The 50754-nt window shown below is 69.9% G+C and carries 43 protein-coding genes, 2 pseudogenes and 1 riboswitch; of the genes and pseudogenes, 25 read left to right on the top strand and 20 right to left on the bottom strand.

Annotated features, from left to right (window positions below):
• Nucleotides 1-509: 509 nt before the first annotated feature.
• Nucleotides 510-1481 carry an alpha/beta hydrolase gene (locus tag ACWFR3_RS34985; protein WP_453738717.1) on the top strand — a complete coding sequence of 324 codons (972 nt, stop codon included), beginning with the start codon at nt 510-512 and terminating at the stop codon, nt 1479-1481.
• Between the two features lie 229 nt (nt 1482-1710).
• Here ACWFR3_RS34985 and ACWFR3_RS34980 read toward each other — a convergent pair whose 3' ends face one another.
• Nucleotides 1711-2838 (bottom strand): low temperature requirement protein A, encoded by a 1128-nt coding sequence (locus ACWFR3_RS34980; protein WP_453738716.1) that lies wholly within the window; start codon nt 2836-2838, stop codon nt 1711-1713.
• Between the two features lie 50 nt (nt 2839-2888).
• On the bottom strand, nt 2889-4256 hold the full coding sequence (locus tag ACWFR3_RS34975; RefSeq protein WP_453738715.1) for a dihydrolipoyl dehydrogenase family protein: 1368 nt from the start codon (nt 4254-4256) through the stop codon (nt 2889-2891).
• Between the two features lie 235 nt (nt 4257-4491).
• On the opposite strand from ACWFR3_RS34975, the gene ACWFR3_RS34970 reads away from it, so the two are divergent.
• The 7 genes from ACWFR3_RS34970 (at nt 4492) to ACWFR3_RS34940 (ending at nt 11421) form a co-directional block, all read left to right on the top strand.
• A complete protein-coding gene (locus ACWFR3_RS34970; RefSeq protein WP_453738714.1) occupies nt 4492-5070 on the top strand; it encodes a Dps family protein in 579 nt (192 codons plus the stop codon).
• Nucleotides 5071-5368: 298 nt separating this feature from the next.
• Nucleotides 5369-6475 carry an LLM class flavin-dependent oxidoreductase gene (locus ACWFR3_RS34965; RefSeq protein WP_453738720.1) on the top strand — a complete coding sequence of 369 codons (1107 nt, stop codon included), beginning with the start codon at nt 5369-5371 and terminating at the stop codon, nt 6473-6475.
• Entirely contained in the window at nt 6472-7131 is a 660-nt protein-coding gene (locus ACWFR3_RS34960) for an FMN reductase (protein WP_453738713.1), read from the top strand. The genes ACWFR3_RS34965 and ACWFR3_RS34960 overlap by 4 nt, the downstream gene beginning before the upstream one ends.
• A 341-nt stretch (nt 7132-7472) precedes the next feature.
• On the top strand, nt 7473-9362 hold the full coding sequence (locus tag ACWFR3_RS34955; protein ID WP_453738712.1) for an amidohydrolase: 1890 nt from the start codon (nt 7473-7475) through the stop codon (nt 9360-9362).
• A 94-nt stretch (nt 9363-9456) separates the two neighbouring features.
• Nucleotides 9457-10119: a hydrolase gene (locus ACWFR3_RS34950; protein WP_453738711.1), complete on the top strand. Its 663-nt coding sequence runs from the start codon at nt 9457-9459 to the stop codon at nt 10117-10119.
• Between the two features lie 47 nt (nt 10120-10166).
• Complete coding sequence (locus tag ACWFR3_RS34945; protein ID WP_453738710.1) at nt 10167-10703, top strand: DoxX family protein; 537 nt, start codon at nt 10167-10169, stop codon at nt 10701-10703.
• Complete coding sequence (locus tag ACWFR3_RS34940; protein WP_453738709.1) at nt 10684-11421, top strand: YoaK family protein; 738 nt, start codon at nt 10684-10686, stop codon at nt 11419-11421. The genes ACWFR3_RS34945 and ACWFR3_RS34940 overlap by 20 nt, the downstream gene beginning before the upstream one ends.
• 112 nt (nt 11422-11533) lie before the next feature.
• Here the strand turns inward: ACWFR3_RS34940 and ACWFR3_RS34935 are convergent, their stop codons facing one another.
• From ACWFR3_RS34935 to ACWFR3_RS34920, 4 genes are all read right to left on the bottom strand, one after another.
• Nucleotides 11534-12367: an amino acid ABC transporter ATP-binding protein gene (locus tag ACWFR3_RS34935; protein ID WP_453738708.1), complete on the bottom strand. Its 834-nt coding sequence runs from the start codon at nt 12365-12367 to the stop codon at nt 11534-11536.
• Nucleotides 12368-12372: 5 nt separating this feature from the next.
• Nucleotides 12373-13158 (bottom strand): amino acid ABC transporter permease, encoded by a 786-nt coding sequence (locus ACWFR3_RS34930; RefSeq protein WP_453738707.1) that lies wholly within the window; start codon nt 13156-13158, stop codon nt 12373-12375.
• 56 nt (nt 13159-13214) lie between these two features.
• On the bottom strand, nt 13215-13970 hold the full coding sequence (locus ACWFR3_RS34925; RefSeq protein WP_453738719.1) for a transporter substrate-binding domain-containing protein: 756 nt from the start codon (nt 13968-13970) through the stop codon (nt 13215-13217).
• Nucleotides 13971-14448: 478 nt separating this feature from the next.
• On the bottom strand, nt 14449-16425 hold the full coding sequence (locus ACWFR3_RS34920; protein WP_453738706.1) for a hypothetical protein: 1977 nt from the start codon (nt 16423-16425) through the stop codon (nt 14449-14451).
• A gap of 481 nt (nt 16426-16906) precedes the next feature.
• Here ACWFR3_RS34920 and ACWFR3_RS34915 point away from each other — a divergent pair, with 481 nt between their 5' ends.
• From ACWFR3_RS34915 to ACWFR3_RS34905, 3 genes are all read left to right on the top strand, one after another.
• A complete protein-coding gene (locus tag ACWFR3_RS34915) occupies nt 16907-17461 on the top strand; it encodes a DoxX family protein (protein ID WP_453738705.1) in 555 nt (184 codons plus the stop codon).
• A gap of 232 nt (nt 17462-17693) precedes the next feature.
• Nucleotides 17694-17969: a hypothetical protein gene (locus ACWFR3_RS34910; protein WP_453738704.1), complete on the top strand. Its 276-nt coding sequence runs from the start codon at nt 17694-17696 to the stop codon at nt 17967-17969.
• Nucleotides 17969-18367 carry a hypothetical protein gene (locus ACWFR3_RS34905; RefSeq protein ID WP_453738703.1) on the top strand — a complete coding sequence of 133 codons (399 nt, stop codon included), beginning with the start codon at nt 17969-17971 and terminating at the stop codon, nt 18365-18367. The genes ACWFR3_RS34910 and ACWFR3_RS34905 overlap by 1 nt, the downstream gene beginning before the upstream one ends.
• A gap of 118 nt (nt 18368-18485) precedes the next feature.
• Here ACWFR3_RS34905 and ACWFR3_RS34900 read toward each other — a convergent pair whose 3' ends face one another.
• Both ACWFR3_RS34900 and ACWFR3_RS34895 read right to left on the bottom strand, forming a co-directional pair.
• Nucleotides 18486-18797 (bottom strand): hypothetical protein, encoded by a 312-nt coding sequence (locus tag ACWFR3_RS34900; protein WP_453738702.1) that lies wholly within the window; start codon nt 18795-18797, stop codon nt 18486-18488.
• A gap of 300 nt (nt 18798-19097) precedes the next feature.
• Nucleotides 19098-20258 (bottom strand): alkaline phosphatase PhoX, encoded by a 1161-nt coding sequence (locus ACWFR3_RS34895; RefSeq protein WP_453738701.1) that lies wholly within the window; start codon nt 20256-20258, stop codon nt 19098-19100.
• Nucleotides 20259-20826: 568 nt separating this feature from the next.
• On the opposite strand from ACWFR3_RS34895, the gene ACWFR3_RS34890 reads away from it, so the two are divergent.
• The 3 genes and pseudogenes from ACWFR3_RS34890 to ACWFR3_RS34880 form a co-directional block, all read left to right on the top strand.
• Nucleotides 20827-21666 carry a glycoside hydrolase family 19 protein gene (locus tag ACWFR3_RS34890; RefSeq protein WP_453738718.1) on the top strand — a complete coding sequence of 280 codons (840 nt, stop codon included), beginning with the start codon at nt 20827-20829 and terminating at the stop codon, nt 21664-21666.
• A 113-nt stretch (nt 21667-21779) separates the two neighbouring features.
• Entirely contained in the window at nt 21780-22079 is a 300-nt protein-coding gene (locus ACWFR3_RS34885; protein ID WP_453738700.1) for a hypothetical protein, read from the top strand.
• A 189-nt stretch (nt 22080-22268) separates the two neighbouring features.
• Nucleotides 22269-22424, top strand: a pseudogene (locus tag ACWFR3_RS34880) (response regulator transcription factor); the annotation flags it as partial.
• 247 nt (nt 22425-22671) lie between these two features.
• Here the strand turns inward: ACWFR3_RS34880 and ACWFR3_RS34875 are convergent.
• The 5 genes and pseudogenes from ACWFR3_RS34875 to ACWFR3_RS34855 form a co-directional block, all read right to left on the bottom strand.
• Nucleotides 22672-23169 carry a hypothetical protein gene (locus tag ACWFR3_RS34875; protein ID WP_453738699.1) on the bottom strand — a complete coding sequence of 166 codons (498 nt, stop codon included), beginning with the start codon at nt 23167-23169 and terminating at the stop codon, nt 22672-22674.
• A 295-nt stretch (nt 23170-23464) separates the two neighbouring features.
• Nucleotides 23465-23758: a hypothetical protein gene (locus tag ACWFR3_RS34870; protein WP_453738698.1), complete on the bottom strand. Its 294-nt coding sequence runs from the start codon at nt 23756-23758 to the stop codon at nt 23465-23467.
• 190 nt (nt 23759-23948) lie between these two features.
• Nucleotides 23949-24161 (bottom strand): annotated as a pseudogene (locus ACWFR3_RS34865) (two-component sensor histidine kinase); the annotation flags it as partial.
• A gap of 58 nt (nt 24162-24219) precedes the next feature.
• Nucleotides 24220-27447 carry an NACHT domain-containing protein gene (locus ACWFR3_RS34860; RefSeq protein WP_453738697.1) on the bottom strand — a complete coding sequence of 1076 codons (3228 nt, stop codon included), beginning with the start codon at nt 27445-27447 and terminating at the stop codon, nt 24220-24222.
• Between the two features lie 205 nt (nt 27448-27652).
• A complete protein-coding gene (locus ACWFR3_RS34855; protein WP_453738696.1) occupies nt 27653-27967 on the bottom strand; it encodes a trypco2 family protein in 315 nt (104 codons plus the stop codon).
• A 700-nt stretch (nt 27968-28667) separates the two neighbouring features.
• Nucleotides 28668-28793, top strand: a riboswitch (TPP riboswitch).
• Between ACWFR3_RS34855 and thiM the strand changes: the two genes are divergently transcribed.
• The 7 genes from thiM (at nt 28787) to ACWFR3_RS34820 (ending at nt 35234) form a co-directional block, all read left to right on the top strand.
• Nucleotides 28787-29617, top strand: coding sequence for a hydroxyethylthiazole kinase (thiM, locus tag ACWFR3_RS34850; protein ID WP_453738695.1), 831 nt, complete (start codon nt 28787-28789; stop codon nt 29615-29617). It overlaps the preceding riboswitch by 7 nt.
• A 254-nt stretch (nt 29618-29871) precedes the next feature.
• Entirely contained in the window at nt 29872-30519 is a 648-nt protein-coding gene (gene thiE / locus ACWFR3_RS34845; RefSeq protein WP_453738694.1) for a thiamine phosphate synthase, read from the top strand.
• Nucleotides 30516-31349, top strand: coding sequence for a bifunctional hydroxymethylpyrimidine kinase/phosphomethylpyrimidine kinase (gene thiD / locus ACWFR3_RS34840; RefSeq protein WP_453738693.1), 834 nt, complete (start codon nt 30516-30518; stop codon nt 31347-31349). The genes thiE and thiD overlap by 4 nt, the downstream gene beginning before the upstream one ends.
• Nucleotides 31350-31354: 5 nt before the next feature.
• Nucleotides 31355-32044, top strand: a complete 690-nt coding sequence (tenA, locus tag ACWFR3_RS34835; RefSeq protein WP_453738692.1) for a thiaminase II — start codon at nt 31355-31357, stop codon at nt 32042-32044.
• Nucleotides 32041-33432 (top strand): purine-cytosine permease family protein, encoded by a 1392-nt coding sequence (locus ACWFR3_RS34830; protein WP_453738691.1) that lies wholly within the window; start codon nt 32041-32043, stop codon nt 33430-33432. The genes tenA and ACWFR3_RS34830 overlap by 4 nt, the downstream gene beginning before the upstream one ends.
• 133 nt (nt 33433-33565) lie before the next feature.
• On the top strand, nt 33566-34321 hold the full coding sequence (locus ACWFR3_RS34825) for an SDR family NAD(P)-dependent oxidoreductase (RefSeq protein ID WP_453738690.1): 756 nt from the start codon (nt 33566-33568) through the stop codon (nt 34319-34321).
• A gap of 67 nt (nt 34322-34388) precedes the next feature.
• Nucleotides 34389-35234: a helix-turn-helix transcriptional regulator gene (locus ACWFR3_RS34820; protein ID WP_453738689.1), complete on the top strand. Its 846-nt coding sequence runs from the start codon at nt 34389-34391 to the stop codon at nt 35232-35234.
• Nucleotides 35235-35331: 97 nt separating this feature from the next.
• Here ACWFR3_RS34820 and ACWFR3_RS34815 read toward each other — a convergent pair whose 3' ends face one another.
• From ACWFR3_RS34815 to ACWFR3_RS34800, 4 genes are all read right to left on the bottom strand, one after another.
• Nucleotides 35332-36636, bottom strand: coding sequence for a VanZ family protein (locus ACWFR3_RS34815; protein WP_453738688.1), 1305 nt, complete (start codon nt 36634-36636; stop codon nt 35332-35334).
• Nucleotides 36637-36928: 292 nt separating this feature from the next.
• Entirely contained in the window at nt 36929-37663 is a 735-nt protein-coding gene (locus tag ACWFR3_RS34810; protein ID WP_453738687.1) for an AroM family protein, read from the bottom strand.
• Nucleotides 37664-37665: 2 nt separating this feature from the next.
• Nucleotides 37666-39333: an OPT/YSL family transporter gene (locus ACWFR3_RS34805; protein WP_453738686.1), complete on the bottom strand. Its 1668-nt coding sequence runs from the start codon at nt 39331-39333 to the stop codon at nt 37666-37668.
• A gap of 36 nt (nt 39334-39369) precedes the next feature.
• Nucleotides 39370-40329 carry a DUF1177 domain-containing protein gene (locus ACWFR3_RS34800; protein ID WP_453738685.1) on the bottom strand — a complete coding sequence of 320 codons (960 nt, stop codon included), beginning with the start codon at nt 40327-40329 and terminating at the stop codon, nt 39370-39372.
• Nucleotides 40330-40472: 143 nt separating this feature from the next.
• Here ACWFR3_RS34800 and ACWFR3_RS34795 point away from each other — a divergent pair, with 143 nt between their 5' ends.
• Together ACWFR3_RS34795 and pepE are read left to right on the top strand one after the other, a co-directional pair.
• Nucleotides 40473-41264 (top strand): IclR family transcriptional regulator, encoded by a 792-nt coding sequence (locus ACWFR3_RS34795; protein ID WP_453738684.1) that lies wholly within the window; start codon nt 40473-40475, stop codon nt 41262-41264.
• Between the two features lie 55 nt (nt 41265-41319).
• Entirely contained in the window at nt 41320-42051 is a 732-nt protein-coding gene (gene pepE / locus ACWFR3_RS34790; RefSeq protein ID WP_453738683.1) for a dipeptidase PepE, read from the top strand.
• Nucleotides 42052-42098: 47 nt separating this feature from the next.
• Here pepE and ACWFR3_RS34785 read toward each other — a convergent pair whose 3' ends face one another.
• Nucleotides 42099-44234, bottom strand: coding sequence for a PQQ-dependent sugar dehydrogenase (locus ACWFR3_RS34785; RefSeq protein WP_453738682.1), 2136 nt, complete (start codon nt 44232-44234; stop codon nt 42099-42101).
• 145 nt (nt 44235-44379) lie between these two features.
• Nucleotides 44380-45324, bottom strand: a complete 945-nt coding sequence (locus tag ACWFR3_RS34780) for a LamG-like jellyroll fold domain-containing protein (protein ID WP_453738681.1) — start codon at nt 45322-45324, stop codon at nt 44380-44382.
• A gap of 463 nt (nt 45325-45787) precedes the next feature.
• Here ACWFR3_RS34780 and ACWFR3_RS34775 point away from each other — a divergent pair, with 463 nt between their 5' ends.
• Nucleotides 45788-46435, top strand: coding sequence for a hypothetical protein (locus ACWFR3_RS34775; RefSeq protein ID WP_453738680.1), 648 nt, complete (start codon nt 45788-45790; stop codon nt 46433-46435).
• A 117-nt stretch (nt 46436-46552) separates the two neighbouring features.
• Nucleotides 46553-48727, top strand: a complete 2175-nt coding sequence (locus ACWFR3_RS34770) for a hypothetical protein (protein WP_453738679.1) — start codon at nt 46553-46555, stop codon at nt 48725-48727.
• Nucleotides 48728-49009: 282 nt separating this feature from the next.
• Here the strand turns inward: ACWFR3_RS34770 and ACWFR3_RS34765 are convergent, their stop codons facing one another.
• Nucleotides 49010-49753, bottom strand: coding sequence for a hypothetical protein (locus ACWFR3_RS34765; RefSeq protein WP_453738678.1), 744 nt, complete (start codon nt 49751-49753; stop codon nt 49010-49012).
• Between the last annotated feature and the right edge of the window lie 1001 nt (nt 49754-50754).

The following is a 50754-nucleotide window of genomic DNA, read 5'->3' as shown; positions in this document are numbered from 1 at the left end:
CTTGTGTATTTGGGCGCGCCGCCGGCCCCGCCTGGGGCCGTGCGGTCCTTTCGCGGGTTTTTTTTCTCGGGCAACGGGGACCCCGACGGCGCTCCCGCGCGTTCGAGAGCCCGCCGGGCCGATGGCCCCGGGTCGTGAACGGCCCTCTGCGGCACGCCCGTGAGCCGTGCCGCGGGACGAACGCCGCCCGCAGAAATCCCGCACCCGCTCCGGACCGAACCGGACGGGACGACGGCGAGGACGTGCACGAGGGACCCTGCCCCGGCTGCCCCGTCCGTCACACCATGCCCGTCGGTCCGGGTCCGGCTGCTGGTGAACGCAAGGCCTCCGTCCCGCGGTGCACCGCACCCGTCTTCCGTGCACGATCAGGTCAGAGCCGGTACACCGACGCGCAACAGCAGGCGGCTCCGCAGCCCTAGCGTCACCGGAGACGGCCCAGCGGACCTACCCGTCCGCGAAAGACGCCTCGCCGGAGACACCGGCACCACACATCAGTCCCAGGAGTTCCCATGTCCCACAATGCCGAGCCGATTCAGCCGGTCCTGGAGCCGGCCGCAGCCGCGTTCGCCGAGGCGACCGCCCATGCGCCCTACCTCTTCGACCTGCCTCCGGCGGAGGGCCGCAAGGCCGTCGACGCCGTGCAGTCCGGCGACATCGCCGAGCCGGACGTCGACGAGGAGTGGATCACCGTCCCTGGCGGCCCGACGGGCAGCGTCCGGACCCGCATCGTCAAGCCGGCCGGTACCAACGGCGCCCTGCCGGTGATCCTCTACATCCACGGCGCAGGCTGGGTCTTCGGCAACGCACACACCCACGACCGTCTGGTCCGGGAACTCGCCACCGGTGCCGAAGCAGCCGTGGTCTTTCCCGAGTACGACCTCTCCCCCGAAGCCCGCTACCCCGTGGCCATCGAGCAGAACTACGCAGTCGCCCAGTGGATCGTCCAGCAGGGTGCGGCCAAGGAGCTGGACGGTTCACGGCTGGCTGTGGCCGGAGACTCCGTCGGCGGCAACATGACCGCCGCCCTGACTCTCATGGCCAAGGAGCGAGGCGGCATCCCGCTGGCCCAGCAGGTCCTGTTCTACCCGGTCACCGACGCCGCCTTCGACACCGGTTCCTACCACCAGTTCGCCGAAGGCTACTTCCTGCGGCGCGACGGCATGCAGTGGTTCTGGGACCAGTACACCACCGACGAAGACCAGCGTGCGGAGATCACCGCCTCTCCCCTGCGCGCCACCACCGAGCAGCTGACCGGCCTGCCGCCGGCGCTGGTCATCACCGGCGAGGCCGACGTCCTGCGCGACGAGGGCGAGGCCTACGCGGCCAAACTCCGCACGGCAGGAGTGCCCGTCACGGCCGTGCGCTACCAGGGCGTCATCCACGACTTCGTCATGCTCAACGCCCTGCGTGAGACCCACGCCGCCGAAGCCGCAATCAGCCAGGCCGTCTCCGTGCTCCGCACCGCGCTGCACGACCGCTGACCGGTGCCTTCGCTGACGCCGGCAGTCGGTCCGGCGTCAGCGTGGAGCTGGAGCACCACGCACTGCCGAGCACGCTTCCCGGCTCGGTCGCCGGGTGCCGCGTGCATCCTCGATGGCTCCATCCGTGACGCGGTGCGCGCGGGCCACCTGATGGATCGTCACCGATATCGCGCAGCCGCGCGGGCATTCCTCTTCGGGAGTGCCCGCGCGGCTTTTGCACAGGGGGAGTTCATCGCCGCTGTCGCACGGTGACCACCGTGACCAGCCCGCCCAGGAACACACCGGCGACGAGCGCGGGCGCCGGCGACCATGCGGCAAGCAGTACGCCAAGCGCGGCGACGACGAACGGGACGCGTTCGCTCACTTGGTGCTGGTGCGGCCGGAGGTGTACGGCCCAGACCGTGATCAGGAAGACGGTGGCCGGGACGGTGACCGCCAGTCCGGCGCCGACCGACGAGGTGCCGGCATGGCGAGTGACGTGATCGGCGTACGCGGCCAGGCCCGCTCCCTCCGCGGCGGCCGACGCGAAGATCAAGTAGTGACCGTAAGCCCAGGCGAACCGCCTGCGGTGAGCCTGGTGCGTCGTTGCGAGCAAGGCGTGCGCGGGCTTGGCGAAGTACAACCACCACATGGCGTAGGCCATGAGCAGGCCGCCGGCGGCCAGCGCATACAGCGCACCGGTGCCCTGGTGCCGGTCGAATGCCCCCCGCACGGTGACTGTGGCAGCCGCGACGGACTCGCCGAGCACGATGAGGGTGAACAGCTCGTAGCGTTCGGCAATGTGGTGCGGATGCCACGGGGTCATTCCCGCCGACTGCGCCCAGACGGGGACCAGGATCTCCGCGAGGATCACCGCGGCCCCGGCCGGCCGGGTCTCAGCGGGAAGAAGCAGCAGGGCGACCCAGCCGAGTTGGCAGACCGTGATTCCGGCCGCGAAGCGGAGCGTGGCTTTCCGTCGGGCAGGATCGGAGAACGCGGCCCGCAGCCACAACGCGGCCAGCGCCGTACGCAGCACCACGTAGCCGAGGGTGATGACGAGCAGGTCCCCGTCCTCGAAGGCGCGGCTGACGCCGGCGGCAAGGACGAGGGAGCCCGTGATCTGTACCAGTACTGCAAGGCGGTAGGGGGTGTCGTCGGGGTCGTAGGCGGAGGCGAACCAGGTGAAGTTCATCCAGGCCCACCAGATGGTGAAGAAGACCAGCGCGAATCGCAGGACACCGGCCAGGTGGTGCCCGTGTGCCAGCGCCTCGTGGAGGCCCTCCGACGCCTGCGCCACCGCGACGACGAAGCACAGGTCGAAGAAGAGCTCCAGCGGGGTGGCGGAGCGGTGCGGCTCTCCGGGGTCACGGCCTGCCATGGTGCGCCACCGTCGAGCGGCGGGGACGGTCGGGGACACCTGCATGCGGCTCAGCGGAGGGCTCCCAATGCCGTCCCGACCGCCCGGTGGAAGGTGGGATAGGTGTAGATCATGTGCCGGAGACGGTCGACGGGCACCTCGGCGTGGACGGCGACGTTCAGCCCGTACAGCACCTCGCCGCCCGCGGGCCCGGCCGACGTCGCTCCGACCAGCACGCCGCGGTCGGCGTCCTCGACCAGCTTGATGAACCCCTCACCGCCGGACCCGTGGATCCAGCCACGCGTGGAGGAGGCCAGGGGCAGCACACTGGTGGCTACCCGCAGTCCCCGTTCCCTCGCCTGCTGCTCGGTCAGCCCCACGGCTGCGATCTCGGGGTCCGTGAAGGTGGCCCGGGGCAGCGCCCGGTAGTCGGCGTCGGGACCGGGCTGCCCGAGGATGTCCCGGACGGCGATCTCCGCCTGGTACATCGACACATGGGTGAAGGCGCCCCGCCCGGTGATGTCGCCGACGGCCCACAGCCCTTCGGCGGCCCTCATCTGACCGTCCGTGGAAACGGCCGGCGCCGCGGGGTCGAGCCCCACCGTATGCACTGCCAGTGCGGACAGGTCGGCATGACGTCCGGTCACGACGAGCAGCCTCTCGGCGTGCAGAGGTTCCGCGCCCTCGTCCAGCAGGACGGTGAACTCGGCACCGTCATGGCCCACCTGCCGGGCCCGCGCACCGGTGAGGACACGGACGCCGTCCGTGCGAAGGGCCTGCGCGGCCAGTTCACCCGCTTCCGGCTCCTCCTTCGACAGCAGCCGGTCCTGCCCCTCGATCACCGTGACGGCACATCGGAACCGGGCGAACACCTGGGCCATCTCCACACCGGCGGCGCCTCCCCCCAGAACGATCATCGACGCGGGCAGTTCCCGCGCGGCCATCGCGTCCCGGTTCGTCCAGTACGGCGTTTGTGCGAGACCCGGCACCCCCGGGATCCGGGGCCGGGTTCCGGCAGCGAGCACGACACCCAGCCGGGCCTGCAAGGTGCGGTCCCCGACGGTCACCCGGCGAGGGCCCGCCAGACGTCCCGCTCCACGGACAAGCCGACCGCCCTTGGCCACCAATCGTTCGGCCGCCACCTGGTCGTTCCAGTCGTGGGTGGCCTCGTCGCGGATGCGTGCGGAGACCTTGGCCCAATCAGCAGTCACCTCCGCTTTACCGGCGAGGCCGGGAATCCGGCCGGCCTCGGCCAACAGATTCCCGGCCCGGATCATCATCTTGCTGGGCACGCATGCCCAGTACGGGCACTCGCCCCCGACCAGTTCCGCTTCGACCCCCACCACGTCAAGGCCCGCCTCGGCCAGTGTGCCCGCGACGTACTCGCCGCCGGGCCCCAGACCGACGACCACCACATCCACCTGCTCGTCCATGCTCATCGCCGTTCCTCGTTCCGCCCGTCTCCGGGCGCAGTTGTCCGGCGAGGCTAAGACGCCCGCGTGGAGGCGATGAGTCCTCCGGTGCACGACAACTGGCCCGAGAGCGAAACCCGTGACGGGTGGCAGACGCCGTGCGCTGACGGGCACCACCGCATGCGCTGCCGGGCAATGCGGTCTTGTCTCGCCGCCTAGCGTCACTCGGGTACACACAGCACAGCACCGCTGGAGGCGGACCATGACCACCAACTCCCATCACGTGAGCGGCAGCCAGCCGTGGCTGCACCAGAAGGGCGAGGTGATCCAGGACTTCGGGACCGTCAAGCAGTTCCCGCTCGGCCTGTCATACGAAGCCCGCATGTACTCCTGCCAGCGTCTGAACAAGGTCCTGGCGGACACGCAGATCCTCTACGGCCTCTACAAGAAGCACCACTGGCTGATGCGCGGCGCAACCTTCTACCAACTGCACCTCGTGCTTGACAAGCACGCGGGCGAACAGCTGGAACTCGTGGACACCATCGCCGAACGCGTTCAGTCGCTGGGCGGCGTCGCGGTAGGGGATCCCCGGCACGTCGCGGAGATCACTTCCATTCCGCGGCCCCCGGATGGTGTGGAGCAGGTGCCGGCGATGCTCTCGCGACTCCTTGAGGCTCACGAAACCATCCTGGTCGAGGCCCACGACGCCGCCGCACGCACCGTCGAGCTGGGCGACGACGGAACCAATGACCTGCTGGTCTCGCAGGTAGTGAGGACGGGCGAACTGCAGGCCTGGTTCCTGGCCGAGCACTTGGTCGACACGCCCCTCGTTCGCTCCTGAACCGGCGAGGACGTCCGTGCCGCTGCCCCGGCGAACCGCCGATGCAGCGGTGGCGGGCGTCTTCGTACCGGGCGGAGCACCGTGCGACCGCCGGCAAGGCGGAAGCCGGACAGAGCTGCCTCGACAGGCAAGGACCCGTGCGTTCCCCGGCAAGCACCGGCCTGAACGCCCACTGGCTTTCGAGGCGGTAGAGCCGCTGTGCCCACCTCAACGCATCGGCCGAAGCGACGCAAGCACTCTACTTTTCACATCCGATAGGACACTACCGATGTCACAAGGACAACCCAGGGCCGTGAGCATGCAGTTCGGCATCTTCACCGTCGGCGACGTCACGCCCGACCCGACCACCGGCCGCACACCGACCGAGCACGATCGCATCAAGGCGATGGTCGCCATCGCGCTCAAGGCGGAGGAGGTCGGGCTCGACGTCTTCGCTACCGGCGAGCACCACAACCCGCCCTTCGTGCCCTCGTCACCGACGACCATGCTCGGCTACGTCGCGGCCCGTACCGAGCGGCTTGTGCTGTCCACCTCCACCACCCTGATCACCACGAACGACCCGGTGAAGATCGCCGAGGACTTCGCGATGCTCCAGCACCTGGCCGACGGCCGGGTGGACTTGATGATGGGGCGCGGCAACACCGGCCCCGTCTACCCCTGGTTCGGCAAGGACATCCGCGAGGGCGTCAACCTCGCCGTCGAGAACTACGCCCTGCTGCACCGCTTGTGGCGCGAGGACGTGGTGAACTGGGAGGGCAAGTTCCGCAGCCCGCTTCAGGGCTTCACCTCCACTCCGCGTCCGCTGGACAGGGTCGCGCCCTTCGTCTGGCACGGCTCCATCCGCTCCCCGGAGATCGCCGAGCAGGCCGCGTACTACGGAGACGGCTTCTTCCACAACAACATCTTCTGGCCCGCCGACCACACCAAGCGCATGATCGAGCTGTACCGGGCCCGCTATGCCCACTACGGGCACGGCACGCCCGAGCAGGCGATCGTCGGCCTCGGCGGCCAGGTGTTCATGCGCAAGAACAGCCAGGACGCGGTCCGCGAGTTCCGGCCGTACTTCGATGAGGCGCCGGTGTACGGACACGGGCCGTCGCTGGAGGACTTCACCCAGCAGACACCGCTCACGGTCGGCTCGCCGCAGCAGGTGATCGAGAAGACGCTCGCCTTCCGCGACTACGCCGGTGACTACCAGCGCCAGCTGTTCCTGATGGACCACGCCGGGCTGTCCCTGAAGACCGTCCTGGAGCAGCTCGATCTGCTCGGCGAGGAGGTCGTGCCGGTGCTGCGCGAGGAGTTCGCCAAGAACCGTCCGGCGAGCGTGCCGGATGCGCCGACCCACGCGTCCCTGCTGGCGGCCAAGGAGTCCACGGAGAACCGGGAAGAGGTAACCGCGGCATGAAGCTCGTCGTCGTTTCGGCCGGACTGAGCGTCCCGTCGTCCACCCGGCTCCTCGCCGATCGCCTCGCGGCGGCCGCCGCGCCGGCCGCGACCGCACCGGAACCCGCCCCTGCCGACGTCCGGGTGATCGAACTGCGTGACCTTGCCGAGGAGATCGCGCACACCTTCACCAACGGCTTCCCCGGGCAGCAGCTGTCCGCCGCCTTCGACGCTGTGGGCGCGGCCGACGGCCTGATCGTCGTCACCCCGGTGTTCTCAGCCTCGTACAGCGGGCTGTTCAAGTCCTTCTTCGACGCCCTCGGCGCCACCGACGACAGAGCCGTCGCAGGCAAGCCCGTCCTGATCGCCGCCACCGGCGGCACCGCCCGGCACTCCCTGGTCCTTGAGCACGCGCTGCGGCCGCTCTTCGCCTACCTGAAGGCGGTCGTCGTCCCCACCGGCGTGTACGCCGCCTCGGAGGACTGGGGCGCGGAGGGACTCGGACAGCGTATTGAGCGCGCGGCCGGGGAACTGGCGGCGCTCATGGCCGGGCTGTCCACCACACTCCCCTCGCGCCGGCGAGACTCCTTCGAGTACGTCACGCCGTTCGAGGAAAGGCTCGCCGCGCTCAGCCCTGTTCCCGGCCCTGACCAAGCGCGCCATACCTCGGAAGAATGACTTGGCGCGAAGCGCTCCCTCGGCGATGACCGACATCCCGAACGATCGCCGCTGACGAGGAAGTGGGACGGGGTACCGGGGTTCTTGCTGCTGCCGATCCCGTCTGCGTTCCGTCCGAACGTCGGTGTTGCCGGGGTCGGTCAGGCCGGGCATGTCCGTGCGCTGCCAGGCAAATCGCAGTGCGCTCGCCGGAAACCGGGTCAGGACCAACCGGCATAGCGTGACTGGCGAAGCAGCCGCAGCACGGCAGTTCGTGCACCTCGCCGACGTCCATATCCCGCTTGTGCGCGCGGTCTTGACGCACATCACACGCTGTACGCCCCGCAGGAGGTAGTCGAACGATGTCCACGATGCCGGTAGGTGGGCTGGTTCCCCGCGACACCGACGACGCGGCGGACCTCGTCGTCCGCAATGCCAAGATCCATACCGGTGATCCCCGTCTCCCGCAGGCCGAGGCGATCGCCATCCGCGACGGCGTCGTTACTGTCGTCGGCAGTGACAAGGACGTGGCCGAACAGGTCGGTCCCGCCACCAGGGTGGTCGACGCGCTCGGCCGCAGAATGATCCCCGGTCTCAACGACGCCCACCTGCACGTGATCCGCGGTGGCCTCAACTACGTGCTGGAGCTCCGCTGGGACGGCGTCCGCACGCTGCGCCAGGGCCTGGCCATGCTGCGGGAGCAGGCGGCCCGCACCCCCAAGGGCCAGTGGGTCAGGGTGGTCGGTGGCTGGTCGGCCGAGCAGTTCGCCGAACGGCGGCTGCCCACGGTCGCGGAACTCAACGCCGCTGCCCCGGACACCCCGGTCTTCGTGCTGCACCTGTACCAGTCCGCGATCCTCAACCGCGCGGCGCTCAAGGCCGCGGGCTACGACAAGGACACCCCCGATCCACGGGGTGGGCAGATCATGCGGGGACGTGACGGCGACCCCACGGGCATGCTGCTGGCGGCCCCGAGCGCCCTGATCCTCTACTCAACCCTGGCCAAGGCGCCGGTCCTTGACGAGGAACACCGCAAGACGTCCACCCGTCACTTCCTGCGGGAGCTGAACCGTTTCGGACTCACGTCAGCGATCGACGCGGCGGGCGGGTTCCAGAACTTCCCCGACAACTACGAGACGGTCACGGAACTGGCCAGGGAGGGCGAGCTCTCCCTGCGCATCGCCTACCATCTGTTCCCCCAGACCGCCGGCCAGGAGATCGACGACCTCACCCGCTGGATCGACACGGTCCGGCCCGGGGACGGAGACGAATGGCTCCGCCTCAACGGCGCCGGCGAGAACCTCACCTGGGCAGCGGCGGACTTCGAGAACTTCGCCGAGCCACGACCCGAACACGCCCCCGACTACGAGGTGGAGTTCGAGAAGGCCGTGCGCCTGCTCATGGAGAACGGCTGGGGTTTCCGCCTGCACGCCACCTACGACGAGACCATCCGCCGCGATCTGGCCGTGTTCGAGAGACTCGCCGCGGAGGGTCTCTTCCCCGGCCAGAACCGGTGGCTGTTCGACCACGCGGAGACCGTGTCGGCCGACAGCCTCGACCGCATCGTGGCCCTCGGCGGGGCCATGTCCGTGCAGAACCGGCTGTCCTTCCAGGGCGAGGCGTTCGTCCGCCGTTACGGGGTCGGAGCCGCCGCGGACGCACCGCCGATCCGGGCGATGCTGGGCCGTGGCCTGACCGTGGGTGCGGGCACCGACGCCACCCGCGTCTCCTCGTACAACCCGTGGATCGCCCTGCACTGGCTGGTCACCGGCCGTACGGTCGGCGATCTGACCATCCACCCGCCGCACAACCGGGTCGACCGGGAAACGGCACTGGAGATGTTCACCACGGCCGGTGCCGCACTGACCGGCGAGCAGGAACGCAAGGGCGTCCTGCGCCCGGGCTTCCTCGGGGATCTCACCGTGCTGTCGGAGGACTACTTCACGGTTCCCGACGCGGAGATCGCGCGCATCGAGGCCCTGCTGACGGTCGTCGGCGGCCGCATCGTCTACGCCGCCGGCGAGTACGAGGGCGTCGACGAACTACTGCCTCCGGTGACACCGGAGTGGAGCCCGGTGGCGCACTTCGGCGGCTACCAGGCGACACCGGTCCCGGGCAGGTCGGGAGTCCGCCAGGCCGAGCTCCTCGGCGAGGCCGTCGCCGAGTCGGAGCTGCACCGCCAGTGGCGCGCCCGCCGCGGACTTGTTCCCGAGACCGACAGTCCGGTCTTCGATCCCTGCTTCTCCTTCTGAGCCAGGCATACGCCACCACCTGGCGCCAAGATCTTCCTCTCCTGGTCGTAGACGACCGTCCGCGACCGCCAACCTTCGACGGAAAGGCATTCTCATGGTCAACATCGCCGAGGTCACCGCTGCTCCCAGCCCTGATCTGCTGACGCCCGACAACTGCGCGGTGCTGTTCGTGGACCACCAGCCGCAGATGTTCTTCGGCACGGGCAGCGGCGACCGCACCGCGATCATCAACGCGACGGTGGGCCTGGCGAAGGCCGCCGAGGTCTTCGACGTTCCCACGGTCCTGAGCACCGTGGCCGCCGAGTCCTTCTCCGGCCCGCTCATGCCGCAGCTCGCGGGCGTCTTCCCCGATCAGAAGATCGTCGACCGCAGCACGATGAACGCATGGGAGGACGAGGCCTTCGTCGAGGCCGTCAAGGCCACCGGCCGCCAGAAGTTGGTCATCGCCGGCCTGTGGACCGAGGTCTGCGTCGTCCTGCCTGCCCTGTCCGCGCTCGCTCAGGGCTACGAGGTCTACGTCGTCACCGACGCGTCCGGCGGCGTCAGCCCGCAGGCTCATGAGCACGCCGTCCAGCGGATGGTCCAGGCCGGTGTGGTGCCGGTGACCTGGGTGCAGGTGCTCCTCGAGCTGCAGCGCGACTGGGCTCGCACCGAGACGTACCTGCCGGTCATGGACGTCGTGAAGGAGCACGGCGGCACCTACGGTCTCGGGGTCGTCTACGCACAGGCCGTCATCGGCGAGCACGCCGCCGGCTGACGCGCCCCACACGATCGACGACGGACGTCAGGAACGGGCACAGCACGATGGACAGCGGACTGTTGGTGCTCCGGCTGGTGGTGGGACTCCTCATCGCCGGACACGGAGTGCAGAAGGTCAGTTACCGACTAGGAGGCAACGGCCTGGCCGGCGGAACCGAGGAGTTCCGCCGGGACGGCTTCCGCGGCGGGAGACTCACCGCCCTCGCCGCGGGCGGCAGCCAGATCGGGGCCGGCCTGTTCCTGGCGGCCGGCCTCCTCACTCCCCTGGCAGCCATGGCCGCCACGGGAGTGATGACGGTGGCCGGCACCGTCAAGCGGCACAAGGGGCTGTGGGTGCAGAACGACGGCTACGAGTACCCGCTGGTGCTCGTTACCGCCGCTGCAGCCGTGGCCCTCACCGGCCCGGGGCGCTGGTCTCTCGACCACCTCATCGGGCCGGCCCCCTGGCCGCTGTGGGTCTCGATGTCAGCGATCGGCATCGGCCTGATCAGCGGACTGCTCACCCGCACGTTGCTGAACGATCCCGCACTGAGCAGCGGGACGACGAAGGAAAGGACGGGCCATGCGAAGGCTGTTGACTGACGCCGCCCACACACTGGTCCCCCCGAAGGACGACCGGCACGGACCCCTGCCGCCTCTGATGCTGGTGCTGACGGTGGTGACCGGCCTCATTGATGCCGTGAGCTATCTGGCTCTCGGGCGGGTCTTCGTCGCCAACATGACCGGCAACGTGGTCTTTTTGGGCTTCGCCCTGGCAGGTGCGCCCGGCCTGTCCGTATCGGCGTCCATCGTCTCGATGGTGTCCTTCCTGGTCGGAGCGCTGGCGGGAGGGCGGTTCGGCACCCGGTTCGCCGCGCACCGAGGCCGGCTCCTGACCACGACCACTGCCCTCCAGGCCGTACTGGTCGCCGGGTCAGTGGGCGCGCTGGCCCTCGCACACGGCGAGGTGACAAGCCCGGCCCGTTACACCCTGATCGTGCTGCTCGGTATCGCCATGGGCATGCAGAACGCCGTGGCACGACGTCTCGGAGTCCCGGACCTGACCACCACCGTCCTGACGCTCACCCTGACGGGACTGGCAGCGGACTCCTCCCCGGCCGGCGGGCCCACCCCCCGGCCCGGCCGACGTATTCTCTCCGTGCTCGCCATGTTCCTCGGAGCCCTGGTCGGAGCCCTGCTCCTGGGGCACGCCGAACTCCTCCACATCCTGGTTCTTGTCCTGCTGCTGCTCATCGTGACCTCGGTGACCGCCTACCGCCTGTCGGCTTCCGCCCCCGCCTGGACCAGGCCCGCGGCATGAAGCTCTCTGGCGTGCCGACCGACCGCTACGGGCGCCGCAAGGTGCTTGCTCCTGGCCGCTCACTTCGCCATGCTCGCCGTTCTCCACCCGGATAACCGGTCCCGAGGTGCGCTCAGCGGTCCGCGCGTCTCTCGCGCGGTCCGGTGTCCGGGACCTCGCCCATTTCCGCCGCCGCAGGATCGAGTACGCGCGCCAGGAAAAGGCGGGTCCGCTCGTGCTGCGGGTCACCCACCACACGTTCTGGCGTGCCCTCCTCGACGATCACTCCGTCGTCCATGAAGACCACCCGGTCGGCGACCTCGCGCGCGAAGCTCATCTCGTGGGTGACGACCAGCATCGTCATCCCCTCCCGGGCGAGCGAGCGCATCACCGCGAGTACGTCCCCGACCAGTTCGGGGTCGAGCGCGGAGGTCGGCTCGTCGAAGAGCATCAGCTCGGGGTCCATGGACAGCGCACGGGCGATCGCGACCCGCTGCTGCTGGCCGCCGGAGAGCTGCGCCGGATAGGACTGCTCCTTGTCGACGAGGCCCACCCGCGCGAGGTTGGCCCGCGCGATGCGCTCCGCCTCCTCCTTGCTGCGCCGCAGCACGCGGCGCTGCGCGATGGTCAGGTTCTCCAGTGCCGTGAGGTGCGGGAAGAGGTTGAAGGACTGGAAGACCATGCCGATCCGACGGCGTACGCGATCGATGTCCACATCGGGGTCGGTGACCTCCGTGCCGGCCACCGTCACCGTGCCCGACGTGGGCTCTTCCAGGAGATTGACGCAGCGCAGCAGGGTCGACTTGCCGGAGCCCGAGGGGCCGATGACACAGACCACGTCGCCGCGCCCGACCGTCAAGTCGATGCCCTTGAGCACCTGCAGATCGCCGAATGACTTGCGCAGCTCGCGCACCTCGATCGCCTGGCCCGAAGGTGCGGGCGCATCGGGTGTCTTGTCCAACTTCATGGTGCTCACCTGGCTTTCGCCGTACGGGCCTCGAGCCGCCGCACCAGATGGCCGAGCGGGAGGGTGATGACGAGATACAGCAGTCCGGCGATCAGGATCGGGGTCAGGCTCTTGTGCTCGTTCAGCGCGTCCCGGCCGAAGTTGGCCAGCTCGAACTGGCCGAGCGAGAGGCCGAGCAGATACACCAGTGAGGAGTCCTTGGTGAGCAGGATCAGCTCGTTGGTCAGCGGCGGCAGCACGATCCGGAACGCCTGCGGCATCACGATCGACACCATCGCACGCCCCGGTGACATGCCCAGCGAACGGGCCGCCTCCGTCTGGCCCTTGGGCACCGCCAGGATGCCCGCGCGGATCGTCTCGGCCATATAGGCGGCACCCACCAGGCCCAGAGACAGCATCACCGTGATGTTCATGTCGAGCGCTACCTCGAAGGCCAGCGGCACCCCGAAGCCGAGCGCGATGAACACCAGCAGGGAGGGAACGCCGCGGAAGAACTCGATATAGGCGATCGCGATCCAGCGGTAGGGAGGCACCGTGGACAGCCGCATCAGCGCCAGCACGATGCCGAGCCCCAGGCCGAAGCCGAAGCCGAGCAGTGTGTAGTAGGCGGTGTTGACCAGCGCGGTGGTGATCACCTCAGGGAACAGCGCCTTGGCGATCTCCACGTCGAAGAATGCCTGGCGCAGGGTGCCCCAGTCGGCCACGAGCGCGAACACGGCTATGGCGATGAACAGCACGGCGTACTGGGCGCCGCGGAACAGCCGTGCCCGCTGCCGTCGGGACATGGACATACGTGCAGAACTCCTCTGGTCAGCCGCGTGATGGTCAGCCGTGTGGATCCTCGAGGTCAGCTCTGCGGAGTGGTGCCGAACCACTTCTTGTAGATCTTGTCGTAACTGCCGTCGGTCCGGGCCTCCTTGAGGACCTCGTTGACCTTCGTGCGCAGTGCCTCGTTGCCGATGCGGAAGCCGATTCCGTACTTCTCACCGGTGTCGAACTCCGCGGTCACCTCGGTGTCCGGGTTGTCCTTGATGTATTCGAAGAGCACGCCGTTGTCGTTGATGCCCGCGTCGACTTTGCCTGCCTTGACCGCCGTGAGCAGCAGGCCGACGTCCTCGTACTCCACGAGTTCGACGTCGAGGCCCTTGCTCTCCTTCTTGGCGTAGATGCCGCCGGTGGTGGCCTTCTGGTAGCCGAGCTTCTTGCCCTTGAGATCCTTGAAGGTCTTGTAGGGCTGCCCCTTCTTGGTGATCAGCGCCTGGGTGGCGTTGAAGTAGGGGTCCGAGAAGTCCATGACCTTGTCGCGCTCGTCGGTGATCGTCATGCCGGCGGCGGCCAGGTCGCACTTGCGGATGTTGAAGTCTTGGCCGGTTTCGATGCCCTCGAAGGGCGTGTTGACGATCTCCTGCTCGACCCCCAGTTCCTTGGCGACCAGGTCGACCAGATCCACGTCAAAGCCGACGATCTTGCCGTCCTTCTTCGACTGGAACGGCGGATAGGGCAGATGCGTGCAGGTCTTGATCTTGCCGGACGAGACGAGCTTGACCCCCGAGCCGTTCTTGTCGCCGTCACTGTCGGACTTGGTGCTGGTGCAGCTCGTCATCAGCAGGACGGCGACTGCGGTCAGGGCTACGGCAGCCACCGGGGAACGAACGGGCTTCGGGGGACGAGCGGACACAGGACCTCCAGGGCAGGCTCGGGCCAGGGCGCGAGCGAGATCAACAGCGCTGTGTGCTGCGCAAGTTGCGGTGCATCCTGCCACCGCACGGGGCTCTTGTCCTGCCCTCGGGATTGCGTATGGGTAACACACTCGATCTCCGCATCATCAATTCCACTCTGCAGTCGGGGCCCTACTTTGCGTCAGCTCTCGAATTGACGGCGAGGGCGGCCGGAGACGCGGAGAGGTTATGGCCCCGTAGCGTCCGGCACGACGAGCCTTGACTCGCCGGACGTCCACCGCCTGCGTGCGGTCACGCAGGCCCAGTCGGGTGAGCACCCGGCTCGCATCGGTCTTCACCGTCTCCTCGGTGACATGCGGCCCAACAATGTTCTGGCGCACCTTGCGGAACACACCGTTACCCTCAGCTGGGACGCGTCCGCCAGGCCCGGGCGAAGAGTTCGGGCAAGGGGCCGGCGACGGGCCGGGAGCAGACCTTGCGCCCGATGATCCGGACCCCGAGCAGCTCAGCCTTCCAGGTCTCCATCGGAGGGTAGAACTTGTCCCCGCCCGCCCAGTCACCGGGCAGGAACATCCCCCGCCCGGACCGGGCCCTGCGGTCGGCGACCACCAGACCGGCCTCGACGAGCGCGGCCGCAACGGCCTTGTGGTGCGCGGCAGTCCACCGGTTGAAGCGGCGGATACGGCGATCGGTGGGCACGGGCAGGGCCAGCAGCTGCAGATACAAAGTGGCGGCGTCCGTTTCCAGACCGGTGGTGGCGACCACCTCTTCGACCACCTGTGGTGCGGACAGCCGCGGATCGGTCTCGTAGCCGCCCGGCGGCAGAGACCCCTCGGTGATGCGCTGCACGATCCGCTCGAACTCCGGACCGCGCAGCCGGCGGACCAGCGCCAGATGCGAGTCCTCCACGTCAATCACGCTCTCCAGGCGCCGCGAGCGTTCGTCGGCCCCGTAGCGGCCGGGCCTGAAGAACACGCCGGGCGCCTCGCGCTCACCGCGCCGGTCGAACCCTGCCTCGGACACGACGACCAGGCCGTCGTCGAGCGTGGGATGCGAAAGCGGCTCGGCGGCGTCCAGGTAGGGCAGGGCGCCGGGGAAGCCCGGCAGCAGTTCCGCCACGGTGCGGCCGCGCAGGCTGCGGCCGCGGGCGGAGAGCAGCAACCCCGGGTGGGCCAGGCGTTCCCGCAGCAGCCGCAGGGTCTCTGGGACCCCCCGGCGTACGGGATCTCCTTCGGGAAGCTCGGCGTACAGCCAGTCGACGGCGTCGCAGACCACGGCGAGCAACTCCCTGAAACGGAAACCCTCCTCGCCCTCCCAGCCGCCGCCACTGATGCTGTTCATCCGCAGCCGGGTGTCCGGGTCTTGGGTCAGCCGCGGCTCGCGCGCGGGATCGGCGAACACGGCGCACACGGCTGCCGGGGCCATCCGTATATCGCTGTGCTCGGCGGCGACGGTGAGCGTCGACTCCGGAACGGCGGGGCGTACGCCCTGTTGCCTGCGCCAGGCCTCGGCGATCCGCTCGGCGAGCGCCAGCTGCCCGCCTTCCAGCCACAGCTGCCCGGGGTCCGCGGGCAATACGTCGGCCAGCAGGTCGAGTCGCTCGGCCACCCGCAGGGTCGCCAACTCCCGTTCACCGGCCTCGGCGTCGGACTGCTTGAGCCCCATCACCTTGCGCGCCTCGGCATCGAGGCCCGCGTACCCGTACTTCACATCAGGTATCCCGGCGAGCAGCAGCGCGGCACCGGCCCGGCTCAGCCCGGTCCGCTCGGCGAGCAGCGCGGCCGCCGCACGGTCCCAGGGCGCGGGGCCCTGCTGCCGTACCAGGTGCACGAGGCGTCGCAGCCGCTCAGGTGTGTCCCAACCGGCCGCGGGCACCGGCTCGGTGGCCGTGATCTGACCGCATGTCGGCGGCTGCGCGGTGCCGGTGCGCAACTCGATGAAACGCTGCCCGTCCCGGCCGGCGCCGAGCCCGTGCAGGGCGACCGTCGCACCGTCGCGGGTCCGCACGGCACGCTTGTCCTTGTCGGCGAGTTCGAGGACGCCCGTACGTATCCGGGAGCGCGCCTCCGGGTCGGCAAAGGGCGTTTCTGCCCACACCTCCAGCATTGCCAGCTGGACCGCGCGCAGATGGTCCTGCACGTGGAAGGAGCTCGCCCGCAGGGCCACGGCACCGCACCGGCCGATGAACCGGTACCAGTTCCAGCCCGGGTACCGTGCGGGCGCCTTTTCGCCACTTCCGGTCAAGTAGCCGCCGACCTCGGTGAACACGGCGAGCGTGCCGGGCTCCCAGTGCCCGGAACCTTCGATGAAACCGTTGAGGGCCGGGGCGATCCACTTCTCGTCGAAGGGCTGCGCGGGGCGTATCGGGGTGTGGGACATGCGGCCATCCTGCCGGATCGCGTGGCCTCCTCCCGCCGGTGCGGGGCACGCGCCGTACCCTGCGGATCCGGCGCTGCGCCCTTGCCGGCGGTTTGGACGCGGACGGTGGAGCCGGACGGGTCGTACGGGAGAACCCCGGATCGGCGGGGTGCCCGTGACCAGCACCGCACGGCACACGACGCGGAGTGTCGCCCGCGTCCGCTTCCACTTCCCTGGCGAGACCCCCGGCGCATTGTTCGAGCACCTGCCCGGCAACAAAGGCCGTCACTGTTCACCGCGCTCGGGCAGATGCCGGCCGGCGCCGACGCACGCACGCACCCCGAGATGGCCGCCCCGATGCGCGGCTACGCCCAGGCCGGGTCGTCCCCGAAGAGACGGTGAAGAGCACCAGATGAGCGCGGCGGAGTGATGAGAAGCCGCACGTCGATCACGACAGGCGTAACGTCTGTTTGAGTTTGCGCATTGTGGGTGACCGGTAGGTATGGCCGTTCTCAGGAAATTCGCCCGCCCCATGCTCGCCTCTGTCTTTCTCGCCGGAGGTTGGAGCACTCTTCGAGACCCCAAACGCGTGGCCCCTGCAGCCGAACCGGTGGCGGTTCCTCTGGCCTTTCGCATCCCCCGGCTCACCGAGGATCCGGAACAGCTGGTCCGTGTCAATGGCGCGGTCCAGGTAGGAGCCGGGCTGATGCTCGCGACCGGACGTGTTCCGCGCCTCGCCGCCCTCGCGCTGGCCGGTTCACTGGTGCCGACGACCCTCGCCGGGCATGCCTGGTGGAAGGAGGAGGACAAGGATCAGCGGGCGGCCCAGCGCACTCAGTTCCTCAAGAACCTCTCGTTGCTCGGCGGACTACTCATCGCGGCGGCTGACACACACGGCAAGCCCTCTCTCGCCTACCGGACACAGGCCGCCGCAGTGGCAGGACACCGCAGTGCCCGTCACGCCGGTCGCGAGACGGCAAGCGCGCTGAATGATGCAGCCGGCACCCTCCGATCGATGTCCAAGAGCGCGCAGCAAACAGTCGCGCGGCAGTTCTGATCCCCCGCTCGTCCCGCGCACAACACCGCGCGGAGCCTTCGGCGCGGTGTTGTGGCGCCTCGAACCTCACTCCTCAAGCACGTTTCGCGTACTAGCCGCGAACAGAGGTGCGCGCCGCCCGGACATGAGGCGCCTGCGAGGGGGCTTCCGCACAATCCAGGGTCGCCGCACGTGGTGCCGAGTAGCCACGTGTCCTCTACCTGCGGTAGAGGGGCGCGGTAAGGTGAGGGGTATGGCAGCAGACGAGACGAGCATCAAGGTGAGCACGGCAGCTCGGGACCGGCTCGCCCAGCTGGCAGCCGAGCACGGCACCACCATTCGCAGCCTGGTGGAAGACCTCGCGCAGAGCACTCCAACCCAGGCCGAGTACGCCGAGCGTGCCGAGCTCGCCCGTGCCGAGCTCTCCTCCGCCCTGGGCAGCGCGCCAAGCCCGGAGGCCGAGGCGAAGGCCCGGGCCCTGCTGGAGCGTCTGGGGGCCGGCTCGCCCGGTCCGCAGGCTGCTGTGTAGTGGCGGCGATCGCGGTCGTGCTGGACCACACGACCACCGCGGCGCTGTTCGACCCGGAGGATCCGTTCAGCGAGGCGGTCGCCGCGTGCTACGTCCAGGCTTCCGGCGGGCTGGGTGATCTGTGTGCCCCGGTGCTGTCGCTGACGGCCGGCGACGCCGACCGCCCCGGCTTGCTCGGCTACATCAAAGGGCTGCGGTTCATCCGGATCGAGGCGTTCGACACCGACGCCGCCGTCACCGCCACTGAGCTGCTGCGCTTCGGGCACTCCTGGGCCGCCGTCCATGCCATCCACGCGGCCCGACCTTCCGCCGCCCACCCCGACGGACGGTTTCTGCTCACCCTGACGCCGAAGGTCTACGCGGGCACCGGCGTCCAGGCCGTCCACCCCGGCCAGTGAACAGGCAGCCGCCGACAGCACAAGACGATCACCACGCCCCCGCCTGCACCCCGACTCCCCGGAAGAGCATCGGGCCCACCAGCGTCCCCTGTGAGGCGCCGGCTACAAGCCGGCGCTCCTACGGACCGTCGGGGCCCTGCGCCCCGGTTCGCGCGGCGGCGGCCGCCCCCAGCAGAAGCCAGCCGTCGGCCTCCACCGTCTTACGCTCCCCCGGTTGCCACCCTCGGGCCAGCGCCACGTCGAGCAAGGCCCGGACGGCGCCTGGCTCGTGCAGATTCAGGTCTGCGCCCCGGATGAAGCCCACGTCTCCGGAGCCGAAGGGGGCCCCGCCCGGGACGTACCGGCCGGGGCCCTCGGCGAAGACGATGCGCAGTTGCCCTCCTGTGCCGGAAGGCTGCGCGGACAGGGTGAGGGTTTGGCTGCAGTCCACGGGCCGACCTTCGTCGTCCCTTCGGTGGCTGTGGCGCGTCACCCACATGTACACGCGTCCTTCGGCAACCAGTCGGCGGGGCTTCTTCATTTGGCGAGGCACAGGCCGAGAGTACGCGGTCTGCCCGCCCAGCTCCTGTGACGCTTCGGACGCTGCCTCGTCTCTTGTGAGCACCTGGCCGTTGATACCGAGAGCAAGCTTCTCGGCGCGGTCCCCAACCTCGACAAGCTGACCAACTGCACGTGCATGAGCGGCCCTTGACGTTGCGGCGGGCAGGCGCGGCTCGTGGCAGAGGGTTGGTCAGCTGCGGAAGGGGCCTGTGACTTCGTAGGTGATGCCGCCTGACGAGCTGCCGCTCGTACCACGCTGGCTGGAGAAGTACAGGCGCTTGCCGTCCGGCGAGAAGGCCGGGCCGCAGATCTCCGAGGAGGACTGGCCGTTGATCCGCAGGAACGTCGCGACCACGTCGTCCGGCGTGATGATGCAGATCTCCATGTTCCCGCCGTCCTCCGCGACGTACAGGTCGCCGGAGGACGAGCCGGTGACGTTGTCGACGCCGGTCAGCGGGGCTCCGCCGCCGACGACCAGGGAGTCGTCGTAGGCCAGCTCATAGGTGTTGGCGGCCAGGTTGAGCTGCCAGACGCGGCCATCGCCCTTGGTGGTGAACCAGACGGTGTCGTTGGCGTAGTGGCAGCCCTCTCCGCCGTTGAACAGCTTGGCGCCGGAGACCTGGTCGCGGGTGGGGGTGGGCGAGCCGTCCGGGTCGGGGACGTTCGCCCAGGTGAAGCTGCCGGAGGTGGCCGTTCCGGCCTTGAGGACCTGGAGCGTGCCCGCCGACAGGTTGCCCCATGTGGACGGAACGAAGCGGTAGAAGCAGCCGTTCGACGCGTCCTCCGTCAGGTAGATCACCTTGCGAACCGGGTCGGCGGCAGCCGCCTCGTGGTTGAAGCGGCCCATGACATCGCGGCGCACGGCGGGTTTCACGCCCCACGGATCGGTCTCGTAGACGTAGCCGGCGCTGACCTCCTCGCAGGACAGCCAGGTGTTCCAGGGGGTCGCCCCGCCGGCGCAGTTGCGGTTGGTGTTGGACAGGATCCGATACGAGGCGGTAACCGAGCCTGCCGAGTTGAACTTGATCGCGCCCGCGCCGCCGGTGGAGGAGATCTCCGAGTTGGAGACGTAGATCCAGCCCGTTCCGTCGGCGAAACAGGCACCGCCGTCGGGGGCGTCGTGCCAGGTGTAGGTGGTGGAGCCGACCTTCTGGCCGGACCGGGCGATCACCCGGCTGGTGAAGCCGCCGGGCAGCTGGATGCCGTTGGAGTCTGCCGTGCCGAGCGCGCCGTACGGGCCGGGGCCCTTCTGTGCCGGCGCCGCGTAGGCCGCGCCCTGCATGAGCGTGTACCCGAATGCCGCTGCCGTGCCGCCGACGACTGCTCCACGCAGGAAACTACGACGTTCCACTTGATCACTCCAGGGGTTCGTGACCGTCCCTGCCGCACCGGTCGGGCGGCGGGGTCGCGAGGGGCGCTTGCGGAACCTAGGAGTCCCGGATTGACGGGGCGTCAACAACCGATGAAGTGGAGGCGTCTGCTATTGGCCTGTTGTGCCGCACTGTGCCGCACCGGTTGCCCGAACCTGCCGCCTCGCCGGTGGCCGACGACCGGCCTACCCGACCGGCCCGACTGACCCGGCTGGTTGCGCGCCCCGGAGCCGATCACGGACGCCGTCCCGGCCGCCGCGCCACACCCGAGCGCCACGTGCCGGTTCAGGACGCGAGTGCGGGTTCCTCGTTCACCGTGCTCCGTTCTGTGCAGGCGGCGGTGCTCGGCCGTGCAGGCGGCGGTGCGCGGCGAATTCAGGTCAGCCGTACACCAAAATTGGTCCAGACCTTGACAGGTCCAGACCATTTCGCTTGAGTCACCGGCACCCCCATGGCGGCGTGGAGCCCGTCTCCGGCCCGCCCGATAGGAGATGTCGCGTGATCAAACGTCTCGTCAGTTTCGCAGCAGCGATAGGTGCGCTCTGCGCGATGATCGTCCTTGGCCCGGCCGCCGCTTCGGCGTCCGCCGCCGCGTGCGCAACCCCCTGGAACTCCTCCTCCGTCTACACGGGCGGCAATACCGCCTCGTACAACGGGCACAACTGGACCGCCAAGTGGTGGACCCAGAACGAAACGCCGGGCCGCGCCGACGTCTGGACGGACGCGGGCACCTGCGGCGGCGGAACCGACCCGGGCAACCCCGACCCGTCAGGATTCGTGGTCAGCGAGGCGCAGTTCAACCAGATGTTCCCGAGCCGGAACTCGTTCTACACCTACAAGGGCCTGACCGACGCACTCAAGGCGTACCCGGCCTTCGCCAACACCGGCAGCGACACCATCAAGCGCCAGGAGGCAGCGGCGTTCCTCGCCAACGTCCACCACGAGACCGGCGGTCTGGTCCACATCGTCGAACAGAACCAGGCCAACTACCCGCACTACTGCGACGCCAACCAGCCCTACGGCTGCCCCGCGGGACAGGCCGCGTACTACGGCCGCGGTCCGATCCAGCTCAGCTGGAACTTCAACTACAAGGCGGCGGGCGACGCGCTCGGCATCGATCTCCTGCGCAACCCCTACCTGGTGGAGCGCGACCCGGCGGTCGCCTGGAAGACCGGTCTTTGGTACTGGAACACGCAGTCGGGTCCGGGCACCATGACGCCGCACAACGCCATGGTCAACAGCCGTGGTTTCGGTGAGACCATCCGCGCCATCAACGGCAGCCTGGAGTGCAACGGCGGCAACCCCGGCCAGGTCCAGAGCCGGGTCGACCGCTACAAGCAGTTCACCCAGGTCCTCGGCACCACGCCGGGCTCCAACCTGAGCTGCTGACTTCCCCTTCTCCGCGCACGACGGCCGGGCGGCCCTGATCCCGTATCAGGTCCGCCCGGCTTCGTGCGTCGCGCCCTGCTCCGGCGGCAGCAGCAGCCGGAACGGAACACCGGATGCCGGGCCCCCGCGCCCCACGCCTTCTCGCACACTGCGGCAACCAATCCACACGCTGGAAGGCCCTGTTCAAGACCCCCGCCATCGTCCGCGCCACGAAGCCCACCACCAGCAACAAGGCTGTGGCGAGCACGGGCAGCGGCTCCTGCTGCGGCGTCACCGCCTGCTGCACTCCCGCTGAACCGGCCGACGACCCGAGCGGCACGGTCGCCGAGGCCAACAGGGCTGCCGGCTGCAACTGCGGCCGACAGCAAGCCGGTTCGACACCTCTCCTCAGGGTGGCCTCCAGCAGCCCCTGACAGCGACACGAACGCCCTCCTCAACGGGACATCGGATCCCGCGGTGACCCCACTCGAAGAGACGCGACCAGCGCGGGACACACCCACCGCGCGAACAACCAAGGCATCGAGGGCGTGTTGTGGACAGGGGTTCTCGTTGCCCGTAGCCCAATGCCGAACGCCGCTTCAGTCCTCTGTCCTGATGTCCCGCTGTCCAACGACCAGATCGCCGACCACATGGTGATCAGCCCGACGACCGCGAAAACCCACATCAACCGGGCCATGACCAAACTCCACGCCCGCGACCGGGCCCAACTCGTGCTCCACGCCTATGAATCCGGCCTGGTCACCCCGCGCAACAGCTGACAACCGGCAAGCTGCCCGACATCGCGGTGGACGTCCGACCAGGACGCCGACCACACGCCACGGTGCTCGCCCCGTCAACGTTCCGTAGGACTGCGATCTCGGTTGTCCCGACGCCGCCCTTCGCAGCTGGCGATGTTGCGAGCCAGGCGAGTTTAGGAGCAGCACGGCCCTCTGCTGCCTTTGTGACTGCTCGACGCGGCCGGCGGGCGCGCAGGGGCCGGCTGGGGGTGCCCGCCGGGCGGGCGGGTCACCAGACCGTGCCGAAGAACCGTGTCCACCAGGTGGGCCGCGCTGCGAAGTGCTCCAGCGCGCTGGGGCCCTCGTAGTCGCTTTCCAGCAGTTCCTCGGGGATGCTCACGTAGCCGAGTGCGGCCAGCGCGCTTTCTACGGTGGCGAGGTCGGCGGGGTCCAGCGCCCCCTCCTCGCAGGCCTCGTCCGTGCCCAGGAAGGCCCCCGGATTGTCGGCGCAGACCTCGGCGAGGGAACCGAACTTGCTCACGCAGACCACGATCCGCGTCCCGCAGACCGTCGCGTCCGCGGGCACGTGGATACGCCCGTACTCGCTGGAGTCCCGGGTGTCCCGCTCGGATTCGCACGGGGCACCGAAGTCCGCTTCGAGCCTGCGTACCAGCCTGCCGAACGCGATACCGGTCGCGGCGCGATCGTAGTGCAGCGGCCGTCCCAGCCGTTCAGGGTCGTCGAGTTCACGCAAGAGGGCCAGCAGTTCTGTCTCGCTTCTCGCCATCCGCACATCCTGCTGCCTAGCAAGAGGGAACGGAGGGGCAGGGGTGGGGAGGCAAGAGCAAGATCCGTAAGCGGCCGCCTGGTTCGGACGAGCCACCGCTCTCCGGGATCGGCGGGATGACCGTGCCCGGACCCCGGCAGGGACCGGCGCGAGGCGGAACATCGCCCGCGTCCGCTTCCCCCTCCCCGCCCAGGACACCGCCGCACTCGCCCCCTTCCGGCCATCACCGTCCCCGAGCAACACGAAGGCGGCCCCTCCGCCCCCGCGCAGGGGGTGGAGGAGCCGCCTTCGTCCGTCACGTCAGCGGAACCTCCAGTGCGGGTGCGGCGTCCGGTTCTCCGACATGCGCGCAGCCACCGCGCGCGACGCCCCAGCCATCCGGCCGCCCCCGGGACGCGAGGTGCTTCGGCCTCGCGGGCAACCGCGCCAGCCGGGCGCCTCGTGGCGCAGGGCTGAGGAGCGGCGCCTCTCCGGTGAGCTGCGTGTCCCGCAGTTCCCTTTCGGCCAGCTGGACGATCGTCCCTCGGAGGCCGACCACCAGGCGGGCCGCAAGCGTGTGGCGCAGGGTGCGTTGATCGGTGTAAGACACGATGGTGAGCGGGCTGCCGTGCGGGCCGGGCTGGGCTGGGCTGGGGCTGGGGCTGGGGCTGCAGTGTCGCGGGATCGTGCACGATGCCCGCCACACTCCAGAGATTGCGTGTTCCACGGGGGAGGCGGTGTATCCATGGTGCTGGCGCAGTGCGTGAACGCGGGCGAACTCGGGGCTGCCGCGACGGGCGATGGTGCGGATCGGCGCGGGCGACGTCGAGGAGTGTCTTCGAGATCGCCCGCGGCGTACGCAGTTCGTGCGAGGCGTTGACTGCGAATCTCTGCTGTTGTGCGATGTGCACTTCGAGCTGCGCGAGCATCATGTCGAAGGCGTCGGCAAGTTCACAGAACTCGTCCTTGTGTCCTGGCAGCCGGATCCGATGGGACAGTGATCCGGCCGCGGCCGCCGGGGGCGTGCATGCTCCAAGCACTCCGGTGACCACCGCCCGACACGCCCCAGGGCTATTTCTTTGCCCCTCGACCGAGCGCGGCCAAGAGACGGCTGACTACGGCGCCTACGAACGCACCGAGCAGAGTCCGCATCACTGTTGGGCGACAGCTCGGGTGTCGTGTGCTGAAGGCCTGCAGCCAACGCCTTGAGCGTTCTACGGCGCTCCGCGGACGGGCCCAAAGGCGGGTGGGCATTCCGAAGTGCACTACGAGATGTACTGCCCCAGCGATGGGTGTGCACAGGAGCATCAGGGTGAAGAAGGCGTCGTCCCCGATGCCGAAGAGCAGAGTGATGATGGAAGTCAGCAGGTAGCCACCACCAATAGACGGCAACAGCCGGAGCAGACCGCGTCCCAGTAACTGCCCTAATACGGCCACCAGTTCCCCGGCCCAGGACTCCCCCCACCATCTGCGCAGCACCGCCAGATCCGCTGCCGGTCCACCTGCCGGGTCCGTAGGATCCACTGCTGCTGCCGACCAGGCAGGCGCAGCACCATCCGTCAGCCTCCCGGTGCTGGTTACAGCGTCCTCGCTGAGCTCGGCGACGTAGTCCCGGAAGCTCACGTGCAGGAACCGGAACCCACCCCCTGCCCGGGAGAGCAAGGCCCTCTCCGATGCGTCCGAGAGGAGCGCCCGCAGCCGCCAGGGCAGGACCCGTCGGGCTGCCAGTTCCCAGCGGGTCGACCAGTAGACCAGCCAGGTCCTGCCGGGTCCGCTGCCGACCAGCAGCGCGAAAGCGACCAGCAGCAGGGCACCAACCTGGGCTGCCGGACCGTCCAGCCCTACGGTCACCGCGATCACAGCCAGTGCGATCACTGCGAAGCCCAGGCACAGCCGTGACGCCACCCTGGCCGACGCACGCAGCGCCTGAGAGGGAGCCGATGGGACCGCCTCCTCGTCCGGTACCAAGCCCCTGACGAGGGCGAAGGCAATGCACATGGAGAGCCCGCCCGGCACCGCGCCCATCAGCCCGTAGGTGAACCCGAACGCGACACCGCCAGCCCATCCGCCCGCGATCGCCCCGAGGATCCCGGCGATGAGACCGACGTTGGTGCCGTCGAAGAACGAGTCCGGAAAATGAACGATCACATGCCCGATCGTTTCGAAGAACCCGGGTTCGCCACGGTTCTCCATGAGGCCCTCGTACGTATACGCCTCACTCCAAGGGGACTGGACGCCGCCCGTCGCGGTACCCACCACCGCTCCCAGCACCAGTGCCGGCGCCCGGTGCAACAGCATTTCACCCGGTTCCCAGCCCGACTCCCAATCCGAATTCAGGGCGAGCGTGATCCCGAGCACCACGGCGCCGCCGAGCCCCCAGACCGCGTAGAGGATGAGAGGGGTGTCCGATACCGACCCCAGCGTCATGCTCGACAGCAGGCATACGCCGAGTGCGATAACAGCCCCGATCAGCGCGCCAGCACCCGCCGTTCCCCAATACCATCGCCACTTCGCCCAGGCTCGCTCCGGCATGACCTGAAAACCGCGGCCCAGCGCGAAGGCCATCGTGCCTGCCGTTGCTGTCAGCACCGCGATGTCCGTGCCTCGTTGCGCCAGCACGCCGGCGCCTGTGAACAGCGGCATACCGACCAGGGCGAACAGGGCCGGAGCGATCAGCATCGCGGCGAGCGTGCCGGCCCGATGGCGGATGCCCTGCTGCCAAGGGGGCCTGGCAGCATAGCCCGCGGTGTTCCACTGGGGAGTGATCCAGTCAGGGAAGAAGACGGTCTCGTTGCGGGCCTGCAGCATCCGGGCCAGCGGCACCAAGTTCCGTACGGCAGCGAGCGTGGCCTGCGCGGATCCCGTCGACACTTTGGGGCGCAAGGCGCGGGGACGCCGCAGCAGGTGTTCGAGGTAACGGCGGAAGAGCTGTCGACGGCGCTCGTCTGTGGTGCCCTGCGGCAGCACGTGCACGTTCTCGGGAGCTACGTCCCTCAGCGTTGTAGCGGCGACGCCGAGCATGAGCGGGGTCGTGAGCAGCTCGGCAAGGGTGTCGTCGTCGACCACGGCCTGGTACAGGGCGCGGTAGTCCCCAGGTGCTTCCGCGAGCCGGTCAAGGATCGCCCGGCGGCTGAGCGGCTCGATGCGGACAGCCGCGGTGACAGGAAGCGGCGGCCCGTCGCGGTACTCGGTCTCGCGTGAGGTGAGCACCATCCCGACCTGGCTGTGGCCCGGGTCGGTCAGGAACGCCGTGAGCGCGGCACGGCACTGTTCTCGAGGTCCTGCAGGTATCTCGTCGAGGCCATCTGCCAGCAGGAACAGCGCGCCATCGGCCAGCCACTTGACGGCCTGAGGCTGCGGAACCCCGTACCGACGGGCGATCTCCTCGGCGGCCCAGGCCGCGAACGACTGCTTGGGATCGCGCCAGTTCTGAAGCAGCAACGGTACGGGGAGGGTCTCTCGCGGGTCCTGGAGGGCATATCCGTGCAGCCGTTCTGCGATGCCAAGGAGTAGCACGGTCTTGCCGGAACCGGGTTCGCCGACGATCAGCATCCGCTTGCCGGATGGTGGAACCAGGCACTCGGCCACCACCTGGTCCACGGTCAGATGTGCCGCGGGCTGGGGAGCCCCGCTGTCCCAGCCGTCGTCCTGTTCCCAGGGGTCCGGTTCCAGGTCCGGAAGCCTGGAGCACACCACATCTAGCCGCACAGTCTGCTGGAACGACCGTTCCAAGGACCTCTTGACCCAGTGGCGGTCCACCAGGTCGAGCATCGACAGCCGCCACGGAGGAGGCACCGCGCCCGGTCCGAACTCACGGGGCGGCGTGGCGGGACGGACCGGGACGACCGCGATCATCGCTCCGAGCAGCCCAAGCTCCCGCGCGGCTGTCCGGAACCCCTGGTCCTCCCAGAGCTCCGTCACTGGCACGGCGTGCAGGCGCCGACCGCCGTACGACGACGATGACGGCAGCGCGGACACCACACCGATCAACCGGTCGACGGCGAACAGGCCGGCGCCGGAGAACCCGCCCCACGATTCCGGGCCGCCGTGTCCCGAACCCCGTACATCGACCGCGATCCGCCCCTGCTTGCGTTGGGCGACCGGCACGATCATGCCCTCCAGCTGGTCCGCATCGCGAGTATCACCGACACGGGCCCGCTCCGGGAATCCCACCGCGGTGCATGGCAGCGGCCAAGGGTCTTCGATCCGGCCCCATGCGACCTCCGGAACCGACCGAGGGACCGCGTCGATTCCGGGCACAACCAGGGCAGCATCGAGTTCTTCGCTCTCCCACAGCACGTGCCCCCGGCTCCAGCCCCTTGGTACTGCGGCGTCGACTGGTGTCAGCAGCCGAAGCCAAACCTCGCCGCCGGGCGTCAGCCCGGAAGCGACAACATGGCGTGTGGTCAGGATCGCCCGAGGTCCGACGAGGTACCCGGAACCCGGCACCCGCGACCACAGCTCGACCACACGTCCGGGGTCCAGCCCTCGCATCGGTCAGACATCAATCGGGGAGCCGGGTAGGTGCGCCCGCGATCATCAGCTCGTGCGGATCGTCGGCACCACCGATGTCCACTGGTTCCAGCTCCAGGGCCACCCGGTGCGTCGCCGATCGTCCGGATGCCGCCGATGCGTCACCCGACACGACCCAGAACTTGATCCCGCCCGCGGCTTGCGCAGAGCGCTGCACTTGGACCTCGAACTCCACCTGCACGGATTTCGCCCTGAACCGGATCCGTGAGCCGTCGCCCTCGCTCAGGGCCGTGAGCAGCTCCGCACGCAACGCGGCTACTGCCTCTGCGAGTCCAATACCGTGCATGCTGTTTCGCCCCCCGCTCGTGGACCCAGTATGGCCCAAATCACCCTCTTGGCCCACGAGTCGACTAGACGAAACCGCATCTACGCCAGACGGTTGACAGCCCCTCCATCTCCGGTGTGACGGCCCTACCGACTGCGAGTGGGAACGAGGGGACTCGCCATGCGACACACAGCTATCTGCTCCGCCTGCTTCCGGTGACGGAAGACCTGCCGGTCGGATTTGGTACTCCGACCGCCCGTGCCCGGTGGCGCAGTTGGAGGCGGTAGTCATCGACCAGACTGGGGCGGTGGGTGCCCGCGACAAGAAGTTCCTCGAAGCCGACTGCCTCGACGCAGCCCAGGAGGGATGCACAGCTGAGGCAGAGTCCGCAGTTGATAGCACAGGGACTGTCGTCGCACTCGGTCCTTCCCTGGGCCTGCACATTTCACTCAATTCCGCATGCCCAACGGGAGCGGTCGGCCGCTGTCCGGGGCAGGTCAGCCTGGCAGGTAGGCAAGTACTGGTCCAAGCGTCGATGCGATGTAGGAGGAGGTCCAGTACCCGGTCCTGGCTCTCCACCACGCCGCTTGCGGCATGAGTCGATGCGGACAGGCCGGGCCCTGGTGGCCAGCGGATCCCCCGTCGGTTCCGCCAACAGATCCGTGTCGTCTCGTGCGGTACCCGCGTGCGAACCCCCGTTCCCGGAGGAGGTACATTGCGTAGCGACCACCGCGGGAGCTCGGGAGTAGCCGGGCTGAGAGGGCGGACGGGACTTGCTCCCCTTTCCGCCGACCGCATGAACCTGGACCGGGTAATGCCGGCGTAGGAAGGGTGTTGACGATGGATACTGCCTCCATACCTGCCCGGCACGGCACCGCCGTGTCCCGTGATGCCGTGGCGGATGTGATCGCGTCCGTGCGGGCCTCCGCGCCCCTGGTGCACTGCCTGACCAACGTCGTGGTGTCGCAGTTCACCGCGAACGTGCTGCTCGCGGCGGGTGCCGCTCCCGCGATGGTGCACAGCGCGGAGGAGGCCGGAGCGCTGGCCCGGGTGGCCGGGGGTGTCCTGGTCAACCTGGGAACGGTGACGTCCGTGACGGCGGCGGCGATGCGCGTCGCGGTGACGGAAGCGGCCGGGGCCGGGCGGCCGTGGGTGCTCGACCCGGTGGCGGTCGGCCCGCTGCCCTGGCGTACCGAGCTCGCCCGGGAACTGCTGGATAGCGCACCCCCAGCGGTCGTGCGCGGCAATGCCTCCGAGATCCTGGCACTGGACGGCGGCACGGGCGGGCGCGGCGTGGACAGCACGGACGCCCCCGAGGCGGCGCTGGCCGCGGCGGGCGCGCTGGCCCGGCGCTATGGCTGCGCGGTCGCGGTGAGCGGTCCCGAGGACGTTCTCACGGACGGGACGCGCGTGGTGCGCCTGGCCAACGGGCACCCGATGCTGACTCTGGTGACGGGAGCGGGCTGCTCACTCGGCGCCCTGGTAGCCGCTTGCACAGCCGTCACCGGCGACGCGCTGCTGGCCGCCACTGCCGCGACCGGGCTGCTCACCGTGGCCGCGGAGGACGCCGCGACCCGCTCTGCGGGGCCCGGCACGTTCGCGGTCGCCCTGATCGACGCGCTGTACGAGCTCAGCCCTGAGCGGCTCGCCGAGGCTCTCAGCCTGCGCTGAGCATGCGCTGAGCATGCGCGTACTGCGGGGTCCTGCGTGAGCGGTGGCCTGGACGCCACCCGCTGCACTGTGCCCGCCCGCCCCGGGGGCGGCCCCGACACCGAGTAGGGCTGCCCTGTCCCCCCTCTCGCCCCCTCGCCCCCTCGCCCCCTGTGCACAACTCACGGTCCCTGCACGTCAGGGCCTGCCTTCCCCCGTACCTCCGATGCGTTTCCCACGCCTTTCCCCGGCCGGGAGACCCCAAGGAGTAGCCCATGCGACCCACGCGACCTCCTCTCGACCCGTCCCTGTATCTCGTGACCGACACCGGACTCTGCGGCCGCCGCGGTGTCGCCGCTACCGTTGCTGCGGCCGTCAAGGGCGGCGTGACCGCCGTCCAGTTGCGCGATCCGGACGCGGACGCCCGCACGCTGTTCTCGCTCGGCCGGGCGATCCAGGCCGAACTCGCGGGCACGGGCGTCCCCTTGATCGTCAACGATCGCGTGGACGTGGCGGTCTGGTTGGACGCGGACGGCGTCCACCTCGGGCAGCGGGACGTCTCCCCCGAGAGCGCCCGGCGCCAGCTCGGTCCCCATGCGTACATCGGCCTGTCCGTCAGCCGTCCCGAGCAGCTGGCGCACGTGCCGGACACCGTCGACCACCTCGGTGTCGGTCCGGTGTTCCCGCAGTCCACCAAGCCGGACGCGGACGCCCCGCTCGGTCTGGGCGGCCTGGCCCGGATCGTGAGGGAGAGCCCGCTGCCCTGCGTGGCCATCGGCGGGATCGGCGTGTCCGAGGCCGCCGCGGTCTTGGGAAGCGGCGTGGCCGGGATCGCCGTCGTCAGCGCGGTCTGCGGGCAGCCCGACCCCGAGGCCGCAGCCCGTTCCCTCGTACGCACCCTGCGACAGGAGATCCCCGCATGACCAGCCCGCCCATCGCCCTCACCATCGCTGCCAGCGACCCCTCCGGCGGCGCCGGGATACAAGCGGACCTGAAGGCGTTCTCCGCCAACGGCGCCTACGGAACAGCCGTTCTGACCGCCCTGACCGCACAGAACACTCTGGGCGTCACCGGCATCCATGCCATCCCCCCGGCGTTCGTCACCGAGCAGCTCGACACACTGTTCGCCGACGTCCCGGTGGATGCCGTCAAGATCGGAATGCTGGCCGACGCCGCCATCGCCGCAGCCGTCGCAGAAGCCCTGGAGCGGCACCGGCCCCGGTGCGTCGTCCTCGACCCCGTCATAGTCTCGACCAGCGGCCACCGCCTCCTGGAGGCCGATGCGGTGACGGTGCTGCGCGAACGTCTGCTGCCGCTGGCCGACCTCATCACCCCCAACCTCCCCGAGGCCGGCGACCTCCTGGGCACCGCCGCCGCAACCAACCGCGCAGAAGCCATCGAGCAGGCCCACGCACTCCTCGAAACCGGCGCCCGGCGCGTCCTGCTCAAGGGCGGCCACCACACGCACGAGGCCGAATCCGTGGACATCCTCGTCGACGCCACGCACGCCACAGGCACCGGCGGCGCGGGCGTCACCGAGCTGTCCGCACCTCGCATAGACACGCGCAACACCCATGGCACCGGCTGCACCCTCTCCGCCGCGATCGCCGCCCTGCGCCCGCAGCACGACGACTGGCACACCACCGTCGCTGCCGCGAAGGCGTACCTGACCGGGGCCCTGCGCGCGGCCGACACCCTGCACATCGGCCGCGGCCACGGACCCGTCCACCACTTCCACCAGTACTGGAGCTGAGCCCCATGACCACAACGTTCTGCGACGAGCTGTGGGCGGACACGGCCGAGATACGTGCGGCCATCGACAAGCTGCCGTTCGTCATTGCCCTCGGTGACGGCACCCTGGACCGGGAGAAGTTCGTCTACTACCTGGCCCAGGACGCCCACTACCTGCGCGGCTACGCCCGCGCGCTGGCCAGCGCCGCCGCGAAGGCGGACCGGCCGCAGGACATCGCGTTCTTCGCGAAGTCCGCCCACGACGCCGTGGTCGTCGAAAGCTCCCTGCACGAGAGCAACGTCGTCGACGTCGACGCCTGGACGCCCTCCCCCACCGGCACCGGATACACCTCCTACCTGCTCTCCGTGGCTCACACCCAGGGCTATGCGGAGCTGACCGCCGCGGTCCTGCCCTGCTTCTGGATCTACGCCGAGGTGGGCCGGGCGCTCCTGGAGGTAGCCGGCGACCTTTCCGCCCACCCCTACGGCGACTGGATCGGCACGTACGCCGACGAGGAGTTCGAAGCCGCCACCGAACACGCCCGGCAGATCGTCAACCGGCTCGCGGACCAGGCCGACCCGGCCACCCGCGCACGGATGCGTACGGCCTTCACCACCGCGTCCACCTGGGAGTGGATGTTCTGGGACGCCGCCTGGCGCACCGAGTCCTGGCCCCTCAGCGCCGCTCCTGCCCGGGTTTCGGAGCCCGCCAAGTGACGACCACCACCGAACCCGGCACCGAACCCACCACCCCGGGACCGGCCCCGGCAAACGAGGCGCCGCTCACCCTCGACCAGCCCACACCCAAGGTCCTCAGCGGCCTGGACCAAGGCACCTTCTGGGCCAACCTGGGCGTCAGCCTGCTCGGCTTCAGCGGCATGCTGGTCGTCCTGGACCCCTTGGGCACCGGCAGTCCGACCCTGTCGTTCGCCGCGGCCGTCACCGCGTCCGTCGTCGGCACCCTGATCGGCACCCTCGCCCTGGGCCTGGCCGCCATCACCGGGGCCCGTACCGGCGCACCCTCGATGGTCCTGCTGCGCGGCCTGTTCGGCGCGAAGGCGTCCTACCTGCCCACCGTCCTGAACGTGCTGCAGATGGTCGGCTGGGCCGTGTTCGAGCTGGTGGTCATCTCCACCGGCCTGAAGATCCTGGCCCGCCAGGCCTTCGGCGAGCCGGGACCCGGCTGGCTGTACGTACTGGTCGCGGGCGCGGTGACGACAGCGCTCACCCTGCGCCCGCTCGGCGCCCTGCGCCTCATCCGCCGCTATGTCACCATCGCCGTCGTCCTGGCCATCTGCTACCTGGGCTGGGACCTGGCCGGCCGCGGCATTCCGATGGAGGGCGGCTCCTGGAAGGACTTCTGGTTCGCCGCCGACAGCGTGATCGCCGTGTCGATCTCCTGGCTGCCGTTGGTCGCCGACTACTCGCGGCACTCCCGCAGCGAGAAGGAGGCGTTCGGCGGCCTGGTCATCGGCCAGACCCTCGCGGGCGTCGCGGGCTCGGTCCTCGGCGTGGCCGCCCTCGCCATGATCGCGTTCGACACCACCGACCCGTACAAGGTCTTCGACCCGTTCACCGCCACCAGCGTCGGCGTGATCTGCTTCGGTGTCCTGGTCCTGCGCGAGGTCGACCAGTCCTTCGCCAACGTCTACTCCACCGCCGTCTCCGCCCAGAACCTGCTGCCCCGGGCCGACCGCCGCATCCTGTGCCTGATCAGCGGCACACTGGCCACCGCCCTGGCACTTCTGGTGAACATGGACAGCTACGCCAGCTTCCTCTACCTGATCGGCGCGGTCTTCATCCCGATGTTCGCCGTCCTGGTCGTGGACTACTTCGTCCTCGGCGGCCACCGCACCTGGGACGTCTCCGAACAGGCCCCCACCCGCCGAATCATGCTGCTGCCCTGGGCACTGGGCTTCATCACCTACCAACTGATCGCACCGACGAACATCGCCGGCTGGTCCGACTTCTGGGCCTGGCTGCAGGACGCCGTAGGCCTCACCGTCCAGCCGTGGATGAGCGCCTCCCTGCTCTCCTTCGCGGCAGCCGCCCTCACCACCCTCGCCGTGGGGCAGAGGCGGGCACCCGGCCCCCCGCCGGCGTGAAGACCGGATGGGGGGATCCGTGATCCCTGGATAACTGCGGCCTTCATCCGCTCTTTCGCCTGCGGAATCGTCGGTGGGGAAGGCGGCGGACCGGACGGTTCGCCCGCATCCCCGATGGGAACGGAGCCCCACCATGACCCGCATCGCACTGATCACCGGCGCCAACCGTGGCCTGGGCCGCAGCACCGCCCTGCACCTTGCCGAATCCGGCACCGACCTGATCCTCACCTACCGCTCGCACCCCGAGGAGGCCGAGGCCGTCGTCGCCGAGGTCCGCAAGCTGGGCCGTACGGCGGTCGCATTGCAGCTGGACACCGGCGACACTGCCGCGTTCCCCGTCTTCGCCGCACAGGTACAGGCCGCGCTGGCGCAGGAGTGGGGCCGCGACGACCTCGACATTTTGGTCAACAACGCCGGGCACGGAGTGCACGCTCCGTTCGAGGAGACGACCGAGGAGCAGTTCGACGGCCTGATGAACGTCCATGTCAAAGGCGTCTTCTTCCTCACGCAGACGCTGCTGCCGCTGATCAAGGACGGCGGCCGCATCCTCAACGTCTCCACCGGCCTGACCCGCTTCATCGCCGCCCCCACTTCCGCGTACGCGGCGGCCAAGGGTGCCGTGGAGATCCTCACCCGCTACCTCGCCAAGGAGCTGGGCCCACGCGGCATCACGGTCAACGCCCTCGCCCCGGGTGCCACCGGCACCGACTTCGGCGGCGGCGGGGTGCGCGACAACGAGGAGATGCGCGGCATGCTGAGCAGCGTCACTGCCATGGGCCGTCCCGGTGAGCCCGATGACATCGGCGCCGCGGCGGCCGCGCTGCTCGCCGAGGGCACGTCCTGGGTCACCGGGCAGCGCATCGAGGCGTCAGGCGGCATGCTGCTCTGAACCGCTTCGCCCCGAAACCGCCGCCGCCCCTGCCGTCACCGGCGGGGTCACGAGAAAGACCAACGCCGTGGACCGAGCACAACTCGCGGACTTCCTGCGCACCCGCCGCGAAGCCCTGCAACCCGAGGACGTGGGCCTGCCCCGGGGGCCGCGCCGCCGCACCCGCGGCCTGCGCCGGGAGGAGGCGGCGGCGCTGAGCGGTATGTCCACCGACTACTACGGCCGGCTGGAACAGCAGCGCGGGCCGCAGCCCTCGGAGCCCATGCTCGCTGCCATCGCCCGCGGCCTGCGCCTGTCCCTGGCGGAACGCGACCACCTCTTCCGCATTGCCGGCCACAACACGCCCTCCCGTCCCGGCACACTGCGCGCGGACCACATCACACCCGGTCTGATGCGCATTCTCGGGCGGCTGGACGACACCCCCGCGCAGGTCGTCAGCGATGTGGGCGAGACCCTCGCCCAGACCCCGACGGCCACCGCACTGCTCGGCGACCAGACCCGGTTCACCGGCCCCGACCGCAGCCTGACCTACCGGTGGTTCACCGATCCCACCGCACGGCTGCTGTACGCGGAGGAGGACCACCCGCTGCACAGCCGCTTCTTCACCTCCGGCCTGCGTGCCGCCTATTCCCGCCAGGGTGCGGGCGGCCGTGCCCAGGAGCTGCGCGATCTCCTGCTGGAGAGCAGCGAGGAGTTCGCCGTGCTGTGGAGCGCGCACGAGATCGACGCCCCGCGCGTGGACCCCAAGCGCGTACGCCATCCCGAGCTGGGTGTCCTGGCCCTGCAGTGCCAGGTGCTGCTGGACCCGGAGCAGAACCAGACGCTGCTGGTGTACACCGCCACGCCGGGCTCCGAGGACGACGAGAAGCTCCGGCTGCTGCCGGTGCTGGGGGCGCGGGCGGTGGGGACCTGACCGGCCGACACCTCACCCGCCCGCAGGTGGCACGGCAGCACCCAGGCGGGCGACCGCCGCAAGCTGACGCCCTCCCAGTGGTCGTCCTGCTCGGGGGTCAGCGGCGGCCCGACACCGTGCGGGTTGATTCGGGCGCCGGGGTCTGCGACGCGTCGGTGCCCGGTCCGGGGGCCTGCGGAGCCTTCGCAGGCCCGACGTGCGGGACGGTGTCGGCGCGGGTGCGCGTCAGTGCCACGGTGCGCACCCCGGACGCCCGCTCGTGGGCCCACAGGTCCGGCCTGCGCCGCCGGGCCATCAGCGCGTAGCCGCCGAGCAGGACCACGACGAGAACGATCAGCAGCACCTGCGGAAAGCGGTCGATCAGCATCCACTGGATCGCGCGCGCGTCCGCCGCCGAAGCGTCCCGGACCCGGCGCACGACCCACGTCGGCCCGTAGAGCAGGACCATCGACGCGGCCACGAGGGTCGCCATCAACGGGAGGATGACCGCGCCCGGCAGCAACGCGCGGACCGCGATCCGCCACAGCGCCGGCCGCCCGTCGCCTTCGGTGGGCACCAGCTTCAGCAGGAGAAGCCGCTTGCCAGGGGTCGTCCCTGTCAGCCAGGGCACTACGACGAACCACACGGTGAAGACCGCGACCATCACCTGCGGTACGGGCTGGGTTGCGGCGTAGACGTCGCCCGCCGCGATGAGAACCACGAAGACCGTGACGGCCGAGACTCCGGTCAGGTCGACCAGCAGCGCCACCAGGCGCCGTCCGGAGGTGACGGCCTGCCGGGCCGGCAGCGCGTCGGCCGGCGTCTCCCCTGCCGGGAGCAGTCGGGCCAGTGGCCCGGCCGCGTACCAGCCGAGCAACGCCCCCGCGGTGTTGAGCAGCAGGTCATCGACGTCGAACAGGCGGTAGGGGCACGCGTAGATGCCCCACAGCCCGGTGCCCTGCGTGACCTCGAAGAACAGCGAGGCGCCGAAGCCCGCGGCGGCCGCGGCGGCGAGGCCGCGCCGCAGGTGGTACCGGACGAAGACGCCCAGCGGGAGCAGCAGGGCCAGGTTCAGGACCGCACCGCTGACTGCGGGGTTCTGGAGCACCAGGGCGTTCAGCGTGACCTTGTGGTGCGCCTCCTTCCAGATGTCGCTGAAGGTGTTGCCCGGGATCCACTGCGGGTGCGCGACCGCCGCGAACGTCTTGCACATGTCCGCTGTCCGCTTGGGCAGCGGGATGAGCGTCATGCACAGGGCCGTTATCGCGTAGTAGAGGAAGCCGAGGAGCGACAGGGCGCGCCACTGCGACATGGTGCCGTGGCGGCGGTAGAGGATGACCGCCGTCGGGAGGAACAGCAGCAGCGCGAGGAGCGGGAAGAGCGCTGCTGCTGTCTTCATCGGCAACAGGTATGCGGAAGTCATGCGCGAGACTATACACAACGCATATACACGGAGTGTATAGATGTCTGAGCTGTGGCTTTTCCTGAGAGTGGGTGGTTGGCGGGGGGGGGTGGTGGCGACGGGTGCGCGTGTCGGGCGTCATCGACGGCTGCCGCCGTGATCAGCCGTCGTCCTGCCGGGTCTTGGCGTGGCTCAGCCGGTAGGAGTCAGAGTCAGTGCCGGTGGCGACCGGACAACACCGACGCACGTCGAGCCCTGGCCGCCGCCCGCGGGGCAGGGCAGTTCACGCACCCGGCGCCCTGCCCCGCTGACGTCAACCGCGCGCCTGCGCCGCCGACTGTGCGACCTCCGCCGCAAGGCGCACGGCCAGGGAGCGGGCCAGCAGTACCGGCATGCGCGCGGCGTCCGCGGCCGCGCGGCGCATCTCTTCGGTGTAGCCGATGCAGTCAAGGACCACCCACCGCGCCCCGCCCGCGGCCAGCTCCCGTGCCGCCGCGGCGCAGTGCTCCGGCGCGCCCGCGGCGTAGGGGTCCGCCGGAGCTGCGGTGACCCGGCCGGGCAGGAGCCGGGCCCAGCGCGCCGCGACGTCCTCGCGCTGGGCGGGCAGCGGGCAGAGGACGCCGACCGGGTCCGCTCCGACCAGGGCGCGGACGCCGTGCTGGACGAGTGGCTCGGCGTACAGCAGCGGCCTGCCGGCCGGAACCGGCGGGAAGTGGCCGGTGCACAGCAGCAGCGTGGCGTCGGCGCCATCGGCCTCGCAGCGGGCGACGGCGTCGGCCATCCGGGGGGCGAGGGCGTCGTGGCCAAGGACGGCGGAACCGCCGTCGCGCAGCCGGGAGATCAGCGGTGCCTCGCCGGGGACGGGCCCGACGGCGGCGCGTACCGCGTCGGCGTCGGGGCCGTCGAACCGGTCGTGGTCGAGGGCGCCGTGCTCGGTCAGCCGGAGCCCGGCCGTGAGCGGGAGGATGTCGGGAGTCAGGTCGGTGCGCGGGGCCTGGCCGATGGTGACCAGGCCCAGTACGCCGCGGGTGTCCGATGCTGTGGACACGGTCACACCGCCTTGTAGATCTGGCCGACATCATGGACGGAACTGCCCGCGATCAGGCCGGCGCCGACCAGGGCGAGGTCGTTGTCGGCACTCTCGGCCGCGGCGTCCGCCTCCTCCTTCGTGGCGGCCCGGGAGCGGCGCCGGCGCGTGTAGCCGAAGCGGACGGCGAGCGCGGCAAGAACCAGCCAGCCGGCCTGCGGGGTGGCCACCAGCAGACCGGTGGCAAGGAGCACGCCCATCTGCCGCTTGGAGCCGCCGAGGAGTTGGATCAGCACACCGGGGATCGCCCACAGCAGCATCATCGTGATGGCGTGTGTGTCGGTGAGACCGGCCTTGATGGTGTCGACGTACACCTGGGCGACCGGCGGGACACGGCCGTCGGAGAAGAACGGCTTCCACGCGATGGCGACGACGACGATCGCCACGGCGAAGCCCACCAGCTGCGAGAGGTACTGCTGGCGGCGGCCCGCCATCTCGTACGGCTTCCACGGCACGGCGTCCTTGCGCAGCAGCCAGCCCGCCTTGAAGTCGAAGCCGACGTCGGCGAAGGCCGGTCCGGTGCACGCGCAGTACCCGACAAGGAGGGCGAGCGGGATCATCGGGATGCTCAGGACCAGGCCGAGTATCAGGAAGATCAGCGTCACGGCGAAGGCGGGGAACCACCCGGAGTGCATCGCCGCGAGCCCCACGATCAGCTGGTGCACCAGCGCGGCCACCCCGGCGAGCAGCACCCAGCCGACGAGGGCGAAGCCGCCCATGTCCGCCGCGACCCCGCCGCCGACGGCGACAACGATCGCGCCGACGACGAACAGCGCCATGCCCTCGATCAGTCCGCGGCGCAGCCGGCGGGCGTCGACGGTGCGGAAGTCCGCGTCGAAGCGCTCGTCCTGCCGCTCGGTGGCTGCCTGCTTCTTCGCCGTGCGGTCGCGCATCATCAGTGCGGCCTGGACCAGTGCGACCAGACCCGCGCCGATCATCACGCCGTGCGGGACGTAGTTGGCGCCGAGGTCGTAGTGGAAGGCGGTCGGTACGTACTGGGCGGCAAGCAGGCCGACGCCGAACATCAGCAGCGCCCAGATGTTGCCGAGGAAAGCAACTCCCGCGGCCGACGTCGGCAGCTTGAACATCGCTCCGACGAAGCCGACGACCGCGCCGACGCCCAGCACCGCGGCCTTCTTTCCACCCTCGTCACCTGCCTTGATCGTCTCGGCGGCGGCGATCCCGGCGGGCCAGGCCGATGAGGCCGGGAAGAGCCGCGAGTCGTAGACCCGGAAGAGCACCCAGCTGTCCACGGCCAGTCCGATCACCGCACCGAGCAGCATCGTCCACACCAGATCGGGGCGGCCGATGAGGAACGGCACCGCGATGGGGGTGATCAGCGAGTTGGCGGCGGCGAACGTCGAGCCGGACACGGCCGACTGCACGAGGTTCTGCCGGTGCTGGTCGCGCATCCTGCGCAGGCCGGCGATGGAGATCCGGCCGATCAACATCGCGAGCAGCGCACCGATCACGGAGGTGTTGGGGGCGATGCCCAGGGTCGTGATCAGCACCAGGCCGATGACGGAACCCAGGACGGCGAGGACGGCGCTGACGACCAGGGTCACCGGTTCGAAGGCGCGCGGGTGCGTGGGCGGCGCACCCGTGGGGGGCGCGCTGTGCGAAGTGGTCACGGGGACTCCAGCGGGGCGAAGGGGGGCGGACCGTGGTCAGGCGGCGGACGCCTGCAGGCGGGTCATCGGCCCGTAGAGCTCGATCAGCCGCTCGAACTCCTCCTGGTCGTGGAAGCGTGCGACGCCGCGTCCGAAGTCCTTGGCCGCCTCCAGCGAGAACCGGGCCGCCGCGGCGATGTCCGTCTCGTGGCTGGCCCCCGTCGCGCAGCCCGCCACGGCGGTCTGGGTGACCAGCGCGAGGCCGACCACCGGCGCGTCCGTCGCCACGCACGGCTGCATGATCGAGTTGAGGTGGTGCACGCCGTTGCCGTACGGGGTGATGTCCTGCGTGGTGATCGGCAGGACGTGCGCGACCTCGCCGGTCACGGTCTCAAGGACCCCCAGCAGGTCGTCGCTCGGGCGCAGGATCCAGCCCTGCTTGACGGTCGGGGAGAGCGCGACGCCTCGGTGGTTGAGGAGCCGGTTGCCCTTGGTGGTGTCGATGGAGACCACCGCGTCCATCTCCGGGGAGATCTCCGCGCGGTTGCAGTCGAGGACCGAGATCGGCGAGTCCATGAACGGCACCGGGTCGTGCGGCCGGGTCGGCGCGTCGGGGCAGACGTGCGTGGAGAGGATGACGTCGCCCTCCAGGCGGTCGCCGCGCCCGTACATGTCGAGCAGCTTCGCCGCGGCGGCCAGCGCGGCGACCGCGCCGTCCGCGTCGGACACCAGGCCGATCCGCTCGGGGCGGGCGCCTACACCGCCAAGGCGGCCGAGGATGCCGAGCGTGGGCGCCTCTCCGCCGGCGGCCTTGCCGCGGGCGCCGGGGACGGTGACCTTCACGAAGTCGGTGCCGCCCTGCTCGCCCTCGATCCGGGTGACGGTGATCTCCGGCTTGGGGCCTTCGGCCGGCGATCCGGCCGCGTCCAGGACGGACCGCAGATGGCCGGCGAGCAGCTCACCGCTTGCCTGCGGGCGGTCCAGGAGGTCGAGGACGTCGAGTACGTGCTTGAGCACAGCGGCTCCCTTGGTGCGTGTACGAGATGGTGCCGCCAGGGCCACTGTGACCTGGCTTCCAGCAGACTGCGACGCCAATCCCGGATGAGACAACCCTTTCTCTATTTCAGAGAAGCATGTCCGCCATCCGGTACGCTGCCGCCATGACCGCACCCCCTTTGCAGACCGCCGACCGCGTCCTCAGCGTGCTCCTGGCCTTCTCGCAGGAGCGCGAGGAGTGGGGGGTGACGGATCTGGCGGCCGAGTTCGGCTGGGACAAGTCAGTCGCACAGCGGCTGCTCGCCGCGTTGGCGCACCGCGGATTCCTGGTCTCCGACCCGGTCACCCGCCGCTACCGCCTCGGCCCCGCGGTGTGGCACATGTCGACCGCCTGGGAACGGCACGGCGGCATGTCCGCCCTGGTACGGCCCACCGTGCGCGCCCTTGCGATGAAGACGGGCGCCACCGCGCTCTTCGCCGTCCCGGACGGGGTGCACCTGCGCTGCGTGGAGTCGGCCGACGGCGGCAGCGGACCGCTGCGCGCTTACCGGCTGACCGGCGAGCTGTACCCGGCCCATGCCGGCGCCACCTCCAGGGCGTACTTCGGCATGCTCACCCCCGGCACCCGGGCCCGGCTGCTGTACGGCAGACCGATGCCGCGCTTCTCCCCGCTGACCGTGACAGACCCCGAGGAGTTGGAGGAGCTGATGGTCCGCGCAGGCCAGGACGGACACTCGCACTCCAAGGGCGAGTACGATCCGGCCACCTCGGGCCTCGCGGTGCCGCTGCTCGTCCGCTCACAGCCCGTCGGCACGCTCTCGCTGGTCGGGCCGCACGACCTGGTCACCGGACCGGACGAACACCTCCTCGGCCCGCTGCAGGCTGCCGCGGCCGACCTGGGCGAGCTGCTCTCCCCGCGCCGATCCCGCCCGCAGGCGACCCACCGGGCCCCCTGACCCCCGGCCCCGCCACTCCCCTCCCATCTCCTCCCTTTTGGAAAGGCATCTCCCCATGAAGCTGCTCCTGCTGTCCAACTCCGCGGCCCCCGGCCACGGTTATCTCGAACACGCGACAGAGGTGATCGCAGACCATCTGACGGGGGTGCGCGAACTCGTCTTCGTGCCGTACGCGCTGGCCGATCACGACGCCTACACCGACAAGGTGGCCCAAGCGCTGAAGCCGCTGGGCATTTCCGTGCGGGGAGCACACACGGACGGCGACCCGGCCGGGACCGTGGCCGACGCGCAGGCCGTCTTCGTCGGCGGCGGCAACAGCTTCCGGCTGCTCGCGGCGCTGCACGCGCTCGGCCTGATCGCGGCGGTGCGCGCACGCGCCGCCGCGGGGATGCCGTACATGGGATCCTCGGCCGGCACCAACATGGCCTGTCCGACGCTGCGCACCACCAACGACATGCCCATCGTGCAGCCGCCGGACTTCGCCTCCTTCGGCCTGATCCCCTTCCAGATCAACCCGCACTACCTCGACCCCGACCCGGCGAGCAGCCACATGGGCGAGACGCGTGCAGAGCGTCTTGGGCAGTTCCTCGAGGAGAACGACGTGCCGGTCCTTGGGCTGCGCGAGGGCACCTGGCTGCGGCGCCGGGGAGACAGCCTCGAGCTCGGCGGCACCCCGGCCGGCGCCCGCCTGTTCCTGCGGGACCAGGCCCCGCAGGAATACGCCCCCGGCGCCGACCTCAGCACCCTGCTGACCCTGCCCGCCCGGTTCGACACCGCGTCTGCCTGAAACGCCGTTCATGACAGTCGGCCGCGGACTGTCACCGCACACGGCCGCTACGACGTCCCGGACACCTTCAGCCCACGGATCCGGCCGGCGTTGTCGAACGAACCGAAGCCGATCCGCCCGTCGCCGGGCCGCGTGCTCACCGCTGTCATCAAGGGGTACGGCGAGCCGTCCAGGTACACGGCCGTCTCCCCGGTGTCCCCGCAGCGCACCACTCTGACTCGGTGCCAGGCTGCGTCGCTGATCGCGGGCGGGGCGCCGGTGGTGCCGTCCCACTGGTCCTCCACCCGCAGCCGGTCGGCGTCGTCCACCGTGAAGACGCCGTTGTGCGGGTAGATGGAGTTGTCCTGTGAGAGATGCGCGTAGCCGAATCGGGTGTCCGACTCGTGGCCGAAGATGACGATCACGTCCCGGTTCTCGATGTCGGTCGGCGTATCGATGCGGACCTGGGCATCGATACGGACGTTGCGGTACGTGGGGCCGGTGGTGAGCACGGCGTACTCATAGGGGCGGCGGGGTCCGGGCCGCTCGACACCCGGCTCGGTCATCACCGCCTGGCCGCCCTTGAACTGCCACTTGGAGGGGGTGACGGGCGCCCAGTTCTTCGCGCCCATCACGCCGGTGAGGGTGGTCCCGTCGGTGTCGCAGCTCGCGAACGTGCGCGTCCCCGTCACCTTCCAGATCTTGCCGTTGGCCTTGGAGAGGATGTACAGCTCGCCCTTCGCGTCCTGCCCGAACCGCAGGTCGACGCGCTTGTCACCGGCAAGTTCCTGCATGGAGACGCGCTTGCCGGACTTCGCGTCGTAGACCATGAGGCTGTACATCTGCGCCAGGCGTTGTTCGGCGCCCGGCTTCGCGCGGCGCATGTCGGTGGCGTCCGTGTAGAGGAGGCGGCCGTCGACGATGTCACCGAGTACGTACTTGCCCCGCAGTCCGTGCAGGTCGTGGCCGCGGTAGACGTAGCCGCCGGAGATGCCGCGGCCCACGTCGGACTTGCAGTTCCAGCTGGCCGGCGGATCGTGGTCGTAGGCGGCGACCGGATAGGTGTAGCCGTACTTCGCGTCATCGGCGGGCAGCGGGAGGATCTTGGCGCACGGGTCGGTGGCCTTCTTGTCGAAGACGAAGGCGCCCTCGCGTTCGCTCCACCCGTAGTTGTCGCCGGCCCGCACTTCGTAGACGGCCTCGATGGCGTGCTCGCCGACGTGGGAGAGGAACATGCGGTGGCTGCCGCGCGCGTCCCAGCTGAAGCGGTGCGGGTCACGCATGCCGATCGCGTAGATGTCGCCGAGGGTGCCGGACTCGCCGACGAACGGATTGGCGGGCGGGATGCCGTACTTGCCGTTCGCGCTGCCCCGGCCGCGCGGGTCGATGCGCAGGAGCTTGCCGTGCGGGAGGGCCCGGTTTTGCGGGTCGCCGGTGGTGGAGCCCTTGCCGCCGTCGCCGACCGCGATGTAGAGCAGTCCGTAGTCCGCGTCGCCGGGCTTGGAGGTCGGATTGAAGTCGATCTGCTGGATGCCGTGGACCTGGCCGTTGAAGCCGATGCGGAGCAGCTCTCGGTGGGTGCCGGAGAAGACGGAGGCGCTGGGGTCGTCGGCCGTCCACTCGGTGACGATGCCGTGGAACCCGTTTCCGCTGGGCTGGTTGAAGTCCGGCTTGGCGTCGGTCAGTTCGGGTTTCTCGGTGTGGACCGTGTAGAAGCGTCCGTTGTGCCGGAAATCCGGGTCGAAGGTGACGTAGCCGAAGCCGGTGCCCAGGCCCCGGCTGGCGTAGAAGGCGGCGGAGAACTCCTTGTAGAGGTCCAGGTAGGGGTGCTGCTGGGAGCCGTCCTTGTTGAGGGAGTACAGGGTGCCGTTCTGGTCCGCGACGGCCAGGCGGCCGGACCCGCCGGGGAACGGGGTCAGGTAGTTGATCCGGTTGTGCCGGATGAGACGGCTGTCCTCGACCGGGCCCGGGCGCGGCTCGGACTTCGGGAGCTGGGCGAACTCCTGGACCTCGAGGCCGAGACCGGAGGTGACCGGCTTGCCGGGGATGGGGTCGGTGACAGCGGCCGCGGCGGTGGCAGCGGCGGGCGCTGCGACCGCGCCTGCCGGTGGCGTGGTGAGCACTGCGGCGAGCAGGGCGCCGGTGAGGACTTGGACCAGGAGGGATCTCGTACGGGGCCGGACGTGCGGGGCCGACGGGGACAAGGGGGCTCCCTTCGTGTGGCGTGCCCGGGAGGTGCATTCGGGCGGCGTGCGCAGGACGTGTGCTCTGGACTCGTGGTCTGGACGTGTGGTCTGGAGGGGGGTCCCGCGGACGAGTCAGACCGGGAAGCAGGTCCAGCACGTGAACTCAGGAGGCGGGTTTGCCACCGGTGCGGCGATACTCGGCTCTCACCTGCCCCGGGGTGGCGGCCCGGTCCAGAAACAGCAGGTCGTCCATGCGGCAGTTGCAGGGGTTGGCTTCGCGGGTGTTCTGCGGGAAACTCCCGCCGATTTTGATGCCTCGGGGGTCGGTCGGTGAGGCGAAGTCGGGCTCCGGCTCTCCGGCGAGAGCCCACGGATCACCGTCGCGTACGTAACTGCCTGAAAGCGCACGGCCGTTGCGGTACAGCGCCATCTCACCCGTGTCGAAGTCGAAGGTCGCGGCCAGGTGGACCCACTTGCCGTCGGGCAGATGGGTACGCCAGTCCCCGTTCGCGGCGAAGGTCTGGGACGTGGAGCCGTCCAGGCGCCGTCCGAGTGCGACGAGGCGCAACTCGCCGCCCACATCGATCACTTCGAGGAGAGCCCGTACGTCGTGCCCGTTCGAGTCCCCGGTCAGGACTCCCGCGAGACCGATGGCGTTGTACTGGTCGGAGGGGTCGGCCGAGCCTGAATTCGGGCTCGGGTTCTGTCCGGTGGTACGGAACCAGCCCATCACCGTGGCCTGGCGGGCTCCGTTGAACGCGTGCAGCGAGGCCGCGCCGTCCGGGTCGTACACGCCCGCCTTCCAGTCGTCGTTCCCCGCGGCGTCCGGAGTCAGCTGCCGGGTCTGCAGGACGTGCCCACGCCGCGGATCGGCGTGGTCGCGCACGCGCATCGCGGCGCCGCCGTTGACGAGCGACAGGCTGGTGCCGGACGGCCCCACGTCGCGTTCGCGCCCAGCGTCCGCGGGGTCCGGATGCTCGAAGTCGTAGGCCGCGACCAGACTTCCGTGGATGCCTGCCCCGGTGGCTGCGGACCGGTCGTCCGGCGCTGACGCACCGCCGGGCGGAGTGACGAACGCGGCGGTGAGGAGAGCGGCGCCGGCCGCCATCACGGCAGGCCATAACCCAGACCGTGCAGATCTGCGCCGGTAGGACGGCACGGCGGTGCCAGGCGTCATGTCCCCTCCAGAAGGCGTGCGAAGAAAGCGCTTCCTGTCATGTCTGCTGCAACGTACAAACATCGGACGGTGGCGACAAGAGTGCGTACAGCTATTGCCGTGCCGCTCTCGCGGGGAGCGACCTCACCACTCTGTACGAAGCGGGGGGCTACGCCTCCGCAGCGGTCCCGGCCAGGCGACTGCACGCGATGGGTGACCGCGACAAAGACGTGGAGATCCGTCAGAAGGGCCCCGATCCGAGGAAATGCCCGCCGCACGTTCGGAGAGGCAGACGCCCGACAGCGATCGCCATGCCTACCGCGGCCGCGGACCGTTAGGTGCGTCGGACCTGCGCGGCGGACGCGCCCCGGAAATCGGGATGCCGTGGCTCCGGGGTCGTTGTTAGAACGAGCGCATGGGTATGTGGGTCGACACTTTCATCGCGCCTCAATCGCCGGTGCTCCTGCCGGCGGAGGAGTTCGGGCGCCTGGTCGTGGACCTTGGCCGGGAGCGGCTGGTGCGTACGCCGTGGGCGCTGTTCTCCGGCTCGCTGTGTGTCAACGCCGGTCTGGGCTGGGGCGGTGTCCTGGGACAGGCTCGGTTCGAGCCTCCCGCGATCGGAACCCAGCTCGTCTTCTCCGAGGACGGCATTCCCGGCCCGGACAGCGAGCCGCCGCCGTGGGGTGCTTCGGTCGAGCGGGCGGTGCTCCTGGCCCGCGGCGACAGACTCGACGACCTTGCACCCGCCCTGCGCAGCGCCCCCTACGGCCGGCAGGACATCGCCGTCACCTTCCACTGCCTCGACTTCACCAACCCCGCGATCCTGGACCACTATTGGTACGAGGACGAACGCACCATGCTGGCCTGCTACGCCCTGGCCGCGCCCCAGGACCGGCCGCTGGAGGCGGACACCGGCGGCCGCTCCGAGGGTCCCGTGCACCCCGTGCAGACGTGCGTGGTCAACACGTGGAAACACGGCGACGGCCCCGCCTGCCCGGCCATCGAAGCGGTGGCGGCCCGCCACCTCGGCCCCGCTCTGGTCACCGGCGAGACCTGGGGGTAAGCCACCGTCAGGTCGACGCACACCGCTGGACGGTGACCGTCCCCACACCGGGCACGCTGCTTGCTCGCACCCGAAACCCAAGTGCGCACGCCGGTATCACTCTGTCACCATTCCCGCATGGCCCACCCTCTCGAACATCTGGTCGTCCGGCATGCTCGCCGTCTCCCTGCCCCCGAGGGGCCTGCCGGTGACGGTGTCGTTGCTGTGCGGCAGTTCGACTCAGCACTGATGTCCGTGGGCTTCAAGCTGTCCGGTCCGCTCCTCGAGCGGCTGGCCGGGCTGTCCGAAGACGCGGTGACCGAGATCGCCGTGCGGACACTGGCCGGCGTGCGTGAGCTGGTCGGTGACCAGGTGCGGCACAACACATACTTCATCGATTTCCCGGCGAATGTGCCGGACACCCTGGACTTCTGGATGCAGTGCATCCGCGAGGCTCTCGCCGACGGCGATGCCCGCGAAGGCACCCTCAAGCAGCTGAGCACCGGCGTGGTGAATCTGCTGACGCTGCCTTCGTACGGGCGCTACCAGCACACGTACACCGAAATGCTCGGCCACCACGACGAGTTGCTCGCGGCGGCCGGTGACCGGGTGACGGTGCTGCACCTGGGCCGGAACGCACAGGACGAGGTCGGCGAGCTGTACCTCAAGCTCGCGGGCAGCCGCACCCCGCTGAGCGAGGAACACCTGCGTGACCTCGGCGAGCTGGCGACGCACTGTGCGGACGGCCCGCAACCCGAACAGATCCCCGTGCGAGAGAACCGCGCGGTAATCAACAAGGCCCGTATGCACGCGGGTTCGGGACCGCTCCTCGACACCGTGACCGATGTGCTGCGCCTTGCCTGCGCGCTGGCGGGCGGCAACGTGTCCCTCCTTGAACCCACCAAGTTCGTGAAGCTGTCGCGGCCCGCACGCCGGGCGCTGCTCGCGGGCCTTGACGCGGTGGTCGCCGCGGCGCCCGCGCAGCTCGCCGATGTGACCGCACACCGGGAAATGTGGAAGCGGCTCGGCGAGCGGCTGCATCCGCACGAGTTCCCCCAGTGGCCCCACGCCGCCCGGGTGTTCGCGGTGGCGCGCGGTGAGCAGCGGGTGCGCTCGTTCGCGAGCCGGACCGAGGAGCTGCTCGGCCGGGGCGACCTGGCCGGTGCGGTCAGCCTGCTGGAATCCGCACCGGGTCTGCTGCTGCGGGCCGTGGACCGGCTGGTGCGCTCCGCCCGCACCGACGAGGAGTACGCGGCCGTACTCGCCGGCGCCGAGGAGGCGGCCCGGCACGCTGCCGGGCGAGTACTGCTCTCGACGCGCCAGCACCTGCTGAACCGGGGAGACCACCTCGAACAGGCAGGCGCGCGCCGGGTGTTCATCAACCGGCACGGGCGTGCCTGGGTCACCCGGGACACCCGCCCCGCGCTGCCCATACCGGCCAAGCAGAGACTGATCGAGCTGCTCGACACGGAGATCGCGAGCAGGCTGCCGGACACCGGGCCGGTACTCATCGATCCGGACTTCCTCGATGTGGCGCTGCCGCTCAGCGGCAAGGCGGCCCTGTCCGGGCTCGGGGTACTGCCACGCGGCTCGGTGTCGCCCGTCGAGGGCGAGCTGCTGCGGTTCTTCGTGCACTGGAAGCAGAAGAGCCAGACCACCGACTACGACCTGTCCGCGGTGATCCTGGACGAGAACTACGAGCAGGTCACCTGGCTCTCCTACACCCAGCTGACGGATCTGGAGGGCCGGCATTCCGGAGACATCACCGAAGCGCCCGAAGGGGCCTCGGAGTTCATCGAGTTGCGGCTCGCAGCGGTACGCGGCAGCTACGTCGTCCCGGAGGTCCTGCTGTACTGCGGGGAGAGCTTCCTGGAGGTCGAGGAGTCGTTCTTCGGGTTCATGCTGCGAGAAGGCGAGCAGCAGGGCCGGCCGTTCGAACCGCGGACCGTGCGGATGAAGTCGGATCTGCGGGGCCCCGGCCGGGTGGCGCTGCCGCTGGTGTTCCAGCGCGGCGACGGCGGCCGGTGGCGTGCGCACTGGCTGCACTTGTACCTCAAGGGCATGCCGGCCGCCAACCGCGTCGAGGAGACCCGTGCGACGGTGGAGGAACTGGCGCGCGGCATCGTCGAGCGGGAACAGCTGACGGTGCGCTGGCTGCTCGGCCTGAAGGGCGATACGGAAGTGACCTTGTGGGACGGCGAGAGCATTCCGGAAGGGCCGGTCACCTACCTGGGCATGCAGCGCCCCGAAGGGCTGCACCCCCAGTCGCAGGTCTTCACCCCGGAAAATCTGCGCGACCTGGTCCCCGAGTGACTGGTAGCGTTCAGCTCGCTGAGGCCATGAAAGGGCTTCCTTCTCACACCCACCCTCACCGGGGGTTCAACGCCAGCCCTTCCGCCTTCCTCAGCTCAGGCCGGTGAGGCCATGAAGAGGCTTCCTTCTCATACCTTTCCTGTAGAAATAGCCTCCTCGCTTTCCTCACCGCCGACTTCAAGCCCCTGGCTGCCCACGCCAGGGGCTTGGTCGTACGCCGTTCAGCCCGCGGAACGTCGCGACGTCGCCCACGCGGACAGGGCAACGGCTCCCAGCCCAAGCTCAGTCGCCGTCAATGATCTGGTACAGGTAGATGATGTGGGACTCATCGTCCGGCATGGCGTTCACGTCGTCGGACTGGCCGTCGATCCGGAAGTAGAACTCGGGAGACTTGCGGCCACCGAGGTCGCCGTTGTCCTGCATCTTGGCAAGCTGTTTGACGAACGTGTTGGCGTCCGGTGTCTTGGTGCCCAGATCGCTCGCGAATGTGCCGCCCACGACCACCTTGAGGTGGCTGTCGTCGAGGAGCACGTCCATCGCGGCCCCGGTCGCGCTGGTCGGCTTGAAGACGGGGCCCTCGTCACCGCACTCGTACTGACCGAGGACGAGTCCCATCGTCGTGTCGGGGGCCTCGCCGCCGAAGTCGACGGACTCGATCACCCCATAGGGGCCCTGACCGCCGTTGTCGCAGACCGAGCCCCGGGGCGGGGCCTGCCGGTCCGCATACTCGTACGTGCCGTCCTCGCCGCCCGAACTGCCGGTGTTGGAGCTGGTCGGCTTCTCCGGATCGGGCGTGCCGGTCGCGTCGGGGCCGGTCGTGCTCGCGCCGTCCGAACCGCCGGGATCGGTGCCCGGCCGGCTCGGGGCGCTCGCGGACGGGTTGGCCTCGCCGTCGGGCTTTCCATCGCCCTCGCCCAGCTCGCAGGCCGTGGTGGTCAGGGCCGCCGCGACGGCCACTGCCAGGGCGTACAGCTTCATCTTCTTGCGGGTGACGCGCATGTACAGATCCCCCGTGGTGGTGCGCACGTCGTAATGCGCATGGTCAAGAAATGACTGCCCGTCAAGTGTGCTTGTGGAGCGCCACGTTCCGTGCCAGCCGTAGCGGATCGTGACCGGTCAAGGACAATGCAGCGGACTCGGTGACACCTCCTCTCTGAAAGACCGTCACGAGAGCAGAATCCCGTCTCCTCATCACCTCCCGGCGGCGACGCGTCAGGCGGTGCGCCGGCAGCCGGTTGTGGTCGTCGTGGCGGGTCTGTCCGGTGCAGAAGACACGCAGATGGCCGACCTGATGCAGACCGTCCCGGACCGTCGCGGCGGGACCGTGGGTTCGGCGCCTTGTCCGCGACCGGGGTGGCGGCGGGATGGAATCGGTGCTGGCCGACCCGTACGGCTTCGGCACTTGCGTCCGTGCTTACCCGGCCGCCCGCACTGCGGGTCCGTCCCGCGCGTGTGGGGACGGATTCGCGTTCCCTCAGCTCCCGACTCCACCGGCAGCCCCCCATACCCGACCCGCCCCGCCGCTGCACTCCGAGGCCGGCCGGAAGCACCCTAGACGGTATGCCCCTCGCCTGCGACCCAGCCCATCGAGGCCCGGCAGCAACTCCTATGAGTGACAGGCCCCTTGACGAACCAGGCGGTACTACCAGGCCACGCATGGGCAGTTCGGTTCCGGGACGCCGGTATCGCCCGGGCCAGCTTCCGATCAACCCGGTCTTGCATCTACCCTCAGAATCAGACGACACCGGGCCCCTGGCCCGTACCCCCGGCTCCCAACCCCCCGAGCCGTGACAGAGGCACACGCCTTTCACGAGACCGGCTGGAGCCGCACCGCTGACGCGACTCCAGCCACCGCCCTCCGGAGGCCGGCGAGGCAGCTCCCGCGACCTGGCACCGCCGATGGAGGGCACCTCACGCGAGGCCCGATCGAGGGGGAGCCTCGATCCCTCGCGCCCCCGGCCGCCGCCGCAGTGCGGCGGCGGCCCGGCCCATCACCCCGCGGTCCCCCCAACCGACACCGCCAGTAC

This window comes from Streptomyces sp. NPDC055189 (assembly GCF_053606765.1).
The sequence above is the reverse complement of the archived record's forward strand: the minus strand, read 5'-3'. Positions and strand labels throughout refer to the sequence as shown.

Coding starts and splice junctions, on each gene's coding strand:
- ACWFR3_RS34985 (WP_453738717.1), top strand. CDS start 510: ATGTCCCACAATGCCGAGCCGATTCAGCCGGTCCTGGAGCCGGCCGCA.
- ACWFR3_RS34980 (WP_453738716.1), bottom strand. CDS start 2,838: ATGGCAGGCCGTGACCCCGGAGAGCCGCACCGCTCCGCCACCCCGCTG.
- ACWFR3_RS34975 (WP_453738715.1), bottom strand. CDS start 4,256: ATGAGCATGGACGAGCAGGTGGATGTGGTGGTCGTCGGTCTGGGGCCC.
- ACWFR3_RS34970 (WP_453738714.1), top strand. CDS start 4,492: ATGACCACCAACTCCCATCACGTGAGCGGCAGCCAGCCGTGGCTGCAC.
- ACWFR3_RS34965 (WP_453738720.1), top strand. CDS start 5,369: ATGCAGTTCGGCATCTTCACCGTCGGCGACGTCACGCCCGACCCGACC.
- ACWFR3_RS34960 (WP_453738713.1), top strand. CDS start 6,472: ATGAAGCTCGTCGTCGTTTCGGCCGGACTGAGCGTCCCGTCGTCCACC.
- ACWFR3_RS34955 (WP_453738712.1), top strand. CDS start 7,473: ATGTCCACGATGCCGGTAGGTGGGCTGGTTCCCCGCGACACCGACGAC.
- ACWFR3_RS34950 (WP_453738711.1), top strand. CDS start 9,457: ATGGTCAACATCGCCGAGGTCACCGCTGCTCCCAGCCCTGATCTGCTG.
- ACWFR3_RS34945 (WP_453738710.1), top strand. CDS start 10,167: ATGGACAGCGGACTGTTGGTGCTCCGGCTGGTGGTGGGACTCCTCATC.
- ACWFR3_RS34940 (WP_453738709.1), top strand. CDS start 10,684: ATGCGAAGGCTGTTGACTGACGCCGCCCACACACTGGTCCCCCCGAAG.
- ACWFR3_RS34935 (WP_453738708.1), bottom strand. CDS start 12,367: ATGAAGTTGGACAAGACACCCGATGCGCCCGCACCTTCGGGCCAGGCG.
- ACWFR3_RS34930 (WP_453738707.1), bottom strand. CDS start 13,158: ATGTCCATGTCCCGACGGCAGCGGGCACGGCTGTTCCGCGGCGCCCAG.
- ACWFR3_RS34925 (WP_453738719.1), bottom strand. CDS start 13,970: ATGACGAGCTGCACCAGCACCAAGTCCGACAGTGACGGCGACAAGAAC.
- ACWFR3_RS34920 (WP_453738706.1), bottom strand. CDS start 16,425: ATGTCCCACACCCCGATACGCCCCGCGCAGCCCTTCGACGAGAAGTGG.
- ACWFR3_RS34915 (WP_453738705.1), top strand. CDS start 16,907: ATGGCCGTTCTCAGGAAATTCGCCCGCCCCATGCTCGCCTCTGTCTTT.
- ACWFR3_RS34910 (WP_453738704.1), top strand. CDS start 17,694: ATGGCAGCAGACGAGACGAGCATCAAGGTGAGCACGGCAGCTCGGGAC.
- ACWFR3_RS34890 (WP_453738718.1), top strand. CDS start 20,827: ATGATCGTCCTTGGCCCGGCCGCCGCTTCGGCGTCCGCCGCCGCGTGC.
- ACWFR3_RS34885 (WP_453738700.1), top strand. CDS start 21,780: ATGCCGGGCCCCCGCGCCCCACGCCTTCTCGCACACTGCGGCAACCAA.
- ACWFR3_RS34875 (WP_453738699.1), bottom strand. CDS start 23,169: ATGGCGAGAAGCGAGACAGAACTGCTGGCCCTCTTGCGTGAACTCGAC.
- ACWFR3_RS34855 (WP_453738696.1), bottom strand. CDS start 27,967: ATGCACGGTATTGGACTCGCAGAGGCAGTAGCCGCGTTGCGTGCGGAG.
- thiM (WP_453738695.1), top strand. CDS start 28,787: ATGGATACTGCCTCCATACCTGCCCGGCACGGCACCGCCGTGTCCCGT.
- thiE (WP_453738694.1), top strand. CDS start 29,872: ATGCGACCCACGCGACCTCCTCTCGACCCGTCCCTGTATCTCGTGACC.
- thiD (WP_453738693.1), top strand. CDS start 30,516: ATGACCAGCCCGCCCATCGCCCTCACCATCGCTGCCAGCGACCCCTCC.
- tenA (WP_453738692.1), top strand. CDS start 31,355: ATGACCACAACGTTCTGCGACGAGCTGTGGGCGGACACGGCCGAGATA.
- ACWFR3_RS34825 (WP_453738690.1), top strand. CDS start 33,566: ATGACCCGCATCGCACTGATCACCGGCGCCAACCGTGGCCTGGGCCGC.
- ACWFR3_RS34815 (WP_453738688.1), bottom strand. CDS start 36,636: ATGACTTCCGCATACCTGTTGCCGATGAAGACAGCAGCAGCGCTCTTC.
- ACWFR3_RS34795 (WP_453738684.1), top strand. CDS start 40,473: ATGACCGCACCCCCTTTGCAGACCGCCGACCGCGTCCTCAGCGTGCTC.
- pepE (WP_453738683.1), top strand. CDS start 41,320: ATGAAGCTGCTCCTGCTGTCCAACTCCGCGGCCCCCGGCCACGGTTAT.
- ACWFR3_RS34780 (WP_453738681.1), bottom strand. CDS start 45,324: ATGGCGGCCGGCGCCGCTCTCCTCACCGCCGCGTTCGTCACTCCGCCC.
- ACWFR3_RS34775 (WP_453738680.1), top strand. CDS start 45,788: ATGGGTATGTGGGTCGACACTTTCATCGCGCCTCAATCGCCGGTGCTC.
- ACWFR3_RS34770 (WP_453738679.1), top strand. CDS start 46,553: ATGGCCCACCCTCTCGAACATCTGGTCGTCCGGCATGCTCGCCGTCTC.